Here is a 57,671-nt window from a genome sequence, read left to right as displayed (position 1 = left end):
CGCCAGAAGCGCGTAGTTGATTGAATTGATCAAACAGCGCGATTTGCGCTTCCTCATTTAATAAATGCGTATCGTCTGCAATAAAAAGCGGTAATTCGGATTGTGCTGCAATGCGTTGACAGGCTTGTAATAGGTGAGATTTTCCACTGCCCTGTGCACCCCATAAGTAAATAAAACGGGCTTCTTCTGCGTAAGTGAGTGCTTGCTTTAGGCTATGCAGCGCTTCAGCATTCTGACCTACAATGAAGTTATCCAACGTTGGCGGCGCCAACGGCTGAATGTCGAGCAATAATTGCTTGGTCGGAGATTTGTAATGAAGATCCGTACTGTTCATGCGGTTAACCTAAGTAAAAGCTACTGCTAAGATATTTTTGTTTTGCGTGCCTAAACCCAACGGCTATCGCGGCTGATACCGGCAGCGCCAATAGCACGCCTGCAAAGCCAAATAACTGGCCGCCAGCCATGAGTGCAAAAATGACAACAAGCGGGTGGAGGCCGATACGATCCCCTACTAGCCATGGGGTAAGTGCCATGCTTTCAACGAGTTGCCCCAAGCCAAATACGACTAACACTGGAATCAGATCGCCGAAGTTGCCAAATTGTAAAACACCGGAAATCACAGCTAATGTTAAGCCTAAACCAAAGCCTAAGTAGGGAATAAAGCCCAGCAAGCCAGATAACATACCAATTGGTAGTGCAAACTCTAGCCCTGCCATCCATAAACCCGTAGCGTAAAATATGCTCATTAGCACCATTACGGTCAGTTGCCCACGTAAAAACTCAGCAAGTACGGCGTCGATTTCAGAAGCAATTTCTTGTGTTTTGCCAATTAGTTGCCGTGGTAGCAATGCACTAATTTTCTGCATGAAGATATTCCAATCTAGTAGCAAATAAAATAGTACGAGTGGGATGAGTATCAAATTAGCGAACCAGCCAATTACTGCCATGCCGTGATCACTTAAGCTAAGTGCAATATTTTTAGCAAAATTCCCTGTGGTTTTCCAGTTTTCAGTGAGGATAGCTTGAATCTGTGCAGGGTCAATTTCGGCACTGACACCAAAGTTCTTTTGTAACCAAGGTTCAAGGTTCGCTTTGGCTGCATTTAAATAAGCGGGAATCTTTTGCGAAATCTGTACAAACTCATGCTGCAATAATGGAATCATGATTAATACGATGATTATTAATACTGCTAGCAGAAACAAAAGTACCAGTAATGTGGCAATGCTACGGCTTGGTCTAAATGAAATTTTGCTTTGATGACTGCCTAATTGAAGGGCTTCAATTTTGTTGACTAGCGGGTTGGCAATGTATGCCAAGATTGCCGCAATCAAAAAAGGCGTAAGTATTGGACCCAGCAGATAAATCAGGCCGAAAACCGATAAAACAGCCACCAGCCAAACGGTATTTGTGTGTTTGTTCATTCTGCGCTTTCAGTAAAGTGTGGCTGTTTTGCAAAAGCCTGCGTTTTCACGCCTTCAACATTTCAGATAACTAAGCATTTCGGTTAAAATAACATTATAACGATAGAACACACTTTTTGTAGAAAGCGAGAACCCCCTTGAGCGCCAATAATTCAGATAAAACTTCAATTAGCTACCGCGATGCTGGTGTTGATATTGAAGCGGGCGATGCGTTAGTTGAACAAATCAAACCGTTTGCCAAACGCACGATGCGTCCAGAAGTATTGGGTGGTATTGGTGGTTTTGGCTCATTGTTTGCTGTGCCGAAAAAATTTAACGAGCCGATTCTAGTATCAGGCACTGATGGCGTAGGTACAAAGCTTAAGTTAGCGTTTGAGCTAAATAAGCACGATACCGTAGGTATCGACTTGGTGGCCATGAGCGTGAATGATATTTTGGTACAGGGTGCTGAGCCGTTGTTCTTCTTGGATTATTTCGCCTGCGGTAAATTAGAAGTTGGTGTTGCAGCGCAAGTGATTAAAGGCATTGCTGAAGGATGTGAGCAATCTGGCTGCGCATTAGTTGGTGGTGAAACTGCAGAAATGCCAGGCATGTACCCAGCAGGTGAGTACGATTTGGCAGGCTTTGCAGTAGGCTGTGTAGATAAAGCTAATTTGATTAATGGCACGACCATTGCCGCGGGCGATGTGGTATTAGGCTTGGCTTCAAGTGGCGCGCACTCAAACGGTTACTCACTGATTCGTAAACTGATCGAGAAATCAGGCATTGATTTTGAATCTGACTTCCACGGTAGAAAATTCAAAGATGTGGTGATGGCACCAACACGTATTTATGTGAAATCTTTATTGAAACTGATTGAAGCAATGCCAGTAAAGGGCATGGCACACATTACAGGTGGCGGCATTACCGAAAATATTCCACGCGTATTGCCAGAAGGTTTAACTGCTGAAATCAAGGCATCTGGCTGGGAATTGCCACCGTTGTTCCAATGGTTGCAAGCACAGGGCAATATCGTACCGAGCGAAATGTATAAAACTTTCAACTGTGGTATTGGCATGGCGATTATCATGGCGAAAGAAGACGCTGCTGCGGCTAAGGCATTATTAGAGGCTGCTGGTGAAACAGTGTTTGAGATTGGTCATATTCGTGCACAAAATGCAGGCGAAGCGCCAACCATTGTGATCTAATTGTTTTAGAAAAAGCTGCTTGTTGAATAATAAAAGTAAGTGTGTAACAACAGCTTATGTAACGAAAATGAGCCTGATGCGTTGAGCGTGATGTGTCTTAAAATCAAGGATTTTTAGTGATGAATCGAATCAAAGCATGGAACTTGTTATTTTGTTTGTTAATTGGCGCAGTAGCGTTAGCACCACAAGCTGCTTTATCTAAAACGAAAGCCTCTAAAGAAGCGGTTTCAACCAGTCCTTTACCGAAACGTATTCAGGCCACTTATGAAGTGACTAAAAATGGCGAGCCATTTGCTAATGTGCATGAGCTGTTTGTCATCACTAAAAATGCCTATACGGTAGAAAGCACTACCAAAGGACTAGGTGTTTATGCCTTACTGGGCGAGCGTAAATTAAGTAGTGTGGGCGTTATCACGGCAAAAGGTCTGCAGCCCACGCATTTTGAATTACACCAAGGCAACCATAAAAAGAAATCATTATTCACGGATTTTGATTGGGCAAAACGCAGTCTGGTCATGACCATTAAGGGTAAGCAGGAGACAGCTGAGCTTAAAACTGGTACGCAGGATTTAGCGAGCTATGCTTACCAATTTATGTTTATGCGCGCATCGTTAAAAAATACGATTACCGTGCCACTGACCACAGGTAAGAAACTCAAGCAGTATCAGTATAAAGTGAACCCCGAGCAAAAAATCATTGATGGTGCTGGCGTGCAGTATAAAACTCTGCATTTAACACCAGCAGAGAAAGACGCATCAGAAACCAAAGAGCTTTGGTTGGCAACAGAACATTATTACGTGCCAGCGCGCATACTGATGATTGATGATGACGGCCATAAGCTAGAGCAAACCTTAACGGAATTGCGTATCGAATAGTGGCCTAATGGCTGGACTATGTACCAAGTAACTAATAACTAGACCTAATGACTAACTAATTAAATAACTAAGTAATTAAACCACTCAGTCACTACATTTAAGTCACTCGTTATTTTAAGAAACCAAGTGATAAGAATTCAGGTTCTAAGAAACTGAATTCTAAGTAACTACAGAAAACAATACAAAGAGAATCAATATGACGCCTAATTTAATTCGGCAAGCTGCAATCGTTTTATCTAATCTACTCACGTTTAGTAGCCCTGCTGATGCGAAGTTAAGTGAATTTTTTCGTAATAATCGTGATTTAGGTACCAAAGAGCGCGCATTTGTGGCGGAAAGCGTTTATGGCGTATTGCGTCGTCTACGTTTCTTAAGCACAGTGACTGCTAATGATGAAAATGACCCTGACGATGCACGTAAATTGATTTTAGCTTGGCTATTGCGCGTGCAAGGTATGAGTATTCGTGAGTTAGAGCCGATGTTGAGCGAGCAGCAGAAAGAATGGGCGCATCTAATTAAAGCCAAGTCTACGGATAACTTGCCGTTGGCGGTGCAGGCCGATGTGCGTGACTGGCTGTGGGATAAGTTAGTTGCACAATATGGTGAGGCTGAAGCGCTGACGATTGCCCGCAGTATGCATGAGCAAGCAACGTTAGATTTGCGTGTGAATACGATTAAAGGCACGCGTGATGAAGTGATGGCAAAATTTATTGCTGAAAATACCTCAGGTGAAACTAATGTGACTAAAACCCCTTATTCACCGATTGGCCTTCGTATGCCAAATCGTATGAATATTGGCCGTCATGTGTTGTTTACTGAAGGCAAGATTGAGGTGCAGGATGAAGGTAGCCAGTTGTTGGCACACTTGGTTGCGGCCAAACGCGGCATGATGGTGGCGGATTTCTGTGCTGGTGCCGGCGGTAAAACGTTGGCGATTGGTGCGCTCATGCGTAATACCGGCCGTTTGTATGCGTTTGATGTGTCTGAAAAGCGCCTACATAACTTAGGGCAGCGTTTAAAACGTTCAGGTTTAAGCAACCTGAATGCACAAGTGATTAGCAGCGAAACCGACCCTAAGTTAAAACGTTTAAATGGCAAGTTTGACCGCGTGCTGGTGGATGCACCTTGCAGTGGTTTAGGCACTTTGCGTCGCAACCCTGATCTTAAATGGCGCCAAACGCCTCAGGATGTGGCCGAGCTAAATGTTAAACAAACCAATATTCTGGCGCGTGCAGCTAAGCTGACTAAAGTAGGTGGGCGTTTGATTTATGCAACCTGTAGCTTGTTACGCGACGAGAATGAGCAAATTGCAGAGCAGTTCTTAGCCATCCACCCAGACTTTAAATTGCTAAATGCCGCGCAGATTTTGGCGCAGCACCAAATTGAGCTGGATACCGGTGATTACCTGAAATTGCTGCCGCACTTACATAATACTGATGGCTTCTTTGCGGCTGTATTTGAGAAGCTGGATGCGGCAACTGCACCGGTGCTAAGTGCTGACAATGAGGTTGAAGCTACACCTGAAGTAACACCTAGCCTAGAGGCCGAATCTACTTTAGAGGCTGTTCCAGAGGTTGAAGAAGTGGCTGCAGAGGAAGTGCCAACTAAAACCGCTAAAGCAGCGAAAAAGACAGCTGTCAAAAAAGAGCCTAAGCCTAAAGTAGCTAAAGCGCCAAAAGATGACAGCGCCGCGAGTACTAAGGTAAGCAAGGTAAAGGCAAGCACGGCTAAAACAAAAGCAGTTAAAGCCTAAATCAGATAGGGTAAGATTAAAAATCTTACCCTTTTTTTATTCAGTAATCGCGCCCCGGCGCTTTTTCTATGTAAAGGCTTTTGTTGTATGAAGTTACCCAGCCTCAACCTCCAGATATTATTTGCAGCCATTATAGGCGTTGTGGTGGGGATGTATTTCCACACATTAGGCACTGAACATCAGCTGGTAAAGGCTGGTCTCTATACCGCTGGATTAGCCGGCACGTTGTTTATTGATCTGCTTAAAATGATATTAATACCACTGGTATTTTGTTCAATTTCAGTGGGAATTGCCAATTTACGCGCACATCAGCAAATGCATCGTGTGTGGGTCACTACGCTTATTTACTTTACAGCAACCATGATGATTGCGATTAGTTTAGGGTTACTGGCGGCCAATTATTTTAAGCCTGGCAGTGGCTTACATATCACGATGTTTGCAGAGGCTATGCAGGGTTTTGAAGCAAAGCAATTGCCTTTACCTGAGTTTTTTGCACAGTTCTTACATGGTTTGTTTATGAACCCGTTTGACGCTTTAGCGAAAGGTAATGTGCTCGCTGTTGTTATGTTTGCGCTTATTTTGGGTGTGGCTTTGGTGGTTGGCGGTGAGCGCTTTAAGCATTTGCATCTACTGTTACAAGAAGCGCTAGACCTCACGATGTTGATTGTGAGATGGGTCATGTATCTGGCACCTCTCGGTATTATGGCGCTTTTGATTAGATTGATCGCGGTGCAGGATGTTGCGATGTTGAGCACACTAGGTAAGTTTGTTGCTGTTGTCGTTGGTGTTACCTTGTTGCACGGCGTGGTGGTGTTACCTCTGGTGCTATATGTAATAACGCGAAAATCACCATGGTGGTTTTTTCAAGGCTCACGCGAGGCTTTGTTGACAGCATTTGCAACGAGTTCAAGTTCTGCTACCTTGCCTGTGACCATGCGCTGTGTGACGCAGCACCTACATGTAAAGCCAGAAATAGCAGGCTTTGTGGTGCCGTTGGGGGCAACGGTTAACATGGATGGTACAGCGCTGTATGAGGCGATTGCCGCCTTATTTATTGCTAATCTGGTTGGTGTCGAGTTGAGTTTTATGCAGCAGCTGATTGTATTTCTTACAGCAATGATTGCTGCCGTGGGCGCGCCAGGGATTCCCAGTGCAGGGATGGTCACCATGGTGATGGTGTTGCAATCGGTGGGCTTGCCTGCCGAAGCCATCGCGATTTTGTTGCCGATAGATCGCTTATTAGATACTTTGCGAACTACGGTGAATGTGCAGGGTGATATTGTCGGTAGCTTGGTGGTGCAAAAATTAGTTGCACAAAAACTTACCGTGGAAGCACCGAACGCCTTGGCTACTCATTAATAAGTGGCCTTTCATTAATTCATGATGTGAGTTTATGTATGGACTCACGTCTAATTGCTGTAGCTTTGTAGAGATTCAGCTATATGATTAGCTGTGCGGATGCTCACATTGATGCTGTTTGCTTAAAAAAGGCATAACCCGCTCTTTGGTGTTCGGGTGCGATGAAATCATTTCAGGTGCAGTTGTGCCGCCATGACTTTTTTCTAGTTTTAATAACAAAGACGCAAATGACTGTGTTGGTATGCATGCCGCTCTAAGCGAGGTAAGTGCGTAGTGGTCTGCATCCACTTCTAGGTCACGTGAGTAACTCATGTTGAGCATCAGTGCAGGTAGGCCCGCTGCAATGCTGCTTACATCACCCGTGATGGCAATCACAATGATGCCCGAGATGGTGCCTTGTAACGTTTGTCTTAACGCATGACGGCCTTTTACGTGGCCTAGTTCATGGGCGAGTACGGCAATAATTTCGTTGTTATCTTTAGCCAGCGCAACTAACTCATCGGTCATGATTAAATAGCCGCCAGGTAATGCAAATGCATTAGCGCCAATGGTAGGGCTTTTTCTAAAGTTGAGCTGGTAGTCTGGGCAATCACCAGTTTTTAAGCACAAATCTTTTAATGCTGATTCGATGGCTGCTTTTTTTGCGTCCGATAGTTCGGAGGGGGTGAAATACCCCAGTTGATGATCTAAGGCCGCTAGTGTTTGTTTACCCAGGTCTTTTTCAATACTTGGAGGTGTTGCTAACGCTGCAAATTTTGCGGCTACTGGCACGCCATATTTCAATAGTAACAAGCTTGATAGCACGATGCCGATGAGCGCAATGATGATTACCAATAAGTGTGATTCAGCATAGTGAATTGTGCGCCAAAACAGGTGGGCCGATTTTCTTGGTAGATGTTGTTCTATGTCCTGAAAGTCAGTTTCCAGTCGGCTACTATCTGGTAAATCGATGAGGCGCCGTCCTCTGCCCAGCTTGGCTTGAATGTGGCAATCTTTAATGAAAAAAATGTGGCTGGTGGGTGATGCGCTGTCACTGCTAGCCATAGTCACATTAAAAGTAAATGCGTTATCCGTGATGCTCACCAGCACCCGCTGTGCACGGGGGCTGATGCCATCAAAATAGTCTGCATCAAACTGCATGAGTTGCGTACTAACCAAAAGAAAGATCTACATCAAACATTTCGGCAATTTCTTCGCCCATGGCGCGTGACATTTCTTTTTTCTCACCCACAAATTTATCCCAGTCTGTTTCGCCAGTTAAGACTAGTCGCTCAGCACGATAACGTGCCATTCTGATTTGGGCCCAAGGCGTGGCTAAACCTAATGTCAGAAACAGAATGATCGTATTGGAAAAATACAGCCAGACTAAGTCACGCATGCGTTGATTGCTGGTAAAGGAAATATGTTCAAGTGAGGTACCGTTCCAAATGAGATTGGTAATTCTTGATCTGATATACGCAGTGACTAAGAAAATTATGGCCATATAAAATAATGCAATACCCAGAAAAATGGCATATATCATGGGGCCTAGCATCGCAGCATACGGACCAAACATTTTTTCAATAGGGTTTTCTTTTTTTACATGCTCACCAGCATGAGATTCGGCACTTTGGGATTCAGTATCTTGTATTTGTGCTTCGTATGCTTTCATTTGCGCTTCAAATTCAGCACGGTCCTCTGGGCTTAAGTCTTTCAGGTAGTCTGCTGTGGATTGCGTTTCTGCTGTATCAGCTACTTTAATAAAACCATCTTCTGTCGCAGTGGACTGGGCTTGTAGTGAGTGTTGATTAATGCTAACAGTGTCATGTTTGTGATGGCTAGCCAAACTACTTACACCTAGGTATATCGCTAAACTAATCGCCAATATAACAGCGGCTAGTTTTAGGTAAACCATGTAAAAGTCTTTCACTAGCGCTTGCATTTGAAACCGGCTCAGGCCGAACTTATGATGGTTGAAAGCAAACTGATTAACGCGCTGTGCAACAAACGGTAAAGCAAGCCCTAATGTGATCACTACTAAGATTGGATACACAATAAACGCGAGAGCCGCCTGCAGATAGCTGCCATCAAAGTCAAATCTTAAGCCGCGGTGACTGGAGTTGCGCGCATTAAACATGAGGCCGCGTATTACGATCCACGGCAAAGCAAATAAAAATGCGACTAATAGAATACCTGCTGCAATTGGGCTAAAGCCGGCAAACACTTGATAGAGCACAAACAGCACCACTGCGATGATGCGTCCTTTAAGAATCGCAATCGGGCTTGCATGATAATCAAAGCCCACACTGTCAATCAGCGTGTTGTTGTAGAAATATTTATTCCGACGTACTTTTGCCCATGCAGAATAAATACCTAAGGTGACGATGGACAGCAGTAAGTTGACGATCCAAATACCAAAGTACTCACCTGCTCTGCCTGTAAATACAACAGGCGTTTGACGATTTGACATTGATGCTCCCTTATTGATTATTTTTTATAGTGGACACATGCTTAATCTGTTGATTAAAGCGATCACTTTCATAAGCAAGTAATACAAATGGCCGTCAAATAGTAGCACTCAACTTATTGAAGGGTAAAGGTAAATGACGCTAATTAATGAGAATTTACATTCTCAGTGTGTGCTGGCATCGCGGGGTTAAACACTACAACTTAAACAGGATGGTTGCGATGCCAGAATTGATATCTTTAAGTGTTTTGTGCTGTAGGGTGATGGCTGGTGTGACGCTGGCTAATCCAGCCGATGAGCAGGGAGTAAGCCGCGGGGACAACCACCAGCGTCAGCAGTGTGGATGAAATCATCCCGCCTATAATCGCAACTGAGAGCGGCTTGTTGGTTTCTGAGCCGGCACCTAAACCCATCGCCGCGGGAAGCAGCGCTAAAATGATGGTGAGTGAAGTCATTAATACTGGGCGTAGACGCACCGGACAAGCTTCGCTCAACGCCGCATTAATATGCGCTTTGTTAATTATTTCGCCACTTTCTCTCACTTTATCTAACAGCTGATTGGTTAAATCTACCAAGAGAATCGAGTTTTTAGCTACCAAGCCTATTAGCAGTACCAAGCCAATCATGGAGTACATATTGAGGCTATCGCCTGAAATCAGCAGTGCAATCAGGCCACCGATAATCGCCAGTGGTTGAGCCAACATCACAAGTAAAGGCTGAACGAATGAATTAAACTGGCTTGCTAGCACCATGTACAGTAAAACAAAGGCGAGTAGAAATACAAACTGTATGTTTTTAAACGTCTTACCAAACTCCTCTGCTTGGCCTGTGAGTTTTAGCGTGTATTCCGGCGGCACGATGGTAGCAGCTGCCACTTTAACTAAATTCACCGCCTCACCTAGCGGCATATTTGGGTTTGCATAAAAGTTGACGGCATATTGCAAATCATAGCGGCCAATCACGGCAGGGCCGAGCTCCTGTTTAAACTTAGCAACGGCATCAAGACGCACCAGCTCCCCACTGTCACTTCTCAGGTAAATCTTACTTAAATCCGTGACGTTCGTTAAATCTCCTTCGGTAGCTTTAATGCGCACGTCATAACGCTGGCCATCACCTACGGCTTCATTGTATTTAGCTACATTAATACCGCCGGCATATAAACTGACTGCCGTAGCAATTTCTTGAGCATTGAGTCCCAGTGTGGCGGCACGTACACGGTCTATTTGTACATCTAACTGTGGTAAATCTAGCTGTACATCTAAATCCACCCTGCCCATTTCTGGGTTATCACCTAATGATTGCTGCAATAGCTTAGAGATTCGCCCTAGTTCTTGCAGATTATTGCCGGTTAAATTGAATTGGAGTTTTTCAGAGCGTTGCCCACGCACCACGGATGCGGGTGCTGCCAGTGCGCGCGCACCAGGCACTTGTTCGAGCTCGACTTTAAGTTCTTTGATTAAGGTTTGCTGGCTTTTTGTCCTTAGTTCTTTGGGTTTTAGACGCACATTTACTCGCGCCTCATTGACTTGCCCACGAGAGCCTGTGCCTATTGATGAAAAATAACTATCTACTTCATTCGGATGATTTTTTAGTATAGCTTCAACCATCTTGAGTCTGGAATCAGTGTAATCAAGGCTGGAACCTAGTGGTGTTTTCAGGCTGATACCAAAACTACTTTCGTCAGATTCTGGTACAAAGTCTTTTTCTACATACTTAAGGGTTAGATAACCCGATGCTGCTACAAATACTGCAGTGAATATCAGCACAAAACCCCGATGCCTCAGTGTCACTTTCAGTAGTTTTTTATATTGCTCATCAAGGTAGTCTAATCCGCGCCCTGTTAGGCGGTATGCAGCATTTTCTTTATGCGTTACGCTTAAATAGCGTGAGCACAGCATAGGCGTCAGGGTGAGTGAAACGAATAGAGAAACGAGTACGCCAAATGTGACAACCACGGCGAAGGATTTAAAGAACATTCCAATCACGCCGTTCATAAAAATCACTGGCGCAAAGATACATACCAGTGATAATGACGAAGCTAGTACGGCAAACACCACTTCGTTGCTACCGTTTTTAGTGGCTTGTGAGCGAAATAAAGCCACTTTGCCAGGGTGCTTCATATCCTCAGGGCTAAGAGCTTCGCCTACTTCTCCAGACATGTGCCGCAGAATACTTTCACGCACCACAATTGCGTCATCAACCACCACACCGATCAGCAGTAATAGTGCCAGTAGTGTCATGCTATTGAATGTATAGCCGGCAAAATACATCACCGCAATCGCACCTAATAACGAGACTGGAATTTCGAGACAAATCATCACAGTGGAGCTGAATGAACGCATAAAAATCAGCACAATTAACGCTGCAAATAAGGTGCCTTCCACTAAGTGTTCTTTGAGAGAGGCCACCATTTGATTAATGAAGATGGAGTCGTTAGTCGAGATTTCTAGGCTGAGGCCAGGCGGCAGGTTGGGGCGTATATCCTGTTCAAGCCTACGCTCAACTTCTTTAATAATCTCTACCGTATTGGCATTAGCCACCTTCACCATCCCTAAACCGACAGTCGGCTTGCCATTGTATCGGGCAATTTGGCGATTGTCTGTGAGGCCATCTTCAACTTTGGCGACATCTTTTAGCCGAATTGGCACGCCATCTTTAGTGCTAATAATTAAGTTGGATAAATCGTTAATGTCATGAAATTCAAGATCGAGTTTTAATAGCTGTTCAGCTTGTGAGCTGACTAAAAACCCACCCGGTAATTGAATATGCTCGCGGTTAAAAGCGCTGATTAAGTCAGTGGCAGCAAGCTTGTAAGCGGCCATACGCTCAGGATTTACATTGACGCGAATCACCCGATCACGGCGTCCTCCGATGGACACTTCTCCCACGCCGTTAATGGTTTCAAATTTTTTCTTTAATACATTATTCGCGTAAAGGTTGAGTTGCTGGATAGTACGGTCGCCACTTAGGGCTAGCCAAATCACAGCAGAGGCATTGGTGTCTACCTTTTGAACAGAGGGCGGGTCGGTGTCGGTGGGCAGGCGGCGCAGTACTTGATTTACTTTAGACTGTACCTCGTTATAGGCAACATCGATGTCTTTATCCAAAGAAAAAGTAATGCTGATACTGGATACGCCCGGTGACGAGGATGACTGGATATGCTCAATGCCCGGCGTAGTGTTGATGGCAGATTCAATGATGCTGGTGATGCTGGTGTCAACCACATCAGGGTTAGCGCCACGTAATGTGGTCGTCACCATGATGATTGGAAAATCAATCGCAGGGAGGCGGTCTACACCAATACGGTTGTACGAGATAATGCCGAATAACACGATGACGCCAGATAACATCCAGGCCAGCACATGGCGTTTGATAGAGAGTTCAGGTAGCGTCATGGGGTAAAAGTATCAATGATTATCGTGATGTTGAGGAATTACTGGCAATTTTGACCGGTGCCTTGTCGGTTAAAAAGCCCGCGCCATCGACAACGACGACATCGTTCACGCTGACACCGTCAGTAATCTCAATCAAGCCATTTTTACGTAAACCTGTTGTGACGATCGCTTGGTAGGCGATGTTGTCTTTGACGACGTAGACGACTTGCCCAGCTGGGCGCAATATCACGCTTTGTTCCGGCACCATCATTGCAGAAGCACGCTCACCTAAAATAACACTGGCATTCACGCTGCCACCAGCTTGCCATCCTGCCACATTCTTCACATCAGCAATCACCATAATCGTGCGGTTGCTTGCCGTAATTAATGGCTTAAGTTCACGGATGACTGTTTCAACCGGGGTGTCGCTTGTCGGTGTGGTGAGTCTTAGTTTTAAGCCCGCTTTAAGTTGCGTACCGGCACGCTCTGGAAAAGGAATGTAAGCCCGTAGCAGTTTATTGGAAATGATTTGCACAATCGGGTCGCCAACATTTACATATTCTCCCGTGTCTACAATCTTACTTTCCACCACACCGTCAGTAGGGGCGAAAATTCTGGTTTTTCCAGTGCTATTGCGAATGGTACTAATCCGCGCTTTGGCCGCGACTAGTTGCTCTTTAAGTACATTTTGATCCGCTACACTGGTGTCCACAGCAGTTTGTGAAATAAATTTTTTATCGACTAAGGCCTGATTCCGAGCAACAGTCTTGGACTGATTATTCAATAGTGCTTCAATGCGTCCTACTTCCGCCTGCGCTTCCCGCTCTTGTAGATTAAATTCAGTAGGGTCTAGTGTGGCGACAAGTTGCCCTTGTTTTACCGTGTCACCAGGGCTGACATATACCTTAATGATGCGCGCAGCAACTTCTGCCTTGAGCGTTGGGTCAACCAATCCTTCAAGTGAGCCGATGCCCTCTTCCGTTATTTCAACAGGTGCATCTTGCACAGCGGAAACGGTCACCAACGTAGGTTTAGGCCCGTTTTTATTGGCTTCTTGTTTATTTTCATCATTTGCACCACATGCAAAGAGCATGCTGGCAAAAAAAGTTAATAAAGTCAGGCTAAAAATTCTTTGCATAAGTTGATTATTTTTAATGATGGTGGTGTGTTAATTTTTGCCAGTCAAAATAGGGGCCAGGGTCAGTTTTTCTGTCTGGCGCAATGTCTGAATGGCCTACTATAGCTTGAATCGGGTAGCTATTGTTGAGGCAAGTTACTAATTTATTGAGGGTTTGGTACTGGGCATCCTCAAACGCTTCGAAATCAGACCCCTCAAGCTCTATTCCGACCGAGAAATCGTTACAACGTTCGCGCGATTGCCAATTAGACTTACCCGCATGCCATGCTCGGTTCAGACATGACACAAACTGTATGAGCGTGCCGTCACGGCGGATTAGAAAATGGGCTGACACTTGATGGGTGTAAATGCCCGCATAATAAGGATGCTCATCAGGGTCTAGCTGGTTAGTAAAAAGCTCAATAATGCCATTGCCACCATATTGGCTTGGGGGTAGGCTAATGTTATGAATCACAATCAAACTAATCTCTGCATCGGGACGTGCATCAAAGTTAGGGGATGCGATTTGTTGCGCATGCGCCACGAAACCATCATTATTTATTGCGTAATTTTCCATGATTGCTAATTTTATGCTGAGTTCAGTTTAAAATGCCAACATTAATGAAGTGATGCTTCAAATAAAGGAAATTTAAATGGTGTTTTTAGAACTGTTAGTAATGCTTATTGTGATTTTGATCGCCGCAGAGGTGTTTACCAATGCGCTTGAGCATTTGGGTGAAAAGTTAGGCATTTCAGAAGGGGTGACTGGCTCTTTATTTGCGGCGGTAGGTACCGCATTGCCAGAGACCTCAGTACCTTTACTTGCATTGCTAGCCGGTACGCAAAATGCTGCAACCAATGAGGAGATTGGTGTAGGTGCTATTTTGGGTGCGCCGTTGATGTTAGCGACACTTTCTATCTGCCTTATGGCTGTTTCAGTTTGGCGCAGCCGAGGTACACAGGGGCATCTAAGACCTGAGCGTACTGGGTTAGCACGTGACCTTAACTTCTTCATTATCGCATTTAGCTTTGCGGCGATTGCCATGTTTGTACCGCATAGCTTAAGTGTTGTCCGTTATGGCTTGGGTTTTTGTATGGTGCTGATTTATTTTGTGTATGTCATGTTGACATTACGCGCATCAAAAGCGCTCGTTGACGATGGGCATGCCACTGAAGCGGGTGGCGAGATGTTTTTATGCAAGTTAGGGCTACCAAACAATACAGTCGTTATCTATATACAATTGTTCTTAGGTTTGGCCTTGCTAGTAGCTGGTGCTAAGGGCTTTATCGGTGGCGTAGAAGAAGCCTCTCATTTGCTTGGTATTTCAGCGTTGTTACTCTCTCTGTTGATTATTCCGATTGCAACCGAGCTCCCAGAAAAAGTTAATAGTATTTTATGGATACGTAAAGGTAAGGACACGCTAGCTTTTGGCAACATTACAGGTGCCATGGTGTTTCAAGGCACATTGTTACCAGCGATTGGTATCATGCTCACCCCTTGGGAACCGCGCCGTGAAGTGCTGTTAGGCATTGTATTGACACTTGTTGCTGCGATTTGGCTGCGTTATTTGGTGCAAAAAGGTGGCTTGCGTGTTTGGCACTTGTTAGTGAATGGTGCCATCTATATCACTTATCTGTTCTTGGTGTTAGCGTAAGTTATTGATTGTATTGCTGATGCTGTGCCCATCATAGGCAGGGCATCAGTTTGTTGGATTTGATGGGTTTAGTTATCTTCCGTATCACTCTCTAAGTCTAGGTCGCTGTCTTTTGTGAGACCTAGTTTCGCAAGTCGATAGCGTAAGGTGCGGAATGTAACGCCTAGCAGTTTGGCTGCAGCCGTTTTGTTATTATTAGTTTTATCTAAGGCCTGAATGATGGCCTTTTTTTCTACCTCTTCAAGGTAATCAGTCAGGTTGATATCACTGGAATGATGGCTATCAAACATCGCGTTTGAAGTATTGGTCTGCCCCTCTGGGCTTCCCTCCGTCAGTACGTCCTCAACGGTAATCGTCTGGCCATCGCATAGTGCGAGTGCGCGTTCTAACATATTCTCTAATTCGCGCACATTGCCTGGGAATGCTAGGCTTGAGATATATCCCTGTGCTTTAACGTCGATCTTAGGCGTTGTGATATGTTGAGCCTGACAGAGCTTATTGAGCAGCATTTCAGTAAGCAACGGGATATCGGCTGGGCGACTGCGTAGCGCTGGCATCTTAAGTTGAATCACGTTAAGGCGATAATACAAATCTTTTCTAAATTGACCTGCATCCATCATTTCAGTTAAGTTTTTATGTGTCGCACTAATGATGCGTACATCGACGGCCTCTTCGTTTGTACCACCGACCATCCGTACTTTCTTCTCTTGAATCGCTCTTAGTAGCTTCACCTGCATTGCAAGCGGCAAGTCAGCAACTTCGTCTAAGAATAAGGTTCCGCCATTAGCTGCTTGAAATAGGCCCTCTTTATCCTGATTTGCCCCTGTGAATGCGCCTTTTTTATATCCGAAGAATTCACTCTCCATTAAATTTTCAGGAATAGCGCCACAGTTGACTGCGATAAAGGCACCATCGGCACGCGAGCTGTTTTGGTGGATAAGTTTAGCCGCCAATTCTTTTCCGCTGCCAGATTCGCCGCTGATATAAACCGGAGCCTGACTGCGCGATACTTTTGCAATCATGGTGCGCACATATTGAATTTGTTCAGAATTGCCAATCATGCCTAAGGTATTCGGTGTGTGTTGGCCAGTCACTGCGCTTAGTTTAAGTGCAGACTCAATCACGGGACGTAACTGCTTGAGTGAGATGGGTTTGGCGAGATAGTCAAAAGCACCAGCTTTTAGTGCAGAAACAGCATTGTCTGCACTAGCGTGCGCCGTAATCACTGCAACAGGCAAGCCTAGATGAAATTCGTTAATATAGTTCACAAGGTCAAGACCACTGCCGTTCGGCATTTGCATATCCGTTAAACATAGTGCGTAAGTGCGCAGTTTGAGCATGGCCTTCGCTTCGTCTAAGCTACTCGCACTATAGGTTTCAACATCCATGCGTTCTAGCGTCATCGCTAGCAGTTCGCGAATATCGGTTTCATCATCAACAATTAAGCAGCTAGGTCTTTGTTGCATACTAAAATATGGTCCTTAATGGATTGCGGTATTAGTTGATTGTTTGTAACTTAAGTATAAATGCGCTGCCGACGTCTAGCTTTTGGTAGCTTAGGCGCGAACCGTTTGCTTCAGCAAGCTCGCGTGAAATGTAAAGGCCCAAGCCATTTCCTGTTGTTTTGGTGGTGTAAAAAGGCTCAAATAGCTTGTTGCGATTTTCTTCTGCCACGCCTTCGCCATCATCGATAACCTCTAAGTTTAAACCAGCACGTCCATTTTTTGTACAGTTTAACTTTAGGCTACCAGCCTGTTTATGGCTATGCTCCCAGCCATTTTTACACAAATTCCACAGGATTTGCATCAAATGGCGCTGGTCATAGGCAATGAATAAGGTGTCTTTAAGGGGTGCTATCTGAAAGTGTGAGGTCGGTATTTTTTCTACAGCACAAAATTGGGTGTAAAAATCGAGGATGAATTGGTTAACTGATAGCTTTTCTTGGTTGGTGCGGTCACGGCGATTGAGTTCAAGCACATCTTTAATGATTTGATCAATGCGCTGAATATTGTCCGCAATGATTTGCAGCATACGCTTATCCTGCGCGTTAAAGTCTTCTTCTTGCAGTAACTGGTTGGCATGGCTAATCGCGCTCAGTGGGTTGCGTATTTCGTGTGCAATGTTGGCTGTCAGCCTCCCAAGCGCGGCTAGTTTAGATTGTTGTGCGGCTGACTGGATTTGACTCCAGTCTTGAATAAAGATGACGGCACCATATAGACGATTATCATCGTTAATTGGCTCTAGCCTTAGTTTGAGCTCTTTATTGTTAATTGAGATGATGATATTTTCACTCATGTTCTCTGCATGCATCCAGCGTGTGAATACATGCGCGATTTCTATCGCACTATCACTAAGCTTAACGGTTTCTTCGTCATTGACTTTTGTTCGTGTAAGCAAGGGCATCGCTTGCGAATTGTGATGGCGAATATTGAGAAACTGATCAATCACAATCACGCCATCCTGCATTTCTTCAGTAATGAGCGCATTTACTTGCGCTAAGTTCTCTAGGTCAATCCCACGCGCAGAAGCCAGCGCTTCACTTTGCATGATGCGTTTGGCAAAGCTGTAACCCAGCCAGGCTGTCGCAAAACAGCTCAAACTCAGCATGACAGGCTGGCTGTACCCTGAAATTGGCAAGACCCATTTGGCTATTTGATAGCTCTGCTCAAGCAACAATCCTATTGATGCAATCGCAGCATAAAATAAAGCTAAGCGCCCGTTGCTAATTAGGCTGGCAGTGACGATGGTGATAATCAGCAATAAACCTAAACCACTTTGTATGCCGCCTGCAGCGTGCATAATGAAAATGATGAAGAATATATCAATGATGATTTGCACCGGGTTGAAAAAGACCAGCGCCGAAGACCTAATAGGTGCAACCAGCAATGAGGTGAAGCTGAACAGAGAGTATGCTAAAGACAAGCTAAAGAATAAAGACGCATCCTGAGTTTCTCCCCAGTTATCCTGACCGATATATAAGGAAAATAATACAAAAATTAAGCTTAGTATGAGCCTAAAGACATTAATAATACGAATCGTACGCGCTTGAAGAGATAGCTCATTCTGCGCTGTAAGATTTTGATAGAGCGTATTATCGTTCATCTAAATTTTGAGGCTTGGTGTAAGTTCTAAAGTTAATCGGCATTGTTAGCTATGAAGCGTCTGATTTGATATGCGCTTTGGAGCAGTAAAATTTACCGTCTACCAAAAATGCCTCAGAGCGTGGCAAGTGCACATGACATTGCTCACATTCCACCATATTCTCGACATTAGCTTCTTCCTGATTTTTTTGCGCTGGGGATTTATTTTGATTGGTGCTTAAGCCACGTTTAATCAGCTGAATCACTAACCAAATGACGATCCCCCAAAAAATTAGTTTCCACATAATGTAAAGTTACTCTTGTCTTGATAATTAAGCTTAGATTGTAACTAAAAGTGCCAGCTTCGTTTGGTTTTTAATAAATATTGGTTGATTTAAGACGCAGTGATTAAAGCACTTAAGCTAAGATTGATTCATTTAAACCTAAGATTAAATAGTTTGTAATACAGTGGGCGTATTTGGCGTTGCTATTTAAAGCTACAGTCATGGCGCGGTTTAGTTGCAAGTCTAGCTGAAAATACAAACCTGATATACTGTGTGCCTGAATATGCTACTCAATTTGAGCATGTCATTTGGTTAACAGTATAAAATACCAATCTAAATATGGCGTTTAATTTCTAACATGGCAACACCCAAGGAACTCTCTGACTTTCTCGCAGCGACAGAGCGGCGTGCATTTAAGCAGACGGCTTATGCGGTCAGAGATGATCATGCTGCGCTTGATATCGTGCAAGATGCTATGATGAAGCTTGCCGATAAATATGGCGCGCAACCTGTTTCAGAGTTTCCCATGCTGTTTCAGCGTATTTTACAAAATACGATGCGCGATTATTGGCGCAGACAAAAAGTGCGTAACCTGTGGACGACACTGCTGTCATCATTTGGGGGCAGTGCTGATGATAATGAAGACCGTGATCCACTTGATACGATAGACGTAGGGGATGACAGTGACGAGCCTTCTGTTCAAATTGCACGTAGCCAAACGATCGCATTGATAGAGCGCGCATTAGAAAAACTACCAGCACGTCAACGCGAAGCGTTTGTGCTGCGTTACTGGGAGGAGATGGACGTGGCAGAAACAGCAGAAATCATGGGATGCTCCGATGGTAGCGTTAAAACTCATTGCTCACGGGCAGTGCATGCGTTGGCTGTAGAGTTACGTAAGCAAGGCTTAGATAAGCTGGGCTTATCGAATGTTACCTTAAATGGACCTAGATAATGGCTCGAAAAATAGGAGCGAGCAATGAAAACCGATAACAACAGACATATAAATCAACAAGCATCTTTGGAAGCAAACGTTGAAGATCAAATAGCGCGCAATATTGTTGAGTTGCTAGATAGTCGCGCGCAAAAATTATCTGATGAGCACTCACTGCGTTTAGCAGAAGCACGCAGCTTGGCGATAGGCCGATTAGTGAGTCAGGAAGCGCAGTTGGCGGGAAGCCATAGATTGCACCGAAATGGTCATGCCTTACAATGGTTTGGTGGGCGTTTCGGACATTATTTTGAGCAACATCGTGTTTTTTCTACCTTATTGGTGGTGTGCGTGATGTTGTTAACTTTTTTCGCTGTACAACAGTTTAGTGTTAATCATCAAATAGAAAATAGCGATGCATTCTTGTTGGCCTCTGATTTGCCGCCTGAAGCATACGCAGACAAGGGATTTACTGCATGGCTGGATACCAATTGAAGCTTAAAGGTTTAGTTTTTGTATTCGCACTGCTAATCTCTGGCGTCTCAGTCGTTAAGGCGGCCGATGTATCGTGGGCCGAGTTGAATGATGCACAACGTAAGGTGCTAAATCCACTGGCTTCTGAGTGGGATACATTACGCCCATGGCAACGTGAGAAAATGCTGGATATTGCCAGTGACTACCCAAAGATGAATGCTGAGAAACAGGCTTTAGTTAAAAAACGCCTGACTAATTGGAGCCGAATGACGCCGTATGAGCGTGAAAATGCAAGAAAAAGGCATCAGCAATTCAATGCCTTATCCGCAGATAAGAAAAGTGAGTTACGTAAGAAATGGCTAGAGTATCAGCAACTGCCAGAATCAGAGCGTGCTAAATTGCGCGCTGAATCGCCAGATACCTATACCGATGCAGACTTGAATTAAGTGTTCGCTGCAATTCTTTAAATTAGAGCTTTGCACCAAGTAGTTTTAACCCTAAAAACTTACAAATCCGTCATCCTCGCGAAAGCGGGGATCCATCTAAATGTTTCATTAAAATTGATTCCCGCTTTCGCGGGAATGATGGGTTTTGATATTTTTATTAAAAACTGAGCTATATTCCGCTTTGTGCAAAACTCTCTAGTAATAGTTTCTGAAACCCTATTTTAAAATAGTGCTGAAATAGCCTTTGTATGAGCCTTCCAAAACAATCTGCCATTCCGCCAAAAGAACATGCCCCAAGTTTACTTAAGCTATGCGCATGCATGGTCTATGAACTGCTTACTATAATTGCGCTGAGCATTGTATTTGCAGGAATATTTTATGGCGTATTTGGCGACGCGACAGAAGGTATGAAGCGTTTGTTGCAACAAATGTTCTTGTGGACGATTCTAGGGGCTTATTACCTCTGGTGCTGGGCTAGAAGCGGTCAGACACTTGCCATGCAGGCTTGGCATTTAAAAGTAGTCACTCAAAATAATGCACCACTTTCTAAGCAGACGGCACTAATGCGCTATGTGTTAGCCAGTTTAAGCTTAGTATTGTTCGGCCTAGGTTTTTTGTGGGCTGTGGTAGATAAGAATCGATTGTTTTTGCATGATCGATTGCTTAAATGCAAGGTCGTCATTACCTAAAAAGTCGATTCAGCCCTTCACGGTTGGTCAATGCATGAAGGGTTTTAGCTTACCTGCGGTCTATGCTTACCTACGGTCTATATGGCGTAACATCGCGAGACCCGCCAGCAGAAATAGTGCCGTTGGTGTAATCGCACTAAATGCTGGTGCCCAGTCGTTTAACAAGCCCAAATGCACAAAGGTTCGGTTAAGAATCTGGTATAAAACCCCAAGCATGATGCCGATAAATATTTTGGTGCTGGCACCAGTTGCGCGTTGCTGTATAAATGCAAACGGGAGCGCCAATATCACCATGACTAGGCTGGCAAGCGGGTACACAAGTTTTGCCCACAACGCCATTTCATAGCGGGTTGTTTTCTGTTTGTTAATCGATAAATGGTCAATGTATGCATATAGGTCCCATGCAGACATTTTTTCTGGGAGTACCAATAAAACATTCAATAGCTCTGGGCGTATCAGTGAACGCCATGTTGCTTTGTCTAAATGCTTTACGTAGTTATTGTCTTTTTCAAAGTGAGTTTGTGAGACGGACTTTAAATGCCATTGCTCATCTTCAAATAGCCCTTTTTCGGCATGGCTCACGGTGCGCAGATTGAATTTATCATCGAACTCATAAATATGGATGTTCAATAACGTAGTGTCCGCTAACACTTCTTCTACGTTCACAAAGCTACGGCCATCTTTGACCCATAGGCCGGACATGAAGTCTTGCACAATGACAGAATCGGTAGCCTTAATGCGCAGACGCTGTGCCATTTTTTCACTGAGGGGGGTAATCAGTTCGCCGATAAGAAAAGTGATGACGGTAAATATCATCCCCACTTTTAATAGCGTGGTGGCAAGGCTGTAAAGTGAGATACCGCTCACCCTTAGCACGATGAGCTCTGAGTATCGCGCCAGTTGCCCTAAGCTGTACATGCAGCCAACAAGCACGGCTACCGGCATCACATCATAGACGTGGCCAGGTGCACTCAGTATGACAAACAGTATTACTTTGCCTAAGCCGTAGCTGCCTTGACCTAGGTTCTCAAGTTCTTGTATCAAATCAAAGAATGAAAACATGGCAATGAGCGCTAATGTAATCAGCAGCACATTGACAGTGATTTCTTTGAGTAAATAACGGGTAATGATTTTCATAAAGTGGTAACTGGCTAACTTGTTAGCTTGGGAATGCCGATTGAGGACGTTTTTTTAGCCAGCGCATTGAAAATATATTCGGCAGTATGGGTAGTTGACGTCCGCGGCGGTAGAACATGTAAATGGTGAGCATTAAAAAGAATAGATGCACGGGCCATAAACCGATAAACGTACTAAGCTTTCCTTGAGCAACCCAAGCCTGAAAAATGCTGAGTAGGTTGTTATAAATGATGTAAATGATCAATGCGAGTACAAAGTTGGCAGAGCGTCCTGCACGCGGGTCTAAGGCGCTTAGTGGGATCGCGAGTAGGCATAAAATCAATGCGGAGATTGGGATGGCGATACGCCATTGCAGTTCCGCATTATTGGTGCTGTTGATTGAGCTAACTAATTCGCTAGTGGGCTTGGATTGGGTGCTAGGCGGTCTTTCTTTGGCTTCATTCGCTTCAATGCGAATCGCATACTTCTCAAAAGCGGTGGTCGAGAATTCTGCACTGCCTCTGGAGCCTTCATAGCGCTTACCATTTTCCATCAGTACAAAGTTATCGCCGTTTTTCTCGGTGTAGCGACTACCCTCCGCCGCAACAATCACGCCTAGCTTTTGATGTTGTAAGGTTTGCACGAAAATGTTTTTGACGACATTGCCCAGTTCGTCAAAACTTTCCATAAAAAATACGCGCTCTCCATTGGCAGATTCTTTAAATACACCTGGGCTAATGGTGGCTAGGTCATCACGCGACTCTAGTTGAGTTCGATAGAGTTCGCCCTTGCTGGTAGCCCATGGCATGACAAAAAGGCTAAGCGTCAGAATAAGCAGAATGACGGGAAGAATGAACGTGAATACTGGACGAATCCAGTGGTTGAGGCTAAGTCCACCACTAAACCAGATCACCATTTCAGAATCACGATACCAGCGGGATAGTGTCATTAATACCGCCAAAAATAATGCGAGCGAGAGTACCATTGGTAAAAATTTCACCATGTTAAACCCTAGCATGGTGGTGATGGCGTCGTTAGGCAAGATACCTTTAGCGGCAAGTCGAACTAAGTTACCAGCGCGCTGAGCGACAACGATTCCAATTAAAATGAGGAAAGCACCTGCTGCCGTTGAAATTAATTCTTTTATTAATGAGTGCCTAAAAAGCATATGATGGACTGAAAACCAATTTATTTACGACTATGAATTACGTGTAAAACACGCGATAATTTAATCAAACTTAACATGATGAGTGATTTACTTAACATTTGATTGAATTTATGCTGATTTCTAAAGCTCTATTGTAGAGTAGTTAACTTTATTGCAGCGACGAATCTGCACTTTAAATCTGCATTTCGGCAAAAAATTCAATGTAATAACAACAATATCAAGGATGTAATACTATGGAATTTAGCATAAAAACGAGCGTAGCGGAAAAACAGCATCATAATTGTGTTGTTGTTGGCGTGTATGAAGGCCGCGAGTTGTCGGATGCTGCACAAGCAATTGATACACTGTCAGATGGTTATGTGAGTAAGGTGCTTAAGCATGGTGATTTAGAGGGTAAGCTAGAATCAACCTTGATGCTGCATCAAGTGCCGGGTGTGCAAGCGGACCGTGTTTTATTAGTGGGTTTGGGTAAAAAGTCTGAGTTTGGTCAAAAGCAATACTGTAAAGCGGTGCGAGCCTCTGTGAAGGCCTTAAGTGCAATCAGCACAGATGATGTGCTAACAATGTTGGCTGCGTTATCGGTTGGTGAGATGACGACACGTAAAAAAGTGGCACATCTTGTGGAAACAGCGCTAGACGCGACTTATCGTTTTGAGGCGATTAAACGTAAAAAAGAGGCGTCAGAAGAAAACGAGCCTAAAAAAGGCATTAAGGCATTAAGTATCCAAATTGCAGATGCCGCTGATCTAGCTGAGGCAAAATTAGGTTTGATAGACGGCAAGGCGATTGGCGTTGGTGTCAGTCTAACCAAAGATTTGGGTAATTTGCCGCCTAATGTCTGTACGCCTACTTATCTTGCAGAGCAAGCGCAGGCATTAGCTAAGACTTACGGATTAAGTGTTGAAGTGCTGGAGCGTGACGCCATGCAAAAATTAGGCATGGGCTCATTCCTAGGGGTTGCGCAAGGCAGTGAAGAGCCACCTAAATTAATTGTATTGCAGCATTTAAAAGGTAATAAAGATCAAAAGCCTGTGGTGCTAGTTGGCAAGGGCATTACTTTTGATACAGGCGGTATCTCATTGAAGCCAGGTGCTGAAATGGATGAGATGAAATACGATATGTGTGGTGCAGCAACGGTACTCGGGTTGTTCAAAACAATCGGAGAAATGGATTTGCCACTGAATGTCATCGGGGTGATTCCAACCTGTGAGAATATGCCGGATGGCCGTGCAACAAGACCAGGTGATGTACTCACTAGTATGTCAGGCCTAACCATTGAGGTGTTAAACACTGATGCAGAGGGACGTTTGATTTTATGTGATGCACTGACTTACGCAGAGCGCTTTGAGCCAAGCGCGGTCGTTGATATTGCAACCCTGACCGGTGCATGTGTGATTGCATTGGGTCACCATGCGACTGGTTTGTTCAGTAATAACGACAGTTTGGCTAAAGAGCTATTGCAGGCAGGTGAGCAATCGCTGGACCGTGCGTGGCATATGCCAATGTGGGATGAGTATCAACCGTTGTTAGATAGCAATTTTGCAGATATCGCCAACATTGGCGGTCGTGCAGCAGGCAGTATCACTGCGGCCTGTTTCTTGTCTCGCTTCACTAAGAAGTATGATTGGGCACATTTGGATATTGCCGGTACCGCTTGGAAGTCAGGCAAGGAAAAAGGCGGTACGGGTCGCCCTGTGCCTATGCTGACGGAATTTCTAGTTGCTCGTACACGCTAGCAGCGCTAATTGTCATTGAATGCGAAATCTTAAAACATGAACCTTAAACATGACTAAAGTCGAGTTCTTTTTTAACGTCCCAGATAAATTGGCCAAAGTTGCAGACCTTTGCAGCAGAGCTGTCGTTAAGGGTCGTAAACTCACTGTTTTTACTCAAGATGATGCTATGTCCACACGCATTGAGGATATGCTTTGGCAGCATTCGGCGACTAGTTTTCTGCCGAGTGCGCGTCCGGGGGCTTCTGAGCAGCATGATGTTTCCGTTGTTTTGGATAAAGATGGGGAGCAGCTGTTGCAAGATGATATCTTGATTAACTTAAAAGTAGAGCATCCACCATTTTTTAGTCGGTTTAAGTATTTGGTTGAGCTGGTTGGCGTAGATGATGAAGATAAGGCTTCTGCCCGAGCGCGGTATAAGTTTTATCGAGATCGTGGCTATCAGATTAAGTCGACTGATGAATCTGCTGTTTAATTGCTAGCGCATAGATGTGGTTGAGAGGACATTAAATTACATGCAACAAGATGATGATATTCCACTGTTAACCGAGGTGCATGCTTTGCCAGCGCAAGCTTTGGCAAGTACATTTAATGTCACACCTGATTTAATTGCAGCGATTGCAGCCGAAATCAGGCCACAAATTGTGAGTGAGCTTGAAGCGTCAATCGCGCAAAAGATCAAAGATGATGTGCGACAAGCGCTATTGGAGCACTTGCCAAATCAGTCAGCTAGCGTAGAAGTAAATCAGGCCGACGCACTGAGTGAGTTAACGCAGCAGAACAATCAATTTATTCAGCAAATATTACAGTCGCAACAAGAGGCAGAGCAGACGTTAAAGAGCCAAATCGATGTAGAGCTGATGAATGCGAAGCAAGCAATCATGGAGCAAACGTCTGTTTTTGTGGATAGAACGCGCGCTGATTTCGCAACGGAAATACCTAAGATGGTGCACGCTAATGTGGATATCATCAAGGCGGATTTAGCGCAAAGCTTAACGCAAATGCAATCGCAAGTTGTGATTGATGTGCAGCAAAACTTAACTGCAACATTGCCTAAACTAGAGCAAACTTTAACCGACGAGTTGCAGGCATCATTACAAAGCTTAGAGAAAACGACGGTAGAAAATGCTACGCATGAGTTGCAGGATAAAATCTCGTGGCTACATGAAGATATACTGGCCCAGCATAAGGCTGGTTTGGCACAAGACTTGGCTGGCATTTATAAAGAGCTGACGCAGCATACGCAGTCTGAGTTAAGTATTTATTTGGATGCGATTCAATTGCAATCTCAGCAGGCGTTACAGCAAAAGCTGGGGGATACGTTCCCTGCGCTTTATGAAGAATTGTCTAATCAGTTAACTGCAACTTTGAAAACAGATTTTGTGGCACTGACAGAGCGCGCGAAAAGTGATTTTATACAAGGCTTAAATGCAGAGCTGCCTAGTACCGAGCAGGCTTTGACCAATAAAGTGCTGGAAGTGCTGTCAGCCGAGATGCCAAGACTAGAGCGTGAGTTAACTGCAAATATTAGGGCTGAAATTGGCAAGCTTGTTGAGTCTGTGCGCTTGGTGTTTTCGGCGACTTGATTGATGCAAGGCTTAAGTTGTAACGTTTTAGCCTTGTAGCTAGGATGTGCACTTCAAGTACAAGTATTAGATGTTTGTGCTAATTGACACTCTGCCGATTAGGTTGGAAGCTAAGACTTAATCAGCGCTTCATAAGCCTCAGCAGATAGTAGCTTTTCAGCATCTGTGTCGTTGTCTGCTTTGAACTTAAATATCCAAGTTTTATAAGGGTGGTCGTTGATTTGTTCGGGCGAATCAATGGCTGCCTGATTTACCTCAACCACTTCCCCGTTAATCAGTGCATGCAGGTCTGAGCCGGTTTTGACCGACTCGACTAGCCCGCATGGGTGGTCTGCGGTTAAATGTGTGCCCACGGCCGGCGCTTCAACAAAGACAATGTCACCAAGTAAGTTTTGCGCATAATCTGTGATGCCGGCTTCCCATAGGCCATCTGCTGTAGATTTTGCCCATAAATGTTGAGGGCTGAATAACAAAGATTGTGGCGTTTGCATGCTAGTTGCTCTGTGATTTTTAATTGATATTGGCTTAAATTTTAACGTAAATTGGGTCAAAATTGATTTATTTTTAATCACGATGCTAGTTAACTGAAATATCATTAAAAATAATGGTGACAAAGCTAAAGTTTTTATATAGTATTGTGTCGTAACTCCATGAGATATAAGTCATTATGAAAAGTACGTTGCGAAAATTTATTCTAGTCTACATCAGCTTAGCGCTTTGCTTGGTGCCTGTGGCTGCGGATGCCGCAACTGACAAAAAGCATAGACAAGTTTCAAAACAGTCTAAATCTACAAGTAAGTATAAAGCTGTCAAATATAAATCTAGTTCTCTTCGTGTCAAAACTCGCTTGCCTGCTCGCAAGGCGATTGCAGCCGTTGATCATTATGACGGTACAACCCCACTAAAATTAGCTTCAGCCAAAGCGTTGGTGATTAACCAGCTGACGGGTGAAGTATTGTTCGCTAAAAATACGAATCTGCCTACGCCAATTGCATCAGTCACCAAATTGATGACAGCGATGGTGATGCTGGATGCGCATTTGCCTATGGATGATTTGCTTTATATTTCTGATGAAGATGTAGATTATCTTAAACATACCACTTCAAGATTAAGTGTCGGCACAATGTTGACGCGTGGTGAGTTGTTGCAATTAGCGTTGATGGCTTCAGAAAATAGAGCCGCTTCAGCGTTAGGGCGTAATTATCCTGGAGGCCCCAATGCATTTGTAAAAGCAATGAACCAAAAAGCAAGATTATTGGGTATGAGTGCAACAAGATTTGTCGATGCAACAGGTTTGGATAGCAATAATGTATCAACCGCAGAAGATTTGGTGAAAATGGTAGATGCGGCTTATCACTATCCTGAGATTCGTCAGGTAAGTACCTTGCCATCTCAAGAAATTACCTTATACGGACGTCAGAATCCGCTTAATTTTGTCAATACGAATGCTTTAGTGCGTGGCGGTAAATGGGATATTGGTTTATCAAAGACTGGGTTTATTAATGAAGCGGGTCGCTGTTTAGTGATGCAGGCGCACATTTCAGGTCAGCCAGTGATTATTGTGTTGTTAGATTCTGTAGGTAAGCTGACCAGAATTGGTGATGCTAACCGTATTCGTAAATGGGTAGAAAATAATGAGGCTGGTTCTTTAGGGACGTTTGTAAGCGGCTAGTCAATTTAGCGAGAAGGTTTGGATGTAGAGCCTTTTACACCGTAGAATGAAAGTACAGTAGAACAAAGTACAGTGAAACAAGATGCAGTGAAACAAAAAACGCCAGTCATAGACTGGCGTTTTTTATGGATTTAAGCGATGTTAGCGCTATGCGAAACCATCTTAGTATAGCTAGTCTTTCGGTGGTACGTATCCACTTGCTGTGTCTGCACCGTCACCGAAGAAGTACTTTTCAGTTTGTTCCGTTAAATATTTACGCGCTGAAGGGTCAGCCAAGCTCAGGCGATTTTCATTAACAAGCATGGTTTGTTGCTTTAACCATACCGCCCACGCTTCTTTTGATACGCTCATGTAGATACGTTTTCCCAGTTCGCCTGGATATGGAGGGAAATCCAAGCCATCCGCCTCTTTACCCAATTTAATACAATTAACAGTACGTGCCATGATTGTCCTTTTATTTAATCTAATCGTGATTGCTTAAACCGTTATGATAGCGCATGTTAAAATCTATTCATTAAACTATTAACAATTTAACGTGACGTGATCAATTTTTTAGAAAGTCTATGATGTTAACACCTTCCAATAAGCCTACAGACCAGTCGCAAGACCCGCAAACTTCCAAGCATTTGGCAACCAGTCCATTTAAAGGAAAAACCGGTATTCGTCGCTTGATTAATGCTTTTGGTTATTCGCTTGAAGGCTTTAAAGCGGCTTTTGTGCATGAGGATGCTTTTCGCCAAGAGGTCTTTCTCGCGATTGTTTTAGTGCCGCTTGCCGTGTATGTAGGCAACAGTCCAGTTGAGCAGGCTTTGTTGATTGCGAGTGTGCTGTTGGTGTTAATCGTTGAGTTGCTGAATTCTGCGATTGAGGCGGCAGTGGACCACACTTCTACCGAACATCATGCACTTGCAAAGCAAGCTAAAGACATTGGCAGTGCTGCGGTATTTATTGCTTTGTTGATTGTGGCGGTGGTTTGGGGTTTGGTGCTGTTCGCTTAATAAATTAAATAAGCACATACATAGCCTGCATTTCTGTAGGCTATTTGTGTGCTTTGTAATATCACTAGGTTTAATTAGAAGCTAGAAGTCTCCACGTAGTCCAAATAATATTGATCGTTGACCTTGCACTGAGATGTCCTTTAGGAAAGACGCATGGTCGCGAATCTCTTGGTTAAGTAGGTTATTTGCTTTTGCAAATAGCTCTAAATTCAATTTAGTTGGGAGTTTGTAAGAGACAAGCGCACTGACATTGGTGTAGCCATCAGTTTTTAGCTCATTCTCGGCGGTTCGATCTTGCCCGAACGCTTTCAGCACATCTAATCTCGCACCAAAACTTGCCCGTTGATAATGTAAGCCTCCACCTAGGCGTACTGGCGCTATTCTAGGTAAATATTCATTGTTGCGTTTGTCTTTAGCGTGAACATAATCACCAAGCAAGTTCAGGTCTAAATGGTCTGCAATATTGAATTTTGCTTCTGCTTCTAAGCCTTTAAATACAGCAGGGACTGCCATGAACTTTGCTTCTGGTAAGAACTCACCGTCAACATCAATCTCATTACCTGTGCCAAATAGCCCGATGAAGTTGCTAAACCTTGTGTAATAAGTGCCGATGCTGAATGAGTTTTTTGCATCCTTCCAGCGCAGTTGGGCATCAATGCCTTTGGAGCGCTCTTTCTTAAAGTCAGCATTACCCACTTCAAACTGCCCTGTAGCAACATGGGCGCCATTAGCATATAGCTCAAAATAGCTGGGGGCGCGTTCGTTATGCGATAAGTTACCAGTGAGTGACCAGTGAGGATCAATACTATATAGGCCGCCAAGTGCGAAACTATTAGGATTAAAGCTGTTGTCTTGACCTGCGCCAAAATTGGCGTGAGTTTTAGCGTCTACCGTCGCGTGACCTAAGCGTCCACCAAAAGTGACTTTATGTTTATCGATAGCCAACTCTTCATACACGTACAGTGCTTGGTTTTGTGTGTTGACGCTAGGCACAAACGCTTCTTCGCCTAATGCTTCGAAATTTGTGTTGTTAAATTGATAGCCGACTACACCGTTTAATTGTCCAATCGGGCTGTGACCTAATTCAACACTACTTTCAATACCTCTGTTGGTGAACGTGGTGCCTACTTCGCCATCTTCTAATTCGCGATGCTCATAGTCAGTATGGGCGATGCGAAATTTAACGCGGTTAATGAGACCGCTTAGGTCTGTAAACTCGCTCGCCACATCCCATCGGTCGCTCTGCATATCGATACGCACGTTCTCTTCAGCTACTACGCCATAATTATTATTCATTGTAGAAAAAGAGGCGCCGATATAACCATTATCAAAGGTTAGGGCTGCACCCAATGCACCACCATCTCCCTTTGCGCTACTGTTGACTAATTGCCCGCGATTTTCGCGGGCAGGGCCGCTAGGCTGCTCACTTTTACGACGTGATACGGCATAGCCTGGAATATCTAAATCGCTGGTTTCTCGGGTGTACGCATCTGCATGAATCGCAAATTGACCGTTGCCTAGATCAATGACTGCGGCACCATTTCGTGTGTTGTCTGGGCCGCCAAACCTTGTTTCTGCGCGACCAGTAACACCGTCTAACTGTTCTTTAGGGATGCGGTGGTCAATCGCATTCACCACACCGCCCATGGCGCCGCCACCATATAGTAGCGCTGCTGGCCCACGGACTACGTCTATTTGTTCAATAACGAGCGGGTCTACACCTACTGCATGATCAAAGCTTAAGCTCGATGCATCTAAAATACCGATGCCATTTTGCATGATACGCACGCGCTCGCCATCTAATCCTCGAATGATTGGACGAGATGCATTAGGGCCAAATTGTGTTGCACTGACGCCTGGAATGCCGTTCAGTGTGTCACCTAAGGTGCCTTCGCGCTTAAGTGACAGCTCACGCCCGCTGAGTACGGATACTGGCACCACTAATGAGTCTGAGCTCACGCCTAAAGGGTTGCCTGTCACGGCTACTGTAGGTAAATCTATCGCCGTATTGTTGTCTGCTGCGATAGTGGGTGATGCAAATGTCGTTGCCAAAGCAATGAGTATAGGTTTGAATGCAAATGCCTTAAGCACTTGCACATTTGGAGAGTAATGCATGTTGATAACCTCAAAAATAAAAGCGAGTAATCAGCCGACCGTATCAGGTCTGCTGTGATTTTTAAATTAAATGCTCGTTATTTGAGGTGGGGCTCTTGCTGCGTAGGGGCTGGATGAATAATGTTGAAAAGATGCGTGTTGATTTAATGGTTCAGTTAAGCTGCTTTGCTTGATGGGGCTGGTCAGTGATGCAGGTAATATGCCGCTGGTAATTTTTGCATAACTAATGCATTGGGCACATTGCTCGGCAGCCGTATTTTTTTGTTGCGGGTTTTCATCACGCTGCGAATGTTCGGCATTATCCGTGATGTGACTGATCTCATGCGTAGCAACCCCGATTTGCGTGAATGCAAATAGCAGGATAAGTGTGAGATGAATGAATAGTCTTTGCAACATAGTTGCGTATTTTAGCAGGTTTTTAGTGTTTGGTTAGTTAAAAAATGAATGACCAGTGAAAGCTTAATCTAGTATCTATTCTCAGTTTATCGAGAATTATCAAAATAATTCGGTTTGTTGGTTGGCTTAATCAGTAGCTTAGTTTAATCGGTGCTTAGCTTAAACGTGGGCAATCACCCTACCCAATTTCAAACATGCGTTTATAAACTACTCAACTTAAATACAATCTCTTTTATACTGTTGAGTAATAGAATAACCAAATATAGAGATTTTGATGATGCAGCCAGAAACTGTCGCTACCCCCAAGACAATTTACCTAAAAGACTATACGCCTGCCCCGTATAAAGCCGTGCATGTAAATCTCTCTTTTGAATTGCTTGAAGACAAGACTATTGTGCGATCAGAGGTGCAATACATTAAAAACCCAGATAGTGCGTCAGCAGACCTCATCTTAAATGGGCAAGATCAAACGATTCTCTCTGTTGAGGTTGATAACATTCCCTTTGAGCGTTACAAACTTGCTGACAATCAAATGATAATCACCGATGCGGGTGACAAGTTTACGTTAGTGATTCGTTCAGAAATTGATCCTGCATCCAATACTGCCTTGGAAGGGTTGTATAAATCTCAAGGGACTTACTGCACGCAATGTGAAGCTGAAGGCTTTCGCCGCATTACTTTTTATCAAGATAGACCCGATGTGCTAAGTACATTTACCGTGCGCATTGAAGGAGATAAAAGCAAATATCCAGTACTGTTATCTAACGGCAATCTGATCGACTCAGGTGAGCTTGCGAACGGGCGCCACTTTACGGTTTGGAATGATCCATTCCCAAAACCTTGTTACCTTTTCGCTTTAGTCGCCGGTGACCTCATCCGAATTGAAGATTCGTTCAAGACTATGTCTGGGCGTCATGTTGATCTGCATATCTATGTTCGCGCTGGCGATGAAAAACAGTGTGATCATGCAATGCAGTCGCTTAAAAAATCCATGAAATGGGATGAAGAGAAATACGGACGTGAGTATGAGCTGGATTTGTTCAATATCGTGGTCGTGAGTGATTTCAATATGGGGGCGATGGAAAACACCTCGCTCAACATTTTTAATACAGCATTGGTGCTTGCGCATCAGGAAACCGCGACCGACTCAGACTTTATGAGTGTTGAAGGCGTGGTCGCACATGAGTATTTTCATAATTGGACGGGAAACCGCGTCACCTGCCGTGACTGGTTTCAGCTCTCACTTAAAGAAGGATTTACGGTATTTAGAGATCAAGAGTTCAGTGCAGACTTGAACTCGCGTGCCGTGCAGCGTATTGATGATGTTAACTCCTTACGCCGTCTTCAATTCTCAGAGGATGCTAGCCCACTTGCACACGCTGTGCAGCCTGATCAATTTATTGAGATTAGTAACTTCTACACTAAAACCGTGTATGAAAAAGGGGCGGAAATTATTCGTATGCAACATACGTTGCTGGGAGAAGAAACATTCCGCCAAGCGACAGACCTTTATTTTGAACGCTATGATGGGCATGCCGTTACCTGTGATGACTTTGTGCAGTGCATGGCAGATGCTTCTGGGCGCGATATGTCCCAGTTCTTTTTATGGTACAAGCAAGCAGGAACGCCGACGTTGAATGCTAGCAGTCAATACAATGCAGCACAGCAGACATTCACCCTCACCTTGAAACAATCTCAGCCTGATACATCAGGACAATCCAATAAAAAACCATTGCATATACCGGTTGCTGTTGGCTTGCTGGATCAAGAGGGTGCGCAAACGCATGCAACGCAAATACTAGAAATGACCGAACGTGAACAAAGCTTCACTTTCAACCATGTGAGCACACGCCCAGTGCCATCTATCCTGCGTGGATTTTCTGCGCCAGTGAAATTAATCACAGACCTGACGGATGATGACCTGCGTTTATTGCAACTGAAAGATACCGATGGCTTTAGCAAGTGGGAGGCAGGCCAAACCTTAGCGCTCCGCACCATTGAGCGTGTGATGGCAGACGGTGAAGCCAATCTCTCTCAATATGTGGATGACTTTGGCATCATGATTGATCAAGGCATTCGCGGAAACGGCGATAAAGCACTGCTCGCACGCGCGCTGGCATTACCAGCAATCGCCTTTATTTCACAAACGCAGAATGTGATTGATCCGGCTGCCATAGATAAAGCGCGCACGCATATACTCAAAGCAATTAAGCGGGCACATAAAGATGCACTAGTGCGTCTGTATGAGGGAAATAGCAGTGCAGGGGAGTTTTCTATCTCACCCGAAGCCATGGGGCGACGAGCGTTGCAAAACACCGTGCTTGAATTGTTAACGGTGAGCAACGGTACTGGATGTGCTGCACGTGCCAAGGCGCATTATGACCATGCAGACAACATGACGGATATTGTCGCCGCGTTATCTTGTCTTTCAGACAGCACGCAACCAGAGCGGGACAAGGTGTTCGCTGACTTCTACCGTCGATTTAAAAGCTATCCGTTAGTTGTAGATAAATGGTTCTCACTGCAAGCGATTGCGAACAGAACTGAAGTATTCGATGACTTTGCCAAGTTGCGTCAACATCAGGACTTTAATATTAAAAATCCTAATCGCGTGCGCTCACTTTACTCGGCATTTGCCATCAATAACCCTGTGAAGTTTCATGACCCAAGTGGTCAAGGGTATGCGCTGTTAAGGGATGTGATTATCGAACTGAATGAAATCAACCCACAAATCGCTGCACGTCAGGTGACGCCGTTGCGTGAGTGGAAGCGTTATACGCCTACACTGCAGGCGCATATGAGAGAGGCATTGCAAGCAATTATGAATGTCCCCCATCTTTCCAATGATGTGTTTGAAGTAGTGAGTAAAAGCCTGAAAGGCTGATGTCTGAACTTATGGGCAATAAAAAGCCTTGGCGATTAATCCAAGGCTTTGGTTGGTATTTGCATCCGTATGAAACACTCCTTGTAACAGATTGGAATTTCTGCCGTGAAATGGGGTGGAGTTCGAGCGCTTAAGCGTTTTGTTTCTGCTGGCGTTGGTTTTTTGTTCGAGCAGAACTCTTACTGTGGTTAGCATTGAAATTGAAATACAGAAAAGGATTTACTTTCCTGTATCTCAATTTTAGATTTTATTATTTAGTGTTGAGCGCGTTAAAAGAGGTAATCAGGTTGCGATAATCAGGAATATGGTTAGAAAGCAGTGTCGCTAAGCCTTCAATGTCATTGCGCCAATCGCGGTGCAGTTCACACGCCACACCAAACCAAGTCATAAACTGTACGCCTGCGGCTGCCATACGCTGCCATGCGGCATCACGAGTCATCTCGTTGAATGTGCCGGATGCATCTGCCACGATAAATACATCGAAACCTTCTTCAATCGCTGCTAAAGCTACAAACGCAACACATACTTCGGTGACTACGCCTGCAATAATCAGTTGTTTCTTACCCGTGGCTTTAATCGCTTTAACAAAGTCTTCGTTATCCCAGGCGTTAATCTGGCCTGGACGAGCGATATAAGGCGCATCTGGGAACATTTCTTTCAATTCTGGCATCAGCGGGCCGTTAGGGCCATTTTCGAAACTAGTGGTTAAGATGGTTGGCAGATTGAAGTACTTCGCTGAGTCAGCTAATGCTAACACGTTGTTCTTAAAGCGATCTGGTTCGATGTCGCGCACGAGTGACATAAGGCCTGCTTGATGGTCAACTAATAATACTGCTGCGTTATTGCGATCTAGGCGGGTGTAAGGTTTGTTCATGATAGTTTCCTTTTAATCATTTGTTTTAGTGGTTAATTCATTGCGTTGCTGCATGTTTCACACTATAAAGTGATGACATATTTAACACTAGATAGTTAAATATGAAATTACTTTTCATTAAAATGAACAATTGAGGGCGTAAGATTAACGCGAACAAATAATGATGAAAATGAGAGTATTAACTATCTATAATCATTCTTTTTAAGAAAATTCACTTTAAGGTATCTATGGATTCATCAAATTTTCTTATTCAAGCAACGATATATCTTTCCTCTGCAATATTTTTAGTCCCCTTATTTAAAAGACTAGGCCTAGGATCTGTGCTTGGTTATTTACTCGCGGGGATATTGATCGGTCCGTATGCATTAAAGCTGATTCCTGACCCTGAACATGTACTCCATTTTGCTGAATTTGGGGTGGTGTTGATGCTGTTCCTAATCGGGCTGGAACTCGAGTCGCAGAAGGTATGGGAATTACGCAAGATACTGTTCGGCTTAGGTGGGTTACAAGTGCTAGGCACGATAGGGCTCGTGACATTAGCAGCGCATATGATGAGCTTTACGTGGTCAGAAGCCTTGGTGATCGGAATGGGGGTGGCAATGTCCTCCACGGCGATTGGATTGACGGCACTCGCAGAAAAAAGACAACTTGGCACTCTAGGCGGTCAGGCATCCTTTGCAACATTACTGTTTCAGGATTTATCAGTTATCCCGCTATTTATGTTGTTAGCGCTTATCGCACCCAATAGTGCGGACTCTGCTTTTGATGTATGGGCAGTTGTCAAAGCGATTGCTGTTATCGTGGCGATCATTCTTGCGAGTAGAACCATCTTACGCCCTGTGATGCGCATAATCGCGCAAACAGAAATACGTGAAATTTTTGTCGCATTTTCTCTACTATTAGTAATCGGTGTTTCACTTGCCATGCAATCGGTCGGCTTATCGATGGCACTAGGCACTTTTCTTGCCGGTGTTTTGCTGGCAGATTCAGAATACCGCTATGAGCTTAGGTTAGATATTGAACCAGTGAAGGGCCTGCTGTTAGGTCTGTTTTTTATTGCGGTGGGCATGTCGGTAGATCTATCGCTATTGGCAAATTCGCCTATGTTGATTTTTGGTTTTGCCTTGTTAGTTGTGTTCACTAAAATGGCTATTCTGATGGGGCTAGGGCGGCTGTTTAAATATTCAATTCGTGACACCTTGTTATATGGCGTCGCACTGTCTCAAATTGGTGAGTTTGCCTTTGTGATTTTTGGCGTGGCATTAAGCCAAAATACGATTCCTCGCGAAACTTACAATATCCTTAATGCGATAGTCGCAGTTTCAATGTTGATTACCCCTATTTTATTATTGCTATATGACCGCTTCTTGACCATGCAATGTGGGGAGCGACCAAAAGATGAGATCGTAGAAAACAATACTGTCATCATTGCTGGTTTTGGTCGATTTGGCCAAATTGTAGGACGTGTACTGTTGGCGAAGGGGATTACAGCTACGCTCATAGACAATGACCCGAATCAAGTGGATTTAATGCGCAAATTTGGCTGGCGTTGTTATTATGGCGATGCATCAAGGCTGGATTTGTTAGAAGAAGCCGGTATTGCGACAGCAAAACTCCTCGTGATATCCGTTAATGACCCGGCTGCTGCATTGAATATTGGCAAACTGGTCAGCGCGCGGTGGCCTAATCTTGAAGTCGTGACTAGAGCGCGTAGTAGAACCGATGCATTTGATTTGCGTGATATTGGACTAAATCCGATACGAGAAACTTTTTACTCATCCTTAGTGGCTGCCAAGCAAGCTTTGTTGGCAATTGGTGAATCACCGAGTGCCGCAGCAAAAATTATCGAGCAGTTTGAGCAGCATGATATAGACCAGCTTGAAGCGGCGAGAGCGATTAGGCATGACATGGATGCGTTGCGCACTATGTCGGAAAAAGGGAGGCAAGATCTCAAGGATCTGTTGGCGGTTGAGCAGGCTGAGTTGAAAGGTAGTAAAAGTCCTACTATGTAAGGCTGTTTAATATTAATGACAGACCGTTTGATAGCTTGCAAACTAGATTTATAAGATTCGTACTCTACATAAATCGCGGCTTGCCAGAAGTGTGATGGTAGTCAATCGCCCTGATTTCCCAGTTGCACATAAACAACTAACTAGATGTGTGACTGGTAATATAAAAATCAAACTTCACCTTTTAAGCTTTGAAATTTCACTAAGGCATGGTTTGATGGAAAGGTTCAGCTTTTTCATTTAGAAAGTGCTTTTCAAAAAGAGGAAGTGCTTCACGACCATGTGCAGCACCTAAACCACGCAAGCGACTAATCATTTCTACGCTATCCAGCTTAAACTTACCTGCTGGAACTCTAGGTTGGAATGAGAAGAAACGAGGAGATTCTTGTCTATGGTCAGAAAGCAACATAGCTGTTCCGTCTGAACCTCTAGACTGCCCTTGCATAAAAAGTGAAGTTGATTTTAACAACAATCCGGCATAACCAGCATCTGTTGGTATATCCAGAGCCTCTTCTGTGCAACCCAATCGTACTATGTAAAGATCATCTTCTCTCCAACCAAGTACACTTCGAGCTTCAACTGCTGCTAAGCCAACGGGGTTGTTAGCCCAAATCCCGCCATCAATCATAGGTGCTCCGCTTGGCATCGAATGAGCTTGAAAGTAAGTCGGTGCAGCTGCAGTTGCTAGTGCCACATTAACAGCACTTTCTTTCCAGTCGAGTTGAAGCCTAGGATGATGCTTAGTCTTGAAAACATAAACATCTTCCTTGTCTGCATGGTAAGCCGGTACTATAAGGCGAATTTTACTGTCACCTAAACGGTTAGATTGAAATGCACGCTCTAATGCCTTACGCAGCTCAGTAGAATCATATTTAGGAGCGATTATTTGTTTACTGGTATTTTTCTTTCCGCATAACCAACCTTTGAGTTTTGTAATACCCCTTTGCACATCAAGAGGATTGTGCTGATTAAAAATGCGCGGGCCATCATTCACGTAAAATTGCGTAATCTCCTTAGCCGACATTCCCAAACCTAATCCAAGCGCTATGATCCCGCCTGTAGATGTGCCAGCTATTAAATCGAAATATTCGGCGATTCTTTTGCCCGTTGCTTCCTCTATAGTTTCTAGAAATGCTGCCGCAAAAACACCTTTAATGCCGCCACCATCGAGTGATAATATTTTTCGTTTACTTTGCTGCATTACTCTTCTCCTGGATGTTTACCACCACCTTGCCACTCATCCGTGGCAAGCCAATGTTCGAAATAATTTAACCATAGGTAGGTCCATGGCACGATTGTGTCAGCGATTGATTTATCTGGAGTCCACTCGTCGTAACTTGGAAAGTGTAGACATAGCTTTACTGGCTTTGTCGAATAAACATGTGGTAAATATCTATCACTCGCCAATTTCGGAAGATTTGGGCTCAATACAAAAACGTCCGGTAAGCCCAATTTTCTATAATGAATGCGAAGTTGATACGCTCGACTCAAAAGAGTGGGCCTTGCTTCAAATGTCCATATCAACTCACCATTTCTAACTGAGCCACGCCCACGGCAAATTGAACTGGACTTTAGTCTCATCCATTGTTGTTCTGGGCTTAGTGTCTTTGCCATAATGGTAAAAACTAACGCCCGAAAAATGTGTTTTTAGGAACTGTTACAGAGCCTAACGCAGGTGCACTTGTTAGTCCCAATGCTGGAGCAATGATCAATGACCCAGCGGTACGTGCCTCGTTAATGGGCTTATTAATGGATGCAAGCGTTTCACGGACTAGTTCTTTTTTTGCTCCAAATTTATGAGATAAACTTTCAGCAAATCTATCTATACCCTCAATCATAAGCAACGATTCTATCGATGTTAACGCGTCCTTGTGCCATTCGTTAAAAGCTGTTGCTAAACGTGAATCGTGGTTCCATTTGTCTGCGAAATTCTCGCCCGATGTTGTTTCATTTTCAATGATGAAATATTTTTGACCAAAACGCATCTCAGTCTTAATGAAACTTGGCATCTCGCGAATCACTCCAATAATAAAGTCGAATGCATTGGTATGTAGTCGTTGAGTAACGCATTCTGCATATGCCCAGCTGGCGAGTGTAGTAATAATGACGGAGATTGGAGCAAGTTCAGTACGATTGCTAATGGTGAACATGTGGTCACGATGACGCTTTAGTAGCTGAATGATACGTTTAAGTACAGGTTTGGTCATCGATTGCTCTGGCAATGGAGCAATATCAGCTCGCGCTTCAGCGAATGACTTTTCAAGCAAATTAAAATGTGGATTTAATGCTGAATATTCTTCGATTTTTTTGATATAGCCTTTTGGATTGGTAGGCTTCCATTCGGCAAGTTTTTTATCGGGTACTAATTCTCCACCCTGATAGCAATGTGGATTGTCAATTGATGGAGTGATATCAAGGTGAAATTCGTTCGCATAGTTGATACGCCAGCAACGCTGTTTCTCTTCGAGCATCCCTCGGTAAGTCCCATGCTCTTTTAAGCGTGAACCAATCAATGCTTTTACTTGATGTGGATATGAATTAACTGCTAAGCCAGGCAAATAGCAGACTAAATCAACATCAAACTCATTACTGCCAATAGGTTTAATGGCTGTGCCGAGAGCAATGGAACCTTGGGGATAGATTTTCGCGTCATTTAAGGCTTGCAAAGGTGAGTCGGCAAGCCATATGCCAACGGCTTCGTATCTATCTTTGGCAGTTTGGTATTGAGTTTCAGTAATATCAAGTTGCTGGCATAGCTGGTCGAGCAGGCTAACAACCATTTGTTTCTTCCGTGTATTTAATAGTGCTATATTCGTATCAAAATTCATATGAACCTTTCCAGAGTCAGAAACTCGTGTTAGACTTACTTGTCGAAATCGACAACTTGTACTTAATGTAAATAATCTTAGCGATACTTGTCGATTACGTCAAGTTAAAGTTTGTGGGAGTGTAATATGGAAGAATCTGGTAGAATTTTATTTGCGAAGCGATTGCGGGATGCTCGCGAAAGATTGCGCGGTTTAACGCAAACCCAATTAGCTGAAAAGACGGGCTTGCCGGCCACTACGATTTCACATTTTGAAAATCCAGAGGGCACTCGCAAACCATCTTTTGATAATCTCAGAAGATTGGCAAATGCACTTGAGGTAACAACCGATTACCTTTTAGGTTTGTCGGATGACTTTGTATCGGTGGCAACAGACAGTGCTTTGTACCGTGATGTTCAAAACCTTACCGATCAAGATAGAGACTTCGCACAAATGATGATCAGAAAAATGCTAGAGAAAAACCAGCCTAAGGAGTGAAAAATGTCCGATTCTCGACTTGAAGATGCTACTTTGCATGCAGAAAAGCTGGTAAGAGATGAAAGGCTTGAACTTCCGATTGATTTAATGGCATTAGCGCATAGTCGGGACATTTTGATTGAAGCCAAGCCAGAAAGTGCCAAAGGTGTGTCAGGCATGTTATTGCAAGTCGGCAATAATTTTGCTATTGGTTATGCAACTCATATAAAGAGTAAAGGTTTTCAGCGTTTTAGTATTGCTCATGAACTAGGTCATTTCTTTCTGGCCGGACATCCTGAACATGTTTTTAAGGGTGGAAAACTTATGCATGAATCTCATGCAGGATTTGGCTCAGGAGATCAAATAGAACTGGAAGCGGATCATTTTGCTGCCGGATTACTTATGCCTTCACATTTGTTTAAAGCTGAGGCTGGTAAATATTCAGATGGTTTTACAGCCATTGAGAAACTGGCAGAACGATGCGAAGCCTCTTTAACTGCATCAGCAATAAGGTATGCTGAATTGACGGACGCCGCAGTGGCAGTAGTAATCAGCACAGGTCCAACAGTTAATTATTGTTTTACCTCTAGTGCAATGCGAAGTATTCGGGGATACAAACATCCGCTTAAAGGCTCCTTATTGCCACGCGACTCATTGACTCGAGCCTTCAATCAAACTGATAGCAACATTCTTAGCGCACGAAGAGAGGATGATAGCGCTGATTTGATCACATGGTTTCGCGCTGAGGATGAAATTGATGCGTATGAAGAAGTATTGGGACTAGGTGAATATGGCAAGACGATGACCATAATTACAGCCGAGTTTTCCGATGAAGATTAATTATTGAGTTTGTAATGAGCATTGTTTATAAGTAAGCCCCTGAAACTTAGATACACGTAGCTATTATTTTAGTTAGCAACTCTGTACTTGCAACAGGACTAAACTACCAAGCAGGCGGATTCATCTTATCTAAGGTGTCTCAACGAAAACCAGAAACGCAGGTCTTGGAACTCGGTCCCAGCGAGTTCCACCTATTTACATTTGTTCACCAGGAAGTACCAAGTCTCTAATTTCGTTAGAGAAACCCCACAAAGCATTAAATTTCATTTCAACCGAATTTAATAACACCTTATGCTTCGTAGTTAATGCTTGTAGATTCCGTCCGGAGGCTGTTCTAATGTCTTGCAAGACTTTCATTAAGGCTCTAACATCATCAACGATAGCGTCGTGTTTAGCTTGATCAGCTGGATTGCCGATAATATCCAGATTAGGTACAGGAATATCATCTACTACCGCAGTACCTCTTGCGTACCATCCTCCACCAAATGGACTTCCACGCTTCCTCACGAAAAACTCAATTGCGCGATGATTCAATAAGCCTAGGAAGAACTCTAATGAATAACCATCTTTCGGTCCAATTAGCGCAACTTCACCAGCAGTACCACCAGAAGCATAAGCGACACCGACAGTGTCAATTGCATACTTATCACCCTTTTGATTGACTGAATAAATGATTTTTGGTGCAGTGAAGACAACCTCCAGCGCTTGATGTCTTCCGTATGCGTAAAACACACCTGGCCTAGGCGGAGGTGACACACTACGCCTCTCTAATCTAGTTTTATGCGCATCCAAATATGCCTTCGCCATTGGGTAATCTCTACGCATCGCCGCGGGATCAATGGCCGCAGGCGCTCCGCCGATAGAAATTGCATATGGAAAAATCATCAATGCGTCTGCATCTATCGGCATGTAGGAAATAACCCGTGAAGAGTCATTCACATAAGGACGTGTAATTGCCTTCTCAATCCTCCATGAAACACCGCTTTTGACAAAATCAATGTAATTGCCGTTCACCGTAAACGTATCAATCAGATAGACATCATTGGCACTGGTTTGAATGCCATTTTTAGCGTCAATCAGCTTGGATAATGGCGTTGAATTAGCTGTCAGCCTAGCCAGCACAAGTGCCTCACTGTCATCATTTGGCAGCACCCATGCGCTACCACCGACACCTTTAAGTAATGCACCAGGAAGATTGAACCCAGGCGCATGAGGTTGCAGCAAGAATTCCTGGTAATCATTGACATGGCGGTAGCTAAAATCGCTAGTACCTGTTTTCGTTAATACAAGCAGGCAAACGTAAGCTGACTTACCTTCGAAAAGTTTTTCATTTCCGAAATCAACGATTTGTGACACTAACCCATTCTTGGCAAAAATCTCTCTGAGTTTTTTACCGGATTCAATGGTAATCCATTTGTTGGGGATAACCATTCCAAACCAAGCACCAGACTTCATTTTGGATAAGGCGCGTTCTATGAACACAAAATACTTATCGAACTGCTTATATGCCGTCTTATAGTTATCCTTGTAATAAGCCATCTCTTCGGCGTTTTCAGACAACATTTCCTCTGTTTTTACATATGGTGGATTACCCAAGACAATGTCAAAACTTTCTGGAAGGGTTGATGCTTCCCAATTCAACGGTTGTGTTTTATCAAACACGACTCCAGAGGTGAATGGGAAACTTGTCGCATCAACTACAGTATTGCCATGCAGGATATTATTATCGAGATCAGGCAATATCTTCGTTTGAGCTATTGGAGGCAGTGTGCCCTTAGTCTCATCCTCAAGTAAGCGAACCATCAGGCTAAAGCGCGCAATCTCTACCGCGTTGTAATCAATATCACACCCAAACAGGCAGTTGCGCAGGATCTCCCTTTTTGCGGTGAAGGCCAATTTGTAATTATCATCGGTCACACGATAAAGCAGTGTCTCATCACCTTGCGCCAGCAGCACCTCAATTGCCGCCTCAATCATCTCATCGAACGCTTGCAGAAGGAATCGGCTAGAGCCAACGGCCACATCAAACACATGCAGCGACTTGATGGAGTCCATCGTCAAAGGGCCTTGCAGTTTTAGCTCTGTGAATTTAGATTGGAATACTCTACGAACCACTTCATCAACCAGTGGCTGGGGCGTTGTTACGATCTCCCGGTGAACATACGCAGGTTTGAACTCAAGGCTAATTGACCCGTCTGCAGCAAATACAAGTTGTTGTCCAAGAAATAGCTCATATACTTGACCAAGAAAATCTGCATCAAGAACACTGAAACTATAAGGTGAATTAGGTGCGTAAACCTCATCCACAATACCTATAAAAATGTTGGTATCAATTTCGTAAGTGTCTTGAAGCCTATCCTTTGTTACGTCGAACAAGCCTGTGTTGTATCGATCATCCAGGCGTTTGAATAGTGTCCTAAGCTCAACCATGCTTTTCGTATTTGCAACATCGCGTAAAACGTACTCACCCTCAATACCGCGGTCTTCGCACATTCTGATAAAAATGATACGGTTGATGATTTTTTGTGTGAAATCGCTTAACTCTTCAATCGCTAATGCTGAATAACGTGATGAAAGATCCTGAGCAATCCGAACTCGCCAGCTATTGATGCGGTTTAAAAATGAAGCATTAGCCGGTATTGATCCAGTTGCGGTGGTTTTGAATACAGCTTCGATACCTCCTGCAGCGACCTGATCTCGACCAAGAGCAGCAACAATTTCGTCAAATCTTGAAACGAAATCCTCATAGTCAACCGACATCAATAGGCCGACATCAGCATCGTCATTTGCCTTAGGTTCTAGTTGGACGTCATAGATTCTTAACGTTCGGAAGTTCGTCAGGACTGCGATGTGGTGTCCAGCCGTATAGCCATAGCTTCTAACTTGGAATGCACTATCTTTATTAATACGAATATCAACAGATGGCCTTTTGGCTTCAACGAAAAATTTGCGAACAGCTGCAATCCTGAATGTATAGTCAGGTTTCTTTGTTGAGCTTTCCGTTTGGTGTGACTCTTCGCGAAGAACATCTCTCAATGCACTTGGCAGACCTATAGAGTTGTCCATTTGCCAACCCATTAATGCAAATAAGGGGTCTATAAACTCTACTCGAACTTCTGTTTCCTGAAAGGTGGACGAGGAGGCAATGAACCTTGTTTCATCAACCTTAAATCGGCCCACAAGTTTTTGTAATGCAGATTTTATATGTGTCATCTTATTCTTCTATAACTGCGTCTTTTACACCAAGTAAGCGTTGGCGACGTGAACGGATATGTATCCAAGCTTGATGAATAATACGACAATCATCTTCACTTAGCCCAGCAGCTACCAAAACTTTTCTATCTTGTGAAATAAATAATGCATCCGGGTCATGTTGCTCAGATATCTTTAAATCAAGATCAACCAGATCCATATCAGCAACATCAACCACGGGCACCAGCAACTTCTCAATTTCAGATGGCACCATCTCAAGAACGCCACCGCCATAATGGCGACCTTCCATCTCTGCAGTTAATGCAGTCAGGCTGTTAATGAAGCAGTAAACTAATCTTTCAGGATTGGTTAGTGATGTAATGCGATACGCAGTATCTGTTGTATAGGCACCAGCACTATTCAAGATCAGTCTTGGGTAGTTATGCGCACGTTTTAACATACCAAGGCTTGTTGCATACACTGATGGCACAGAATACCAAGGCGATCTAATACGGCATTTGTATCTTGTGTGTAGACTTTCCTTTTCGCCTTCAAGAATGTACTTCTGGGCCAGAACTGGCAAATCATTAAACTCTACCTTGCCGATCGTTATAAAGTTAGTCGGCATGCCCTTTTCTGCATTGCCGTGATGAACCTCTTTGCTGTAAATAATCCCTGGACAATGTCCACTGCGGCCAAACATTGGCTTAGCGTAATCTTGGAGCTGATATTTTGATACGGTTGCATTATCGACAAGGAAGAATTTATTGGCGCCAGTAACGATACCAACATCTACTTTAGCGATGTCTGAGAACTTCTTGATTGAAGGAAATTTTCTAATGCGCTCAAACACTTCAAGTTCTTCTTTATCCAGAAGAACTTTCATCCATTTTCCATTGAGTACATCGCCAGATACATATTTGGCAGACTCAAAGATCTCTTCCGGATCAGTACTAAGAAAATCGTTGTTGGGTGCCGCAACAACCGCTACACCTTGTGACGGTTTAGTTTGATTTGTTTTTCTCTCGACCATCAATAAGACTGTGCCTTGAAGTGCATCTTCAAATAGTAATTCGTTTGGATCAATCATTAGTATGCGTGAGCACCAATCCAATAAGAATTTACGAAGCGACATGGCGTGAAGAACATGAAGCAGTTCTGACGGAATTACCATTGCAAGTCTGCCACCAGGCTTAAGCAAATCTACACTAGCAATTACAAAGGGCACCCATGCGTTAGTATGTTTTGTAAAGCTTAAGTTATATCTCTTGAATAGCTGCTCTGAAAGTTTTTGATCGTTTTCATTTAAGTATTGATAACGAATGTATGGCGGATTACCAACCACTGCATCAAACGTCTTCTCTTCACCCAAACGCTCAAGGCCCCATTGGAGAAAATCGCAATTAACTATATCAGCATCGATATGCTTGTTGAGAGAAGCTTCATAACGTGCTTTATTAGCCTCTTCTTCCAGAAGCTCAACGCCAATGAACTGCAACTTACGTGGAGACTCTCCATTAATCGCACGAATGAATGAACCGTCACCACAACTTGGTTCGAGTATATGTTTAGGTTTTTTTAGCAATACCCATTTGGCCAGAAATGAGGCAATGGGGGCTGGAGTGTAATAACCGCCTCTTAATTTAGTTAATGTTTCATTTTCTTTAAAATTCATCTAATTCACTTCAATTCTACGAAATTACATTCAGCATAACTGCAAAAAAATTTATTGCCCTCGCTCTATTAGGTCCTGCCAAATCATCTTTAACTCTCGTTGCTAAGCTCTGCCTTTTTCTACGATTTTTTATAAAGTTGCTATATCCCAAATAAAGAACGCTGTGCTGCAGGCATTATCTGATCATTATTTTTTATTTGAATTGCTGATCTTCTTATTTCACCATTCACACCTACGACATCTAGGATTTTGTTTGTCAGTAGCTCATGAATTGTCTCTTGATAAATAGATGCTGATGCCGGTGAACCATTACATGTTTTTGCAAATAACTCACCAAAACTCATCCCATCATTATTCGAAAATATTAACCTAGGGATTTGTGCTGCAAGCGTTGCAATGCTGGTTTTACGTGCTATATCATCAAATTCAAATCCTAAGCTTGATTGCCCACTTAAGCTAGCATCATGGTCAGGATCATACCCAACCATCTGAAACATATTTAAACCGGCACCGCCATAGTGGATAAAATAATTTTGATTATCCCAATGTACCTTAGTCATAACATCGCGTGCACGGAAATGCTGAGACATATGAATTAGCCAGTAATCACCATGTCCTTGATTATTTCTTATAAAAAATGGTGTGTAATATTCTGCACCACACCGCGATACTAAACTCCGATACAAGGCGCTCTGAATAAAATATCGCCATTCTTTTTCTGAAGACTTAATTTCCTCAATAGACTTCCCTTGCCATGCATCAGTAATGCCAATTTCATCTAAAAGTTCATTAGTTAAATCTTTATCACTAGCGAAATTAACAAATGAATCTACACCAAAAGTTAATATAACTTCTGCGCTAGGAAGATTAGCGAATATCTTTTGAATTAATCCCGTTGGTACTTCTTTATATCCATATTGATCAAGCACAAAAATTGATCTGCCATTTCTTGGACTTTTTCTTTTGATTGACTGGATTATGTTATCTACTTCATTCTGAAATTTTGCATGCCTTACTTGTATAGTATTGCCGATTTGGCTTGCATAACCATCTTGGCGTAAAACCTTATCTAAATGAAGATAAGCATTTCGATTAGCTTCAATGAAAAAATAACTTACATCTAATTTCAATGGCTTTCTTCTACCTTGGTTAAGTAGAAATTCAGCCTCTTTTGTAGCATTCAAGCATACAAATGGCGAACCCTTAATGAGCTCTTTTGTGTCCTGATGATAGTAAAGCCCTCCGCCTGCAAAGCCATCAACAATGGTTAGTCTCAACTCATCTTGATTAGGAGAACTAACTAATGTTTTAAAGTACGCAGCTAGATAGCTTTGAAGAATACGATGTTTAGCTATGCTATGTTGCTGGATGGCATCTGGCCCATCTTCCCAATTGTAGTGTTTTAGAGCCATGGTGTGATTTTAAACCGATGCAGACATGTCTGGCATATCATCCCATGTACGGCCATTTAATTCTCTGCCGTTGTATTTCTTCGCTCTCTTTTTACCATCCACTCCCCATCCTCCCCATTGTTTAAAGAAGAATGCAACACCAGACTCTTTACATTGATCTCGAATAGACTCGGCCCATTCAGCTTTCATTGGGCGCGCATTACGCCCAGACTCCCCGCCAACTATTACCCAATGTATATTACTTAGATCAAGTTGGCCAACATCTTCGAGTAATGGCTCTACTGAAAGAAAACGAATATGAGCATCGATTTTTCTTAGGTCGTCTATGCGAGGAACCCCATATTTTTTATCTTCTACGGATACACCAATCCAAGCATTTTTAGGAGCTTTTTTGCCTTCAAAATACTCAGCCATTCGCGCACTACGTTTGGTGAGAATCTGAAACGTATGTTGGCTTGCTTGAATGATGACCTCGAATACTTTATCAATGTAACTGAATGGAACATCTTCATGAAATAAATCAGACATTGAGTTAACAAAGTAAACGGTAGGTACTTTCCTCTTAAGTGGTTCAAGCAGTCTATTTGGCAGGATAGTCAATTGAAAACCATTTTCATAACCTGGCGTACCCATAGCTTCAAGTCTTTGCGCCATGACCTCTGCATAACAAAACTTGCAACCAGGTGAAACTTTTGTGCAACCCACAGTAGGATTCCAAGTTTGTTCAGTCCACTCAATTTTGCTTGTAGTTGCCATGATTACTTCCTTAACAAATGATTTGCTATTTTTATCGCTGTAGGTGCCCCAATGGGATTGCCCGCTGCAAAACACAATAAGTACATTGGATTGTTGCGTGTGTTATAAAGAGCCTTAGTGGTAGGCGAAACACCAGAAAATATTGTTTTTAATCGGCCAATAAAAAATTGACCTATTTCATCAAATGAAGCATCTTTTACTAAAGATGTTTCATCATCAAATAAGCTTGCTTGTTGATCTTGCTTATAAAACGCCTTTTTCCATTCGTCAGTGCCAAATATTTTGGTTAATTTTTCTGAGAATCCTTTATCAGGCAAACCGTCTTTTTTTAATAATCTATTTGCACCGGTTCCTAAAGGAAACAATAACCATAAATCTATGGCTTTAGTTTTTGCTATAAGACAAAGCAACTCCCATTCTACATTCATGCCATAGGGGTCAAGGAATAATACAGCACGCTCCTTTTGCCATTTATTGGATAGACATAATTGACGAATGTATTCTGGGCCATCTCCGCATAATATTTTGCAATGCCCCTGCAATGCAGGGTAGTGTTGACTAATGGTTAACTTTAATTGATTTGTGTGTTCTTCGTTCTTATCAATAAATATATATTCATCAAATGGTGCATCTAATTCAAGGGCTATTCTAGCGCTACCCTTTTGATATGAATTAATTTCTGGCAATTCTGCTGTTGAGAAAAGTGGTGAGTCCATGACGTTAACATCTCTGCTCTTCCTTTCACCAGTTCCGGCAAATGCATCAATATATATAGTCTTAAAATGCTTAGCCTTCTCATTTTGAGTAAATATCAATCGATATGCCTGCAGATAACTTTTCAATGCAGCTAACTTTTGCTCCGTCCACGAACCACCAAATTCATGATCAACCATAAACAAAGTCCAATCTAATGATATTTTCTAAATGAACCAACAACCAAACCAAATATTTCAAGATGATCTTTTGGTCTGATAGGAGGGTAACCTTTGTTTCCTGGTTTTAAATAGAATCCAGCTTTATCATGCGCTAGGTATTTTATAGTAAATTCATTATCGACAATCGCCACTACAACATCCTCGGCCTTTGATGGGGCGCCTTTTTTTACGATTACAACATCACCTGGCATCAAACCAGCATCAATCATAGAGTCTCCTTTTACAGAAAGCATGATTGTTCTGGATGGTTGCTCAATAAGGTAGTCATCTATAGAGATTACATCGCCACGATTATCATTGGCTGAGCGAGGAGCTCCAGCTTGCACGTTATCCAATATCTCTCGATCAAAGAAACGTTTTCCAGGTTGCAATCGTTTGTCTGGTGTCGATGACAATAAGTCAATTTCTTTCATACGTTTGACGAAAGAAGACACTGCGGAAGTTGTTTTTAAACCAACTAGCTTTGCAATTCCTGAAAAAGAAGGCAACACATGATGATGCGCATAGTAGTCGCGTAATTTACCGATATATTCTTCATCACGATTTATCATCGTTATTATAGTATCATAAATGCTCGTTATTAAACATATTTAACGAGTGTTTGCTCTTTTGTTGAGAAATGCAAATTAAATCCATGAAATTTCTGGTTTACGTACAATCCATTTTGAAATTGTCGATGGACTTATTTTAAGTTTGCGTGCAATTTCAGACTTTGTGAGTCCTAATGCAGCAAGCTTTTTAGTTGCAGCAATTCTTGCTGTGGCCTTTTTGCCATTCTTTCGTACGCCAGGACTTACTTTCCTTTCCGCAGCAAACCAAATTTCAGCTGAAAATATTTTTAATTGCCAACCTCTACACGACAATTCATAGGGATCTAACGTTTGCCTTAGATGGTTAATTAAATGGTCATATTCCAAATTAATGAATTCATCATAAGAACAGCCTATTTGCATCTTGAGTCTGGCTAGTACGTATGGGCACTGAGATAGCGCCTGAAAAATCATATCCTTCTCATCAGTTTTAACTTCTTTATCCAGAAATTCTGGATAGAGCAAATCACACATTGCTGTTGCTGAAATTGCTTGCTTGAGCATAGTGGCACCCTGAACTCTTTCTGTTAATTCGTGTTTTTTAATTAATTCATGTGCTTTTTTGCCGGTTCTGTAATTCATATAATTTTTAGAGCGATTTTTGGTATCGCTTTGGCTTTGTGAGTGCCCCTCACAAAATCGCCTACCAGGCCAGGTCCTGCGATAACAAAACTCGCAAATTCCTTGCTTATCCCAGAGATATTTAGTCACACCAATTAATGCCATCCCCCATAGCATTGCTAATGAATCCTGCTTAGGGTCTTCTGTCTCATGATTGATCAGCCACATGCCATATTTTGCAATTGTGTGGATTTGTATTCTTGAAAATACTGGTGCTTGAGTGTTGTGAAAATTAAAAGAACTCTTTTGAAAATCATTTAATAGCGTGTTGACAGATTTTTCGCTTGTCAGATATTGCCACCACCTTAAGTTGTCATGGTTCTTTGCATTTTTACGGATCCGCTTAAAAATCATATTAAAAATAAGATCGGATCGGCAGCCGTAGGCCTCCAAATCCACATGTGAATCCTTAACTATCCTGGGTAGCAAATTGCTATACAACCGCGTATCTAAGTAAATCCTATTTACCAGCTCAGGATAATCAGGCGGCCAATAATCCACTTCAGCACCAAAAATCATTGCTGAATTGTGCAGCTCTGTCCATCCGATACGCAGAAAATTAATGCCACTCATTATTTGACATTTGATGTTTTTATAATGACTACCATGATACAGATTTCCTATTCAAAATGCATGTAACTGCAAATAACCGCATGGGCTTAGATATGGAAAAGAAAATGCTGATTGATGCGAAAGAAGTAGCTCAAAGGCTAGGAGTTAGCCTACGTAAGCTTGAGTATTTGATTTCAGATGGCAATGCCCCCTTATTCATGCGTATTGGCAGAACCAGGAAATGGCGACTAAAAGATGTTGATGAATGGATAGAAATCCTATATCAGAAATCTAGCAAATAAAAACTAATTTTGTACAGGGCTCAAAAAGCCCATATTTAAGAGGGGAGTTAAAAGATGGAGTAAATACGAAGATTTAATAGTAGGGCGTAGAAAGCACAAAGCCCAGAAAACCTCGCCAAAGGTTCTGAGCTTTGAAATGTGCTGCAATCTAACAGGACTGTAAGTATATTTTAGCTTTATAGATGTGTTTGTCAAGAAAAACCAATGATTGTTTTAATGTTGGACAGATTGTTGTTGTCTGAAAAAACACTTCGCTACGCCTGCAATTTTCATTTAAAAGAAAAGGCAGGTTTATATGGCAATGCATTACAGTAGAAATAAGGCCAATAGAAAGTTAACTCTATACCAATTGGCAAGACTTACAGAGGAAGAATGTTGGGAAATATTTAGGGTTCGCAGGTTTGGAGAAGAAGAAAAATTTGCTTGTCCGGAATGTGGTGCAGTTGAAAAGCACTGGTTTATCAATACAAGAAAACAATGGCATTGCAAACACTGCAACCATCGGTTCAGCGTAACTTCTGGCACTGTATTTCATAATAGAAAGTTAAGTTTATCTAAGCTACTGTGCATCCTCTTCTCTTTCGTTACGGGATTGCAAGGGGCGAATGCGAATGAGCTTCCATCGGATTTAGGAGTAACTTACAAAACCGCATTTTTAAACATCAATAAAATAAGAGAGGTAGTTTTTGAAACTATGGATCTAAGCCCACTTGAAGGTACAGTTCATATAGACTGCATGCATATTTGTGGCAAGCCTCGGAGAAGCAATAATAGGAAATCTTCTGATTCTTTTTTAGTTAATAATAAACTGAGAGTCAGGAAGGATTCTATCGTTCCTGATAAAAAAGCACATCCAGAATCTTCCAATCTAAAGAAATTGGAGAATCGTCGAATTATTTTAGCGTTATCACAAATTGCATCAAATGGTAATCAATCATACGGCTCCAATAGAACAATTACTTATGTTTTGAAAAAGGAAAAAGCTGAGATTATTCTGCCACTTATAAAAAAATCAGTTGCTAAAGGTTCTGAAATCATGACGGATTTTGGAGGAGCGTTTAGCAAAATAGAGCCTCTATTAGGGATTAAGCATTCTGCTGTGAACCATTCGGCACAATATCAAAACGATTTTGGTATAAATAACAACCAAGCGGAGTCTTTCTTCTCAAGAATACGACGAGCAGAGTTTGGAACGTTCAATGCCATGAGCAAAACTTATTTGTCATTTTACGCTTCTGAGGCTGGATTTAGGAATGACAGCAAAACACTTGGGATTGAAGATAAATTCTACTCGTTGTTATCAAAAATACTTAATAAAGAGCCTTCTAAAGCATTTTGTGGATATAACCAAGGGAAGCGGCTGGGCTTTGAATATTGTTATAGCTAATATGTATTAGATTAGACATGATCTAAGCAGTCGTTTATAACCAAACTTAATCTTTAATTAAAACTCTGACTAATGCGATATTAGTTAGAGTTTTAATTTAGTAATACTTTATGCAGTTGTTACTAACGATTTATGAGGCGGGTTGCGTGCAACGATAGCGATGCAAGCAAGTCATTAACAAGTCTATAGATAACTTATCAATCTTCCCCTGCAATAAGTCACTAATTTGTGGTTGTGATAATTTGAACACTTCGGCAGCTTCAGCTTGCTTCCAACCTTTGTCTTCTAAAATGTCTCGCAGCGCAATCATCAGATCGGCACGAACTTGTAGCTCTTTGGCTTCTTCTATATTGTCTGTAACTGCATCAAAAGCATTACTAAAACTAATCGAGTTCATCGTTTTTAACCAACTAATTTAATATCGATAAAATATATTAATCCATAAAAGACATAGGGGGCTAAAGTTAATGATTTGGTCTAGCGGAACAGTCAGCACGATGAAATCGTGACAAGAGGTTGATGTCAACCACGCTTCAAGAATACCCAATTTTTATTAACTCCATAACTTTTACAGTGTATGAAGCTAACAATTAAAGCTTAGAAAGAACAATGGCCGCATAAGCGGCCACTGCATGCAAGATTCTCTTAGTGCTTTCACACCTAGCCACTCCTGGTGACATCCAGTTTCCCAGACGGCGCTACGTTTTTTCACTCGCATTGACGTAGCTTTATGCAAACAACAATACCACTTTATCAAAATATGTAAATATTTATTTAGCTCTAAACAGCACGAAGCGACCATTGAAATTAGAGTTTAAAGATTTCCTTTGTTGGAAAAGGCTTCATAGCTTCTTCATGGAGTGATTTACGTTTAAATTGAATGGTCAAATGTAATTCCTTGATGCCAGCTAGAAATTTTTACAGAGGCATGTAAACAGGTATAATAACCTTTGTCATAAGCTTTGCGTCCCGCAACCGGTCTGTAGAGTCGGAGAATGCCGTGTAAGGCTTATGCCTCTCTTTTGGAGTTTGCTCATGACGACCAAATCTGTGATCTCACCTCATCTTGCCGAAATTCATGCTTTGGCAGTCGAAACTTTCGGTACAAAATCAAAAGCCGAGAATTGGCTTAGTGGATTCCATACACTTTTAAATAACACGCCTATTGCTGCAACTGAAACAGCTTCAGGAGCTATTGAAGTCAAGAAAATACTTATTGCGATAAGTCACGGCAGTGTGGTTTGATCTATTAAAAATAGCGATTGCAGCTTATGCGTAAAGCTATGGCGCAATTAGTACCTTATGAGGTAGTTTAGTTGCAGTTAATGCTGTGAGTGAGTATTCCAGTGAAAAGAGCCACCTAAAATTATTTCAAAGGAGCCACTAACAACTATCTCAACTAAGCCAATTGATTGTTGGTCTGCAAAGGGGGACATAGCAGTCATTTAATATTTGAGATTAAAAAAGAAATTGAAGCTTCATTGGATTTAACTTAGGATAGTTTTTGTTTTTCTTCACTCCAGACAAAGGAAAAAACGATTTATCAATTTTATCAACTCCGTCAAAAATAGATGGCTGAAGCCGAACATGTAACAAGGCGCGATTGACTCTGTTATTTAAAGTACTGCGGGTAATGTTAAAGAATGTACTGAGATCAGTTTTGTCTTGATTAAAATGATCAAAACTAATGACATAAGCTTTAGCTTCAGAATAACTATCGGCCAGTAATTGTTCGATTTCACGATTACTTTCTTCAAAAAGTGCGCACTGCAATGGGTCACTGGTTTCTTTTGCAGGTAGCTCATTAATCCATGAAGATCCATCCGCATTCTCTAATTCTTGATCAATCCTGTGAGCATGCTTGAGTTTATAGTCTATCCTTTTAACAAACTTAAAATAAAGCCTTTTACACAACCAGTCTTTATCTGTAAAAGAAAGATAATCGAAATCACATTCGTATTTAACTTCAAAATCCGATATGGCGATGATTACTTCAGACTCTAATTCTTCTAGAGTGATTTCACCCTTAGATTGTCGAGCAATACGTTTTAAATCAGGATTAATTAGAAATAAAAAGTCATTAATAAAGAATGGATTCATAGATTATATTTATATGACCATTATCAAGCGTAGAATTACTGAATAGTTCTTAAAAAGGAGGTTTATTAGCTTTCATCATTTGGCTTTCAAATTCGGCTTTGAATTGATAAATGCGGATTTTGGCGTTATGTAGTCAAATCAGACTTATCTTAACTTTTCAAAATCATTAATAAATAAAATATTAAATTCTTAAAATTCATCTTGTACAGGCATGTAAGAAAGGTTTGATGCAACACTCTCGAATAACTCTTTTCTTGGGTTATTCTTTTTCCAAAAAAGACCAATAGTCCTAAAAGGATTCGATTTGATGGGTATGTATTTAATATCACTTTCACCTGGATAAATAGAAACACTTGGCATTAACGTAATACCGATACCACTTTTAACCATCACTCTTAACGTTTCTAAGCTTGCTGCACGAAAGTCATCTGCATAATGATGAGAAGCTGAACATAATTTAAGCATTTGTGAGCGTAAGCAATGACCCTCATCTAATAATAGTAGATTCTCATTGATCAATTCATCTATATCAATTTCGTTTTTATCTGCGAAGGGATGCCTGTCAGAGACAGCGACATAAAATGGATCATCAAATAGCGCAATACCTTCCAACCGATCGTCATCTACTGGCATTGCTAAAAATGCGACGTCAACCCTTGATGAGACCAGCATGTCGATTAAGATATCTGTTTTCTCTTCAATTAAAGTGAGTTTCATACCCTCATACAACTGCTTTAATCTAAACACGTACTCTGGGAATACGTAATTTGCAAGCGTTGGGAACGCACCCATAATGATCTTGTTGTCGTTAATACTAGAAGCTTGTTTGGCAATCAGTTTAATGGTTTCAGCATCTTTGGTTATTTTTCGAGCAATATCGACGATCTGTGAACCAACAGATGTCATATTCACGTTTTGTGAATCTCGATTAAATATTTGTACATTTAATAAATCTTCTAACTTCTTAATCTGATTACTTAGCGTAGGTTGGCTTATTGCGCACTGGTTTGCCGCTTTGCTAAAGTTCCGTTGATCCGCTACCGCAACTAAGTAGTGTAAATCTCTCAAATTCATTTTTTAAATCCAATATTTCTATAACAGTTAAGCTTATCTATGTAAGTTATGATGGTAACTCATGAATATAGTGCTATTTGTATCATCTATAGCTTTATTCATATAATCAATAAAGCATTTTTTGATAAGTCAATTCAATATAACAAAGAAAAAGGCGGCATATGAATTACGCCGCCTTCCCAAACTAAAGAGGGCTTACTAAAAGGTAATTAAAAGCGGTCAGCTTCCATTACTTTTACCCATGCCTTAGTAAAGTCTTGCACAAATTTAGTTTGACTGTTGTTCGAGCCATACACTTCTGCAACAGCACGTAGCTCAGATTGTGATCCAAAAATTAAATCAACAGGTGTAGCTGTCCATTTAATTTTTTTGGTCGTGCGATCAAAACCTTCATACAGACCTTCGGTACTGGCTTTTTTCCACTCGGTTGACATATCAAGTAAATTAACAAAGAAATCGTTACTTAATGTACCTGGTCTTTGCGTAAATACACCATGTTTTAAACCATTTGCATTGGCGTCAAGAACACGAAGTCCTCCCAACAATACAGTCATTTCAGGAATAGTTAAGTTTAGCAACGTAGCTTTATCAACTAATGCATCTGTTGGTGACAAGTAATTCTGAGTTGTGTAGTAATTCCTAAACGCATCAGCTTTTGGCTCTAAAAAGCTAAATGAATGAACATCTGTTTGAGCAGCAGTTGCATCCATACGACCTGGTTTAAATGGAACCGTAATTGTCATCCCTGCTTTCTTAGCTGCATCTTCTACCGCTGCATTACCTGCTAGAACAATCACATCGGCAAAAGAAACTTTTTTTCCGCCTTTTAGTTGCGCATTAAAAGACTTCTGAACATCTTCAAGTTTTGCTAATACTTTTGCTAGCTCTTTAGGATTATTAACATTCCAGTCTTTTTGTGGGGCAAGTCTTACTCTCGCGCCATTAGCACCACCGCGCATATCAGTACCACGGAAAGTAGATGCTGAAGCCCATGCAGTTCTAACGAGTTCTGGACCAGTTAAACCCGTTGCTAAAATCGCTGTTTTTAAGCTACTGATGTCTTTGGCATCAATGACAGCATGATTTAACTCAGGAATCGGATCTTGCCAAATGAGTGTTTCTTTTGGCACTTCGCTACCTAAATAACGCACGCTTGGACCCATATCACGATGGGTTAACTTAAACCATGCTTTTGCAAATGCAAGTTGATACTCTTCTGGATTATCTTTAAAGCGTTTAGCGATTTTACTGTAGCTTGGATCAAATTTTAGAGATAAGTCAGTAGTAAACATAATAGGTGCATGACGTT

At 42.6% G+C, this 57,671-nt stretch carries 51 protein-coding genes (2 of these 51 running past the window's edge); 21 read left to right on the top strand and 30 right to left on the bottom strand.

The features are described 5' to 3' along the window. Positions 1-334: the 5' portion of an HdaA/DnaA family protein gene (locus FG24_RS03570; protein WP_051901416.1), read on the bottom strand. 323 nt of this gene lie to the left of the window's left edge; only the first 334 of its 657 coding nucleotides appear in the window; its start codon is at positions 332-334; the stop codon falls past the left edge of the window. A 4-nt stretch (positions 335-338) separates the two neighbouring features. Then, a complete protein-coding gene (locus FG24_RS03565) occupies positions 339-1,421 on the bottom strand; it encodes an AI-2E family transporter (RefSeq protein WP_036301096.1) in 1,083 nt (360 codons plus the stop codon). Between the two features lie 137 nt (positions 1,422-1,558). Between FG24_RS03565 and purM the strand changes: the two genes are divergently transcribed. The 4 genes from purM (at position 1,559) to FG24_RS03545 (ending at position 6,595) form a co-directional block, all read left to right on the top strand. Next, on the top strand, positions 1,559-2,608 hold the full coding sequence (gene purM / locus FG24_RS03560; RefSeq protein ID WP_036301094.1) for a phosphoribosylformylglycinamidine cyclo-ligase: 1,050 nt from the start codon (positions 1,559-1,561) through the stop codon (positions 2,606-2,608). Positions 2,609-2,727: 119 nt separating this feature from the next. Further along, positions 2,728-3,483, top strand: a complete 756-nt coding sequence (locus FG24_RS03555; protein ID WP_036301091.1) for a DUF3108 domain-containing protein — start codon at positions 2,728-2,730, stop codon at positions 3,481-3,483. A 196-nt stretch (positions 3,484-3,679) separates the two neighbouring features. Then, positions 3,680-5,236 (top strand): RsmB/NOP family class I SAM-dependent RNA methyltransferase, encoded by a 1,557-nt coding sequence (locus FG24_RS03550; RefSeq protein ID WP_036301089.1) that lies wholly within the window; start codon positions 3,680-3,682, stop codon positions 5,234-5,236. A gap of 87 nt (positions 5,237-5,323) precedes the next feature. Further along, entirely contained in the window at positions 5,324-6,595 is a 1,272-nt protein-coding gene (locus FG24_RS03545; RefSeq protein WP_036301085.1) for a dicarboxylate/amino acid:cation symporter, read from the top strand. A gap of 87 nt (positions 6,596-6,682) precedes the next feature. Here FG24_RS03545 and FG24_RS12380 read toward each other — a convergent pair whose 3' ends face one another. From FG24_RS12380 to ampD, 5 genes are all read right to left on the bottom strand, one after another. After that, positions 6,683-7,735, bottom strand: coding sequence for a M48 family metallopeptidase (locus FG24_RS12380; protein ID WP_051901415.1), 1,053 nt, complete (start codon positions 7,733-7,735; stop codon positions 6,683-6,685). A gap of 10 nt (positions 7,736-7,745) precedes the next feature. Next, entirely contained in the window at positions 7,746-9,044 is a 1,299-nt protein-coding gene (locus FG24_RS03535; protein ID WP_036301082.1) for a YjgN family protein, read from the bottom strand. A gap of 236 nt (positions 9,045-9,280) precedes the next feature. Further along, positions 9,281-12,436 carry an efflux RND transporter permease subunit gene (locus tag FG24_RS03530; RefSeq protein ID WP_036301080.1) on the bottom strand — a complete coding sequence of 1,052 codons (3,156 nt, stop codon included), beginning with the start codon at positions 12,434-12,436 and terminating at the stop codon, positions 9,281-9,283. Between the two features lie 19 nt (positions 12,437-12,455). Beyond that, positions 12,456-13,553 carry an efflux RND transporter periplasmic adaptor subunit gene (locus FG24_RS03525; RefSeq protein ID WP_036301078.1) on the bottom strand — a complete coding sequence of 366 codons (1,098 nt, stop codon included), beginning with the start codon at positions 13,551-13,553 and terminating at the stop codon, positions 12,456-12,458. Between the two features lie 13 nt (positions 13,554-13,566). Beyond that, entirely contained in the window at positions 13,567-14,109 is a 543-nt protein-coding gene (gene ampD / locus FG24_RS03520) for a 1,6-anhydro-N-acetylmuramyl-L-alanine amidase AmpD (RefSeq protein WP_036301075.1), read from the bottom strand. Positions 14,110-14,185: 76 nt separating this feature from the next. Between ampD and FG24_RS03515 the strand changes: the two genes are divergently transcribed. Continuing rightward, a complete protein-coding gene (locus FG24_RS03515; protein ID WP_036301072.1) occupies positions 14,186-15,187 on the top strand; it encodes a sodium:calcium antiporter in 1,002 nt (333 codons plus the stop codon). A gap of 68 nt (positions 15,188-15,255) precedes the next feature. On the opposite strand, the gene FG24_RS03510 is transcribed toward FG24_RS03515, so the two are convergent. The 3 genes from FG24_RS03510 to FG24_RS03500 are packed head-to-tail and all read right to left on the bottom strand — an operon-like array spanning position 15,256 to position 18,572. Beyond that, entirely contained in the window at positions 15,256-16,653 is a 1,398-nt protein-coding gene (locus FG24_RS03510; protein ID WP_036301069.1) for a sigma-54-dependent transcriptional regulator, read from the bottom strand. 31 nt (positions 16,654-16,684) lie between these two features. Next, complete coding sequence (locus tag FG24_RS03505) at positions 16,685-18,289, bottom strand: two-component system sensor histidine kinase NtrB (RefSeq protein WP_036301066.1); 1,605 nt, start codon at positions 18,287-18,289, stop codon at positions 16,685-16,687. A 49-nt stretch (positions 18,290-18,338) separates the two neighbouring features. After that, positions 18,339-18,572: a PP0621 family protein gene (locus FG24_RS03500; protein ID WP_036301063.1), complete on the bottom strand. Its 234-nt coding sequence runs from the start codon at positions 18,570-18,572 to the stop codon at positions 18,339-18,341. A 337-nt stretch (positions 18,573-18,909) separates the two neighbouring features. On the opposite strand from FG24_RS03500, the gene FG24_RS03495 reads away from it, so the two are divergent. The 4 genes from FG24_RS03495 to FG24_RS03480 all read left to right on the top strand — a co-directional run bounded on the left by FG24_RS03495 (position 18,910) and on the right by FG24_RS03480 (position 21,091). After that, positions 18,910-19,506 carry an RNA polymerase sigma factor gene (locus tag FG24_RS03495; RefSeq protein ID WP_036301060.1) on the top strand — a complete coding sequence of 199 codons (597 nt, stop codon included), beginning with the start codon at positions 18,910-18,912 and terminating at the stop codon, positions 19,504-19,506. 24 nt (positions 19,507-19,530) lie between these two features. Beyond that, positions 19,531-19,977, top strand: a complete 447-nt coding sequence (locus FG24_RS03490; protein WP_036301058.1) for a DUF3619 family protein — start codon at positions 19,531-19,533, stop codon at positions 19,975-19,977. Continuing rightward, a complete protein-coding gene (locus FG24_RS03485; RefSeq protein ID WP_036301056.1) occupies positions 19,959-20,402 on the top strand; it encodes a DUF3106 domain-containing protein in 444 nt (147 codons plus the stop codon). The genes FG24_RS03490 and FG24_RS03485 overlap by 19 nt, the downstream gene beginning before the upstream one ends. A 248-nt stretch (positions 20,403-20,650) precedes the next feature. Continuing rightward, positions 20,651-21,091, top strand: coding sequence for an RDD family protein (locus FG24_RS03480; protein WP_081880930.1), 441 nt, complete (start codon positions 20,651-20,653; stop codon positions 21,089-21,091). 66 nt (positions 21,092-21,157) lie between these two features. Here the strand turns inward: FG24_RS03480 and lptG are convergent, their stop codons facing one another. Both lptG and lptF read right to left on the bottom strand, forming a co-directional pair. After that, the gene (gene lptG / locus FG24_RS03475) at positions 21,158-22,228 is read right to left on the bottom strand and encodes an LPS export ABC transporter permease LptG (protein WP_036301054.1); all 1,071 of its coding nucleotides are present in this window, start codon (positions 22,226-22,228) and stop codon (positions 21,158-21,160) included. Positions 22,229-22,250: 22 nt separating this feature from the next. After that, positions 22,251-23,375 carry an LPS export ABC transporter permease LptF gene (gene lptF / locus FG24_RS03470; RefSeq protein ID WP_036301051.1) on the bottom strand — a complete coding sequence of 375 codons (1,125 nt, stop codon included), beginning with the start codon at positions 23,373-23,375 and terminating at the stop codon, positions 22,251-22,253. Between the two features lie 233 nt (positions 23,376-23,608). Between lptF and FG24_RS03465 the strand changes: the two genes are divergently transcribed. The 3 genes from FG24_RS03465 to FG24_RS03455 are packed head-to-tail and all read left to right on the top strand — an operon-like array spanning position 23,609 to position 26,694. Next, positions 23,609-25,111: a leucyl aminopeptidase gene (locus FG24_RS03465; RefSeq protein ID WP_036301047.1), complete on the top strand. Its 1,503-nt coding sequence runs from the start codon at positions 23,609-23,611 to the stop codon at positions 25,109-25,111. Positions 25,112-25,160: 49 nt separating this feature from the next. Continuing rightward, positions 25,161-25,583 (top strand): DNA polymerase III subunit chi, encoded by a 423-nt coding sequence (locus FG24_RS03460; RefSeq protein ID WP_036301044.1) that lies wholly within the window; start codon positions 25,161-25,163, stop codon positions 25,581-25,583. Positions 25,584-25,623: 40 nt separating this feature from the next. Further along, a complete protein-coding gene (locus FG24_RS03455; protein WP_036301041.1) occupies positions 25,624-26,694 on the top strand; it encodes a hypothetical protein in 1,071 nt (356 codons plus the stop codon). Positions 26,695-26,804: 110 nt separating this feature from the next. Here FG24_RS03455 and gcvH read toward each other — a convergent pair whose 3' ends face one another. Then, positions 26,805-27,185, bottom strand: a complete 381-nt coding sequence (gcvH, locus tag FG24_RS03450) for a glycine cleavage system protein GcvH (RefSeq protein ID WP_036303912.1) — start codon at positions 27,183-27,185, stop codon at positions 26,805-26,807. A gap of 176 nt (positions 27,186-27,361) precedes the next feature. On the opposite strand from gcvH, the gene pbpG reads away from it, so the two are divergent. Then, positions 27,362-28,366 (top strand): D-alanyl-D-alanine endopeptidase, encoded by a 1,005-nt coding sequence (gene pbpG / locus FG24_RS03445; protein WP_036301038.1) that lies wholly within the window; start codon positions 27,362-27,364, stop codon positions 28,364-28,366. A gap of 171 nt (positions 28,367-28,537) precedes the next feature. Here pbpG and FG24_RS03440 read toward each other — a convergent pair whose 3' ends face one another. Further along, a complete protein-coding gene (locus FG24_RS03440; protein ID WP_036301035.1) occupies positions 28,538-28,810 on the bottom strand; it encodes an oxidative damage protection protein in 273 nt (90 codons plus the stop codon). A 119-nt stretch (positions 28,811-28,929) separates the two neighbouring features. Here FG24_RS03440 and FG24_RS03435 point away from each other — a divergent pair, with 119 nt between their 5' ends. Beyond that, positions 28,930-29,364, top strand: a complete 435-nt coding sequence (locus tag FG24_RS03435; RefSeq protein WP_051901414.1) for a diacylglycerol kinase — start codon at positions 28,930-28,932, stop codon at positions 29,362-29,364. Positions 29,365-29,445: 81 nt separating this feature from the next. Here FG24_RS03435 and FG24_RS03430 read toward each other — a convergent pair whose 3' ends face one another. Both FG24_RS03430 and FG24_RS03425 read right to left on the bottom strand, forming a co-directional pair. Continuing rightward, complete coding sequence (locus FG24_RS03430; RefSeq protein WP_036301032.1) at positions 29,446-31,479, bottom strand: TonB-dependent receptor; 2,034 nt, start codon at positions 31,477-31,479, stop codon at positions 29,446-29,448. 66 nt (positions 31,480-31,545) lie between these two features. After that, complete coding sequence (locus FG24_RS03425) at positions 31,546-31,875, bottom strand: hypothetical protein (RefSeq protein WP_051901413.1); 330 nt, start codon at positions 31,873-31,875, stop codon at positions 31,546-31,548. 277 nt (positions 31,876-32,152) lie between these two features. On the opposite strand from FG24_RS03425, the gene pepN reads away from it, so the two are divergent. Then, entirely contained in the window at positions 32,153-34,759 is a 2,607-nt protein-coding gene (pepN, locus tag FG24_RS03420) for an aminopeptidase N (RefSeq protein WP_036303909.1), read from the top strand. A 250-nt stretch (positions 34,760-35,009) separates the two neighbouring features. Here the strand turns inward: pepN and ycaC are convergent, their stop codons facing one another. Next, positions 35,010-35,633, bottom strand: coding sequence for an isochorismate family cysteine hydrolase YcaC (gene ycaC, locus FG24_RS03415; RefSeq protein ID WP_036301029.1), 624 nt, complete (start codon positions 35,631-35,633; stop codon positions 35,010-35,012). Positions 35,634-35,860: 227 nt separating this feature from the next. Here ycaC and FG24_RS03410 point away from each other — a divergent pair, with 227 nt between their 5' ends. Continuing rightward, positions 35,861-37,645 carry a monovalent cation:proton antiporter-2 (CPA2) family protein gene (locus FG24_RS03410; RefSeq protein WP_036301026.1) on the top strand — a complete coding sequence of 595 codons (1,785 nt, stop codon included), beginning with the start codon at positions 35,861-35,863 and terminating at the stop codon, positions 37,643-37,645. A gap of 199 nt (positions 37,646-37,844) precedes the next feature. Here the strand turns inward: FG24_RS03410 and FG24_RS03405 are convergent, their stop codons facing one another. Together FG24_RS03405 and FG24_RS03395 are read right to left on the bottom strand one after the other, a co-directional pair. Next, on the bottom strand, positions 37,845-38,843 hold the full coding sequence (locus tag FG24_RS03405) for a CBASS cGAMP-activated phospholipase (protein WP_036301023.1): 999 nt from the start codon (positions 38,841-38,843) through the stop codon (positions 37,845-37,847). 424 nt (positions 38,844-39,267) lie between these two features. Beyond that, positions 39,268-40,470 carry a nucleotidyltransferase domain-containing protein gene (locus tag FG24_RS03395; RefSeq protein ID WP_036301016.1) on the bottom strand — a complete coding sequence of 401 codons (1,203 nt, stop codon included), beginning with the start codon at positions 40,468-40,470 and terminating at the stop codon, positions 39,268-39,270. A 126-nt stretch (positions 40,471-40,596) separates the two neighbouring features. On the opposite strand from FG24_RS03395, the gene FG24_RS03390 reads away from it, so the two are divergent. Continuing rightward, a complete protein-coding gene (locus FG24_RS03390; protein WP_036301013.1) occupies positions 40,597-40,947 on the top strand; it encodes a helix-turn-helix domain-containing protein in 351 nt (116 codons plus the stop codon). A gap of 3 nt (positions 40,948-40,950) precedes the next feature. After that, on the top strand, positions 40,951-41,766 hold the full coding sequence (locus tag FG24_RS03385) for an ImmA/IrrE family metallo-endopeptidase (RefSeq protein ID WP_051901411.1): 816 nt from the start codon (positions 40,951-40,953) through the stop codon (positions 41,764-41,766). A gap of 195 nt (positions 41,767-41,961) precedes the next feature. On the opposite strand, the gene FG24_RS03380 is transcribed toward FG24_RS03385, so the two are convergent. From FG24_RS03380 to FG24_RS03350, 7 genes are all read right to left on the bottom strand, one after another. Then, on the bottom strand, positions 41,962-44,979 hold the full coding sequence (locus FG24_RS03380) for an Eco57I restriction-modification methylase domain-containing protein (protein WP_036301010.1): 3,018 nt from the start codon (positions 44,977-44,979) through the stop codon (positions 41,962-41,964). A 1-nt stretch (position 44,980) separates the two neighbouring features. After that, on the bottom strand, positions 44,981-46,633 hold the full coding sequence (locus FG24_RS03375; RefSeq protein WP_036301007.1) for an Eco57I restriction-modification methylase domain-containing protein: 1,653 nt from the start codon (positions 46,631-46,633) through the stop codon (positions 44,981-44,983). A 140-nt stretch (positions 46,634-46,773) separates the two neighbouring features. Continuing rightward, positions 46,774-48,045, bottom strand: coding sequence for a three-Cys-motif partner protein TcmP (locus FG24_RS03370; protein ID WP_036301005.1), 1,272 nt, complete (start codon positions 48,043-48,045; stop codon positions 46,774-46,776). A 9-nt stretch (positions 48,046-48,054) separates the two neighbouring features. Continuing rightward, complete coding sequence (locus FG24_RS03365) at positions 48,055-48,801, bottom strand: DUF5131 family protein (protein ID WP_036301002.1); 747 nt, start codon at positions 48,799-48,801, stop codon at positions 48,055-48,057. 2 nt (positions 48,802-48,803) lie between these two features. Beyond that, positions 48,804-49,694, bottom strand: a complete 891-nt coding sequence (gene tcmP, locus FG24_RS03360) for a three-Cys-motif partner protein TcmP (RefSeq protein WP_036300999.1) — start codon at positions 49,692-49,694, stop codon at positions 48,804-48,806. A 14-nt stretch (positions 49,695-49,708) separates the two neighbouring features. Continuing rightward, positions 49,709-50,287 (bottom strand): LexA family protein, encoded by a 579-nt coding sequence (locus FG24_RS03355; protein ID WP_036300996.1) that lies wholly within the window; start codon positions 50,285-50,287, stop codon positions 49,709-49,711. Between the two features lie 75 nt (positions 50,288-50,362). After that, positions 50,363-51,520 (bottom strand): helix-turn-helix domain-containing protein, encoded by a 1,158-nt coding sequence (locus tag FG24_RS03350; protein WP_036300993.1) that lies wholly within the window; start codon positions 51,518-51,520, stop codon positions 50,363-50,365. Positions 51,521-51,576: 56 nt separating this feature from the next. Between FG24_RS03350 and FG24_RS03345 the strand changes: the two genes are divergently transcribed. Then, positions 51,577-51,801, top strand: coding sequence for a helix-turn-helix transcriptional regulator (locus FG24_RS03345; RefSeq protein ID WP_081880929.1), 225 nt, complete (start codon positions 51,577-51,579; stop codon positions 51,799-51,801). Between the two features lie 295 nt (positions 51,802-52,096). Beyond that, complete coding sequence (locus FG24_RS03340; RefSeq protein ID WP_081880928.1) at positions 52,097-53,188, top strand: IS1595 family transposase; 1,092 nt, start codon at positions 52,097-52,099, stop codon at positions 53,186-53,188. Positions 53,189-53,318: 130 nt separating this feature from the next. Here the strand turns inward: FG24_RS03340 and FG24_RS03335 are convergent, their stop codons facing one another. Next, the gene (locus tag FG24_RS03335; protein ID WP_051901410.1) at positions 53,319-53,585 is read right to left on the bottom strand and encodes a helix-turn-helix domain-containing protein; all 267 of its coding nucleotides are present in this window, start codon (positions 53,583-53,585) and stop codon (positions 53,319-53,321) included. 638 nt (positions 53,586-54,223) lie between these two features. On the opposite strand from FG24_RS03335, the gene FG24_RS03330 reads away from it, so the two are divergent. Continuing rightward, positions 54,224-54,433: an antitoxin Xre/MbcA/ParS toxin-binding domain-containing protein gene (locus FG24_RS03330; RefSeq protein ID WP_036300984.1), complete on the top strand. Its 210-nt coding sequence runs from the start codon at positions 54,224-54,226 to the stop codon at positions 54,431-54,433. A 213-nt stretch (positions 54,434-54,646) separates the two neighbouring features. On the opposite strand, the gene FG24_RS03325 is transcribed toward FG24_RS03330, so the two are convergent. The 3 genes from FG24_RS03325 to katG all read right to left on the bottom strand — a co-directional run. Continuing rightward, positions 54,647-55,288, bottom strand: coding sequence for a hypothetical protein (locus FG24_RS03325; RefSeq protein WP_036300981.1), 642 nt, complete (start codon positions 55,286-55,288; stop codon positions 54,647-54,649). Between the two features lie 189 nt (positions 55,289-55,477). Then, entirely contained in the window at positions 55,478-56,362 is an 885-nt protein-coding gene (locus tag FG24_RS03320) for a LysR substrate-binding domain-containing protein (RefSeq protein WP_036300978.1), read from the bottom strand. A gap of 209 nt (positions 56,363-56,571) precedes the next feature. Then, positions 56,572-57,671: the end of a catalase/peroxidase HPI gene (katG, locus tag FG24_RS03315; protein ID WP_036300976.1), read on the bottom strand. 1,114 nt of this gene lie beyond the right edge of the window; 1,100 of the gene's 2,214 nt are visible here — the last part of the coding sequence; its start codon lies beyond the right edge, outside the window; it ends in the stop codon at positions 56,572-56,574.

Origin of the sequence: Methylotenera sp. L2L1, assembly GCF_000744605.1 — a bacterium.
GTDB lineage: Bacteria > Pseudomonadota > Gammaproteobacteria > Burkholderiales > Methylophilaceae > Methylotenera.
This window is presented reverse-complemented; position numbering and strand designations above follow the sequence as displayed.

What these genes read in the sequence shown, in the direction of transcription:
- FG24_RS03535 (WP_036301082.1), bottom strand. Translation starts at nt 9,044, where the DNA reads ATGTCAAATCGTCAAACGCCTGTTGTATTTACAGGCAGAGCAGGTGAG.
- FG24_RS03555 (WP_036301091.1), top strand. Translation starts at nt 2,728, where the DNA reads ATGAATCGAATCAAAGCATGGAACTTGTTATTTTGTTTGTTAATTGGC.
- FG24_RS03350 (WP_036300993.1), bottom strand. Translation starts at nt 51,520, where the DNA reads ATGAGTGGCATTAATTTTCTGCGTATCGGATGGACAGAGCTGCACAAT.
- FG24_RS03505 (WP_036301066.1), bottom strand. Translation starts at nt 18,289, where the DNA reads ATGAACGATAATACGCTCTATCAAAATCTTACAGCGCAGAATGAGCTA.
- FG24_RS03510 (WP_036301069.1), bottom strand. Translation starts at nt 16,653, where the DNA reads ATGCAACAAAGACCTAGCTGCTTAATTGTTGATGATGAAACCGATATT.
- FG24_RS03525 (WP_036301078.1), bottom strand. Translation starts at nt 13,553, where the DNA reads ATGCAAAGAATTTTTAGCCTGACTTTATTAACTTTTTTTGCCAGCATG.
- FG24_RS03390 (WP_036301013.1), top strand. Translation starts at nt 40,597, where the DNA reads ATGGAAGAATCTGGTAGAATTTTATTTGCGAAGCGATTGCGGGATGCT.
- FG24_RS03355 (WP_036300996.1), bottom strand. Translation starts at nt 50,287, where the DNA reads ATGATAAATCGTGATGAAGAATATATCGGTAAATTACGCGACTACTAT.
- ampD (WP_036301075.1), bottom strand. Translation starts at nt 14,109, where the DNA reads ATGGAAAATTACGCAATAAATAATGATGGTTTCGTGGCGCATGCGCAA.
- FG24_RS03440 (WP_036301035.1), bottom strand. Translation starts at nt 28,810, where the DNA reads ATGGCACGTACTGTTAATTGTATTAAATTGGGTAAAGAGGCGGATGGC.
- FG24_RS03385 (WP_051901411.1), top strand. Translation starts at nt 40,951, where the DNA reads ATGTCCGATTCTCGACTTGAAGATGCTACTTTGCATGCAGAAAAGCTG.
- pepN (WP_036303909.1), top strand. Translation starts at nt 32,153, where the DNA reads ATGCAGCCAGAAACTGTCGCTACCCCCAAGACAATTTACCTAAAAGAC.
- FG24_RS03490 (WP_036301058.1), top strand. Translation starts at nt 19,531, where the DNA reads ATGAAAACCGATAACAACAGACATATAAATCAACAAGCATCTTTGGAA.
- FG24_RS03460 (WP_036301044.1), top strand. Translation starts at nt 25,161, where the DNA reads ATGACTAAAGTCGAGTTCTTTTTTAACGTCCCAGATAAATTGGCCAAA.
- FG24_RS03365 (WP_036301002.1), bottom strand. Translation starts at nt 48,801, where the DNA reads ATGGCAACTACAAGCAAAATTGAGTGGACTGAACAAACTTGGAATCCT.
- lptG (WP_036301054.1), bottom strand. Translation starts at nt 22,228, where the DNA reads ATGAAAATCATTACCCGTTATTTACTCAAAGAAATCACTGTCAATGTG.
- FG24_RS03495 (WP_036301060.1), top strand. Translation starts at nt 18,910, where the DNA reads ATGGCAACACCCAAGGAACTCTCTGACTTTCTCGCAGCGACAGAGCGG.
- FG24_RS03380 (WP_036301010.1), bottom strand. Translation starts at nt 44,979, where the DNA reads ATGACACATATAAAATCTGCATTACAAAAACTTGTGGGCCGATTTAAG.
- FG24_RS03320 (WP_036300978.1), bottom strand. Translation starts at nt 56,362, where the DNA reads ATGAATTTGAGAGATTTACACTACTTAGTTGCGGTAGCGGATCAACGG.
- FG24_RS03375 (WP_036301007.1), bottom strand. Translation starts at nt 46,633, where the DNA reads ATGAATTTTAAAGAAAATGAAACATTAACTAAATTAAGAGGCGGTTAT.
- FG24_RS03425 (WP_051901413.1), bottom strand. Translation starts at nt 31,875, where the DNA reads ATGTTGCAAAGACTATTCATTCATCTCACACTTATCCTGCTATTTGCA.
- FG24_RS03545 (WP_036301085.1), top strand. Translation starts at nt 5,324, where the DNA reads ATGAAGTTACCCAGCCTCAACCTCCAGATATTATTTGCAGCCATTATA.
- ycaC (WP_036301029.1), bottom strand. Translation starts at nt 35,633, where the DNA reads ATGAACAAACCTTACACCCGCCTAGATCGCAATAACGCAGCAGTATTA.
- gcvH (WP_036303912.1), bottom strand. Translation starts at nt 27,185, where the DNA reads ATGCAAACGCCACAATCTTTGTTATTCAGCCCTCAACATTTATGGGCA.
- FG24_RS03340 (WP_081880928.1), top strand. Translation starts at nt 52,097, where the DNA reads ATGGCAATGCATTACAGTAGAAATAAGGCCAATAGAAAGTTAACTCTA.
- FG24_RS03480 (WP_081880930.1), top strand. Translation starts at nt 20,651, where the DNA reads ATGAGCCTTCCAAAACAATCTGCCATTCCGCCAAAAGAACATGCCCCA.
- FG24_RS12380 (WP_051901415.1), bottom strand. Translation starts at nt 7,735, where the DNA reads ATGCAGTTTGATGCAGACTATTTTGATGGCATCAGCCCCCGTGCACAG.
- FG24_RS03405 (WP_036301023.1), bottom strand. Translation starts at nt 38,843, where the DNA reads ATGCAGCAAAGTAAACGAAAAATATTATCACTCGATGGTGGCGGCATT.
- FG24_RS03410 (WP_036301026.1), top strand. Translation starts at nt 35,861, where the DNA reads ATGGATTCATCAAATTTTCTTATTCAAGCAACGATATATCTTTCCTCT.
- pbpG (WP_036301038.1), top strand. Translation starts at nt 27,362, where the DNA reads ATGAAAAGTACGTTGCGAAAATTTATTCTAGTCTACATCAGCTTAGCG.
- FG24_RS03370 (WP_036301005.1), bottom strand. Translation starts at nt 48,045, where the DNA reads ATGGCTCTAAAACACTACAATTGGGAAGATGGGCCAGATGCCATCCAG.
- FG24_RS03485 (WP_036301056.1), top strand. Translation starts at nt 19,959, where the DNA reads ATGGCTGGATACCAATTGAAGCTTAAAGGTTTAGTTTTTGTATTCGCA.
- FG24_RS03500 (WP_036301063.1), bottom strand. Translation starts at nt 18,572, where the DNA reads ATGTGGAAACTAATTTTTTGGGGGATCGTCATTTGGTTAGTGATTCAG.
- FG24_RS03330 (WP_036300984.1), top strand. Translation starts at nt 54,224, where the DNA reads ATGACGACCAAATCTGTGATCTCACCTCATCTTGCCGAAATTCATGCT.
- FG24_RS03550 (WP_036301089.1), top strand. Translation starts at nt 3,680, where the DNA reads ATGACGCCTAATTTAATTCGGCAAGCTGCAATCGTTTTATCTAATCTA.
- FG24_RS03325 (WP_036300981.1), bottom strand. Translation starts at nt 55,288, where the DNA reads ATGAATCCATTCTTTATTAATGACTTTTTATTTCTAATTAATCCTGAT.
- tcmP (WP_036300999.1), bottom strand. Translation starts at nt 49,694, where the DNA reads ATGGTTGATCATGAATTTGGTGGTTCGTGGACGGAGCAAAAGTTAGCT.
- lptF (WP_036301051.1), bottom strand. Translation starts at nt 23,375, where the DNA reads ATGCTTTTTAGGCACTCATTAATAAAAGAATTAATTTCAACGGCAGCA.
- FG24_RS03395 (WP_036301016.1), bottom strand. Translation starts at nt 40,470, where the DNA reads ATGAATTTTGATACGAATATAGCACTATTAAATACACGGAAGAAACAA.
- FG24_RS03530 (WP_036301080.1), bottom strand. Translation starts at nt 12,436, where the DNA reads ATGACGCTACCTGAACTCTCTATCAAACGCCATGTGCTGGCCTGGATG.
- FG24_RS03515 (WP_036301072.1), top strand. Translation starts at nt 14,186, where the DNA reads ATGGTGTTTTTAGAACTGTTAGTAATGCTTATTGTGATTTTGATCGCC.
- FG24_RS03455 (WP_036301041.1), top strand. Translation starts at nt 25,624, where the DNA reads ATGCAACAAGATGATGATATTCCACTGTTAACCGAGGTGCATGCTTTG.
- FG24_RS03335 (WP_051901410.1), bottom strand. Translation starts at nt 53,585, where the DNA reads ATGAACTCGATTAGTTTTAGTAATGCTTTTGATGCAGTTACAGACAAT.
- FG24_RS03465 (WP_036301047.1), top strand. Translation starts at nt 23,609, where the DNA reads ATGGAATTTAGCATAAAAACGAGCGTAGCGGAAAAACAGCATCATAAT.
- FG24_RS03435 (WP_051901414.1), top strand. Translation starts at nt 28,930, where the DNA reads ATGATGTTAACACCTTCCAATAAGCCTACAGACCAGTCGCAAGACCCG.
- FG24_RS03345 (WP_081880929.1), top strand. Translation starts at nt 51,577, where the DNA reads ATGCATGTAACTGCAAATAACCGCATGGGCTTAGATATGGAAAAGAAA.
- FG24_RS03565 (WP_036301096.1), bottom strand. Translation starts at nt 1,421, where the DNA reads ATGAACAAACACACAAATACCGTTTGGCTGGTGGCTGTTTTATCGGTT.
- FG24_RS03430 (WP_036301032.1), bottom strand. Translation starts at nt 31,479, where the DNA reads ATGCATTACTCTCCAAATGTGCAAGTGCTTAAGGCATTTGCATTCAAA.